The organism is Streptomyces sp. NPDC090119 (assembly GCF_044747085.1).
In the GTDB taxonomy this organism is placed as follows: domain Bacteria; phylum Actinomycetota; class Actinomycetes; order Streptomycetales; family Streptomycetaceae; genus Streptomyces.
In genome coordinates, this window is sequence record NZ_JBIVDK010000003.1 from 113,310 (window position 1) to 170,455 (window position 57,146).

At 71.4% G+C, this 57,146-nt stretch carries 49 protein-coding genes and 1 pseudogene (1 of these 50 only partly in view); 11 read left to right on the forward strand and 39 right to left on the reverse strand.

The genetic code is table 11. From position 1 onward, the window contains the following. Positions 1–36: 36 nt before the first annotated feature. Positions 37–645 carry a YceI family protein gene (locus tag ACIPPM_RS13190; protein ID WP_401446730.1) on the forward strand — a complete coding sequence of 203 codons (609 nt, stop codon included), beginning with the start codon at positions 37–39 and terminating at the stop codon, positions 643–645. Positions 646–739: 94 nt separating this feature from the next. Here the strand turns inward: ACIPPM_RS13190 and ACIPPM_RS13195 are convergent, their stop codons facing one another. After that, on the reverse strand, positions 740–2,116 hold the full coding sequence (locus tag ACIPPM_RS13195) for a hypothetical protein (RefSeq protein ID WP_401446733.1): 1,377 nt from the start codon (positions 2,114–2,116) through the stop codon (positions 740–742). 59 nt (positions 2,117–2,175) lie between these two features. Beyond that, complete coding sequence (locus ACIPPM_RS13200) at positions 2,176–5,199, reverse strand: glycoside hydrolase family 3 protein (protein WP_401446736.1); 3,024 nt, start codon at positions 5,197–5,199, stop codon at positions 2,176–2,178. A gap of 245 nt (positions 5,200–5,444) precedes the next feature. Here ACIPPM_RS13200 and ACIPPM_RS13205 point away from each other — a divergent pair, with 245 nt between their 5' ends. Continuing rightward, on the forward strand, positions 5,445–7,319 hold the full coding sequence (locus tag ACIPPM_RS13205) for a ricin-type beta-trefoil lectin domain protein (protein WP_401446739.1): 1,875 nt from the start codon (positions 5,445–5,447) through the stop codon (positions 7,317–7,319). A gap of 82 nt (positions 7,320–7,401) precedes the next feature. After that, the gene (locus ACIPPM_RS13210; RefSeq protein ID WP_401446742.1) at positions 7,402–8,022 is read left to right on the forward strand and encodes a GPP34 family phosphoprotein; all 621 of its coding nucleotides are present in this window, start codon (positions 7,402–7,404) and stop codon (positions 8,020–8,022) included. 18 nt (positions 8,023–8,040) lie between these two features. Here the strand turns inward: ACIPPM_RS13210 and cimA are convergent, their stop codons facing one another. The 7 genes from cimA to ACIPPM_RS13245 all read right to left on the reverse strand — a co-directional run bounded on the left by cimA (position 8,041) and on the right by ACIPPM_RS13245 (position 16,270). After that, positions 8,041–9,645: a citramalate synthase gene (gene cimA / locus ACIPPM_RS13215; RefSeq protein WP_401446745.1), complete on the reverse strand. Its 1,605-nt coding sequence runs from the start codon at positions 9,643–9,645 to the stop codon at positions 8,041–8,043. Positions 9,646–9,998: 353 nt separating this feature from the next. Next, positions 9,999–11,090 (reverse strand): branched-chain amino acid aminotransferase, encoded by a 1,092-nt coding sequence (locus ACIPPM_RS13220; protein WP_401446747.1) that lies wholly within the window; start codon positions 11,088–11,090, stop codon positions 9,999–10,001. Positions 11,091–11,378: 288 nt separating this feature from the next. Next, on the reverse strand, positions 11,379–12,422 hold the full coding sequence (locus ACIPPM_RS13225; protein WP_401446750.1) for a 3-isopropylmalate dehydrogenase: 1,044 nt from the start codon (positions 12,420–12,422) through the stop codon (positions 11,379–11,381). A 90-nt stretch (positions 12,423–12,512) separates the two neighbouring features. Beyond that, a complete protein-coding gene (locus ACIPPM_RS13230; RefSeq protein ID WP_393596018.1) occupies positions 12,513–12,644 on the reverse strand; it encodes a hypothetical protein in 132 nt (43 codons plus the stop codon). A 249-nt stretch (positions 12,645–12,893) separates the two neighbouring features. Then, positions 12,894–13,559 carry a maleylpyruvate isomerase N-terminal domain-containing protein gene (locus ACIPPM_RS13235; RefSeq protein WP_401446753.1) on the reverse strand — a complete coding sequence of 222 codons (666 nt, stop codon included), beginning with the start codon at positions 13,557–13,559 and terminating at the stop codon, positions 12,894–12,896. 101 nt (positions 13,560–13,660) lie between these two features. Continuing rightward, positions 13,661–15,292, reverse strand: coding sequence for an L-glutamate gamma-semialdehyde dehydrogenase (gene pruA, locus ACIPPM_RS13240; RefSeq protein WP_401446755.1), 1,632 nt, complete (start codon positions 15,290–15,292; stop codon positions 13,661–13,663). Positions 15,293–15,343: 51 nt separating this feature from the next. Further along, complete coding sequence (locus ACIPPM_RS13245; protein WP_401446757.1) at positions 15,344–16,270, reverse strand: proline dehydrogenase family protein; 927 nt, start codon at positions 16,268–16,270, stop codon at positions 15,344–15,346. Positions 16,271–16,435: 165 nt separating this feature from the next. Between ACIPPM_RS13245 and ACIPPM_RS13250 the strand changes: the two genes are divergently transcribed. Then, positions 16,436–17,629: a PucR family transcriptional regulator gene (locus tag ACIPPM_RS13250; RefSeq protein WP_401446760.1), complete on the forward strand. Its 1,194-nt coding sequence runs from the start codon at positions 16,436–16,438 to the stop codon at positions 17,627–17,629. Positions 17,630–17,885: 256 nt separating this feature from the next. On the opposite strand, the gene ACIPPM_RS13255 is transcribed toward ACIPPM_RS13250, so the two are convergent. After that, entirely contained in the window at positions 17,886–18,464 is a 579-nt protein-coding gene (locus tag ACIPPM_RS13255) for a DUF4240 domain-containing protein (RefSeq protein WP_401446762.1), read from the reverse strand. A 109-nt stretch (positions 18,465–18,573) separates the two neighbouring features. Between ACIPPM_RS13255 and ACIPPM_RS13260 the strand changes: the two genes are divergently transcribed. Further along, positions 18,574–19,281, forward strand: coding sequence for a hypothetical protein (locus ACIPPM_RS13260; protein WP_401446765.1), 708 nt, complete (start codon positions 18,574–18,576; stop codon positions 19,279–19,281). A gap of 137 nt (positions 19,282–19,418) precedes the next feature. Here the strand turns inward: ACIPPM_RS13260 and ACIPPM_RS13265 are convergent, their stop codons facing one another. Further along, complete coding sequence (locus ACIPPM_RS13265; protein WP_401446768.1) at positions 19,419–19,988, reverse strand: TetR/AcrR family transcriptional regulator; 570 nt, start codon at positions 19,986–19,988, stop codon at positions 19,419–19,421. Positions 19,989–20,084: 96 nt separating this feature from the next. On the opposite strand from ACIPPM_RS13265, the gene ACIPPM_RS13270 reads away from it, so the two are divergent. After that, positions 20,085–21,608 (forward strand): MFS transporter, encoded by a 1,524-nt coding sequence (locus ACIPPM_RS13270; protein ID WP_401446770.1) that lies wholly within the window; start codon positions 20,085–20,087, stop codon positions 21,606–21,608. 71 nt (positions 21,609–21,679) lie between these two features. Here the strand turns inward: ACIPPM_RS13270 and serA are convergent, their stop codons facing one another. The 6 genes from serA to ACIPPM_RS13300 form a co-directional block, all read right to left on the reverse strand. Further along, positions 21,680–23,281 (reverse strand): phosphoglycerate dehydrogenase, encoded by a 1,602-nt coding sequence (gene serA / locus ACIPPM_RS13275; RefSeq protein ID WP_401446772.1) that lies wholly within the window; start codon positions 23,279–23,281, stop codon positions 21,680–21,682. Between the two features lie 184 nt (positions 23,282–23,465). Beyond that, positions 23,466–24,464 (reverse strand): ketol-acid reductoisomerase, encoded by a 999-nt coding sequence (gene ilvC, locus ACIPPM_RS13280; protein WP_401446774.1) that lies wholly within the window; start codon positions 24,462–24,464, stop codon positions 23,466–23,468. Between the two features lie 110 nt (positions 24,465–24,574). Then, positions 24,575–25,099 carry an acetolactate synthase small subunit gene (ilvN, locus tag ACIPPM_RS13285; RefSeq protein WP_030808356.1) on the reverse strand — a complete coding sequence of 175 codons (525 nt, stop codon included), beginning with the start codon at positions 25,097–25,099 and terminating at the stop codon, positions 24,575–24,577. Between the two features lie 39 nt (positions 25,100–25,138). Then, a complete protein-coding gene (locus tag ACIPPM_RS13290; protein ID WP_401446778.1) occupies positions 25,139–26,989 on the reverse strand; it encodes an acetolactate synthase large subunit in 1,851 nt (616 codons plus the stop codon). A 252-nt stretch (positions 26,990–27,241) separates the two neighbouring features. Next, positions 27,242–30,448, reverse strand: a complete 3,207-nt coding sequence (locus ACIPPM_RS13295; protein ID WP_401446780.1) for a putative bifunctional diguanylate cyclase/phosphodiesterase — start codon at positions 30,446–30,448, stop codon at positions 27,242–27,244. Between the two features lie 199 nt (positions 30,449–30,647). After that, entirely contained in the window at positions 30,648–31,592 is a 945-nt protein-coding gene (locus ACIPPM_RS13300) for a 2-hydroxyacid dehydrogenase (RefSeq protein ID WP_401446783.1), read from the reverse strand. Positions 31,593–31,667: 75 nt separating this feature from the next. On the opposite strand from ACIPPM_RS13300, the gene ACIPPM_RS13305 reads away from it, so the two are divergent. Next, positions 31,668–32,819 carry a PQQ-dependent sugar dehydrogenase gene (locus ACIPPM_RS13305; RefSeq protein WP_401448448.1) on the forward strand — a complete coding sequence of 384 codons (1,152 nt, stop codon included), beginning with the start codon at positions 31,668–31,670 and terminating at the stop codon, positions 32,817–32,819. Positions 32,820–32,853: 34 nt separating this feature from the next. Here ACIPPM_RS13305 and ACIPPM_RS13310 read toward each other — a convergent pair whose 3' ends face one another. The 12 genes and pseudogenes from ACIPPM_RS13310 to ACIPPM_RS13365 all read right to left on the reverse strand — a co-directional run bounded on the left by ACIPPM_RS13310 (position 32,854) and on the right by ACIPPM_RS13365 (position 45,257). After that, positions 32,854–33,396, reverse strand: coding sequence for a hypothetical protein (locus ACIPPM_RS13310; RefSeq protein ID WP_401446785.1), 543 nt, complete (start codon positions 33,394–33,396; stop codon positions 32,854–32,856). A 35-nt stretch (positions 33,397–33,431) separates the two neighbouring features. Further along, positions 33,432–34,007, reverse strand: a complete 576-nt coding sequence (locus ACIPPM_RS13315) for a GNAT family N-acetyltransferase (RefSeq protein WP_401446787.1) — start codon at positions 34,005–34,007, stop codon at positions 33,432–33,434. A 49-nt stretch (positions 34,008–34,056) separates the two neighbouring features. Beyond that, positions 34,057–34,422, reverse strand: coding sequence for a hypothetical protein (locus ACIPPM_RS13320; protein WP_401446790.1), 366 nt, complete (start codon positions 34,420–34,422; stop codon positions 34,057–34,059). 104 nt (positions 34,423–34,526) lie between these two features. After that, a complete protein-coding gene (gatB, locus tag ACIPPM_RS13325) occupies positions 34,527–36,041 on the reverse strand; it encodes an Asp-tRNA(Asn)/Glu-tRNA(Gln) amidotransferase subunit GatB (RefSeq protein WP_401446792.1) in 1,515 nt (504 codons plus the stop codon). Between the two features lie 16 nt (positions 36,042–36,057). Beyond that, positions 36,058–36,297 carry a hypothetical protein gene (locus ACIPPM_RS13330; protein WP_086696013.1) on the reverse strand — a complete coding sequence of 80 codons (240 nt, stop codon included), beginning with the start codon at positions 36,295–36,297 and terminating at the stop codon, positions 36,058–36,060. Next, entirely contained in the window at positions 36,294–37,787 is a 1,494-nt protein-coding gene (gene gatA, locus ACIPPM_RS13335) for an Asp-tRNA(Asn)/Glu-tRNA(Gln) amidotransferase subunit GatA (protein WP_393596034.1), read from the reverse strand. The genes ACIPPM_RS13330 and gatA overlap by 4 nt, the downstream gene beginning before the upstream one ends. 6 nt (positions 37,788–37,793) lie before the next feature. Then, positions 37,794–38,090, reverse strand: a complete 297-nt coding sequence (gatC, locus tag ACIPPM_RS13340; RefSeq protein WP_018544665.1) for an Asp-tRNA(Asn)/Glu-tRNA(Gln) amidotransferase subunit GatC — start codon at positions 38,088–38,090, stop codon at positions 37,794–37,796. Positions 38,091–38,278: 188 nt separating this feature from the next. After that, positions 38,279–40,294 (reverse strand): annotated as a pseudogene (locus tag ACIPPM_RS13345) (putative bifunctional diguanylate cyclase/phosphodiesterase); the annotation flags it as partial. 464 nt (positions 40,295–40,758) lie between these two features. Next, positions 40,759–42,954: an NAD-dependent DNA ligase LigA gene (gene ligA, locus ACIPPM_RS13350; RefSeq protein WP_401446795.1), complete on the reverse strand. Its 2,196-nt coding sequence runs from the start codon at positions 42,952–42,954 to the stop codon at positions 40,759–40,761. 15 nt (positions 42,955–42,969) lie between these two features. Next, positions 42,970–43,977 carry a methionine synthase gene (locus ACIPPM_RS13355; RefSeq protein ID WP_401446797.1) on the reverse strand — a complete coding sequence of 336 codons (1,008 nt, stop codon included), beginning with the start codon at positions 43,975–43,977 and terminating at the stop codon, positions 42,970–42,972. Between the two features lie 34 nt (positions 43,978–44,011). Beyond that, complete coding sequence (locus ACIPPM_RS13360) at positions 44,012–44,701, reverse strand: SDR family oxidoreductase (protein WP_401446799.1); 690 nt, start codon at positions 44,699–44,701, stop codon at positions 44,012–44,014. A 16-nt stretch (positions 44,702–44,717) separates the two neighbouring features. Beyond that, positions 44,718–45,257 carry a TIGR00730 family Rossman fold protein gene (locus ACIPPM_RS13365; protein ID WP_401446802.1) on the reverse strand — a complete coding sequence of 180 codons (540 nt, stop codon included), beginning with the start codon at positions 45,255–45,257 and terminating at the stop codon, positions 44,718–44,720. Positions 45,258–45,316: 59 nt separating this feature from the next. Between ACIPPM_RS13365 and ACIPPM_RS13370 the strand changes: the two genes are divergently transcribed. After that, complete coding sequence (locus ACIPPM_RS13370) at positions 45,317–45,640, forward strand: DUF427 domain-containing protein (protein ID WP_401446804.1); 324 nt, start codon at positions 45,317–45,319, stop codon at positions 45,638–45,640. 64 nt (positions 45,641–45,704) lie between these two features. Continuing rightward, complete coding sequence (locus ACIPPM_RS13375; protein WP_401446806.1) at positions 45,705–46,487, forward strand: alpha/beta fold hydrolase; 783 nt, start codon at positions 45,705–45,707, stop codon at positions 46,485–46,487. Between the two features lie 21 nt (positions 46,488–46,508). On the opposite strand, the gene mnmA is transcribed toward ACIPPM_RS13375, so the two are convergent. Further along, entirely contained in the window at positions 46,509–47,633 is a 1,125-nt protein-coding gene (mnmA, locus tag ACIPPM_RS13380; RefSeq protein ID WP_401446808.1) for a tRNA 2-thiouridine(34) synthase MnmA, read from the reverse strand. Positions 47,634–47,729: 96 nt separating this feature from the next. Here mnmA and ACIPPM_RS13385 point away from each other — a divergent pair, with 96 nt between their 5' ends. After that, positions 47,730–48,389, forward strand: coding sequence for an N-acetylmuramoyl-L-alanine amidase (locus ACIPPM_RS13385; RefSeq protein ID WP_401448450.1), 660 nt, complete (start codon positions 47,730–47,732; stop codon positions 48,387–48,389). On the opposite strand, the gene ACIPPM_RS13390 is transcribed toward ACIPPM_RS13385, so the two are convergent. From ACIPPM_RS13390 to ACIPPM_RS13400, 3 genes are read right to left on the reverse strand one after another with little or no spacing between them, the layout of a single operon-like run. Beyond that, positions 48,386–49,555: a cysteine desulfurase family protein gene (locus tag ACIPPM_RS13390; protein ID WP_401446811.1), complete on the reverse strand. Its 1,170-nt coding sequence runs from the start codon at positions 49,553–49,555 to the stop codon at positions 48,386–48,388. The genes ACIPPM_RS13385 and ACIPPM_RS13390 overlap by 4 nt on opposite strands. A 55-nt stretch (positions 49,556–49,610) precedes the next feature. After that, positions 49,611–49,889: a DUF4190 domain-containing protein gene (locus ACIPPM_RS13395; protein ID WP_401446813.1), complete on the reverse strand. Its 279-nt coding sequence runs from the start codon at positions 49,887–49,889 to the stop codon at positions 49,611–49,613. A 37-nt stretch (positions 49,890–49,926) separates the two neighbouring features. After that, complete coding sequence (locus ACIPPM_RS13400) at positions 49,927–50,091, reverse strand: hypothetical protein (protein WP_401446815.1); 165 nt, start codon at positions 50,089–50,091, stop codon at positions 49,927–49,929. A 121-nt stretch (positions 50,092–50,212) separates the two neighbouring features. On the opposite strand from ACIPPM_RS13400, the gene ACIPPM_RS13405 reads away from it, so the two are divergent. Beyond that, positions 50,213–50,860, forward strand: coding sequence for a TetR family transcriptional regulator (locus tag ACIPPM_RS13405; protein ID WP_401446817.1), 648 nt, complete (start codon positions 50,213–50,215; stop codon positions 50,858–50,860). Between the two features lie 10 nt (positions 50,861–50,870). On the opposite strand, the gene ACIPPM_RS13410 is transcribed toward ACIPPM_RS13405, so the two are convergent. The 6 genes from ACIPPM_RS13410 to ACIPPM_RS13435 all read right to left on the reverse strand — a co-directional run. Next, the gene (locus ACIPPM_RS13410) at positions 50,871–51,731 is read right to left on the reverse strand and encodes a thioesterase family protein (protein ID WP_401446820.1); all 861 of its coding nucleotides are present in this window, start codon (positions 51,729–51,731) and stop codon (positions 50,871–50,873) included. A 63-nt stretch (positions 51,732–51,794) separates the two neighbouring features. After that, positions 51,795–52,454: a trimeric intracellular cation channel family protein gene (locus ACIPPM_RS13415; RefSeq protein WP_393596049.1), complete on the reverse strand. Its 660-nt coding sequence runs from the start codon at positions 52,452–52,454 to the stop codon at positions 51,795–51,797. Between the two features lie 84 nt (positions 52,455–52,538). Beyond that, positions 52,539–53,930, reverse strand: a complete 1,392-nt coding sequence (locus ACIPPM_RS13420; protein WP_401446823.1) for a dipeptide ABC transporter ATP-binding protein — start codon at positions 53,928–53,930, stop codon at positions 52,539–52,541. After that, complete coding sequence (locus ACIPPM_RS13425) at positions 53,927–55,027, reverse strand: ABC transporter ATP-binding protein (protein WP_401446825.1); 1,101 nt, start codon at positions 55,025–55,027, stop codon at positions 53,927–53,929. The genes ACIPPM_RS13420 and ACIPPM_RS13425 overlap by 4 nt, the downstream gene beginning before the upstream one ends. After that, positions 55,024–56,031, reverse strand: a complete 1,008-nt coding sequence (locus ACIPPM_RS13430) for an ABC transporter permease (protein WP_401446827.1) — start codon at positions 56,029–56,031, stop codon at positions 55,024–55,026. The genes ACIPPM_RS13425 and ACIPPM_RS13430 overlap by 4 nt, the downstream gene beginning before the upstream one ends. Positions 56,032–56,102: 71 nt before the next feature. Further along, positions 56,103–57,146 carry the 3' portion of an ABC transporter substrate-binding protein gene (locus ACIPPM_RS13435; RefSeq protein WP_401446830.1) on the reverse strand. The gene runs 702 nt beyond the window's last position, so 1,044 of the gene's 1,746 nt are visible here — the last part of the coding sequence; its start codon lies beyond the right edge, outside the window — the gene reads right to left on this strand; it ends in the stop codon at positions 56,103–56,105.

Here is a 57,146-nt window from a genome sequence, read left to right on the forward strand (position 1 = left end):
AACAGACTCTCCCGCGACTCTCTCAAGGAGCACACCATGGGTATCTTCGGCCGCAAGGACAGCACCCCCGAGACCACCGCCACCCCCGCCGCCGCGGGCACCGGCCTGGCCGCGCTGATCGGTGACTACACCATCGACCCCGCGCACACCTCGATCGGTTTCACCGCGCGGCACGCCATGGTCACCAACGTCAAGGGCAGCTTCACCGAGTTCTCCGGCGCGCTGCACCTGGACGGCGACGACCCGGCCAAGTCCACCGCGACGCTCGACGTGGTGATGGACAGCATCGACACCGGCAACGCCGACCGCGACACCCACCTGAAGTCCGCCGACTTCTTCAAGACGGACGAGTTCCCGACGATGACCTTCCGCTCCACGGGCGCGGAGTCCCTCGGCGGCGACGACTACCGGATCACCGGTGACCTCTCCATCCTCGGCGTGACCCGGCCGATCAGCATCGACCTGGAGTTCAACGGTGCCGCCACCGACCCGTTCGGCAACGAGCGCGTCGGCTTCGAGGGCAAGGCCGAGCTGCTGCGCTCCGAGTGGGGCCTGACCTGGAACGCGGCCCTGGAGACGGGCGGCGTGTTGATCTCCGACAAGATCAAGCTCAGCTTCGACGTGTCGGCCATCAAGAACGCGTGAGCCCACGGCGGTCCGGCCGCACCACGCGCGAGCGCCCCGCTCCCCCTCTGCCGGAGGGGACGGGGCGCTCACGCGTGCTGGGGGTGCCGGGGTCTCAGAAGCCTCCGCCGCCGAAGTCCCCGCCGCCCCCGAAGTCGCCGCCCCCGCCGAAGTCCCCGCCGCCGAAGCCGTCGCTGAAGCCGCTGGGGTCGAAGTCGGTGCCGGACACGTCGCCGCCCTGGAACCCGCCCTGGTCCCCGAAGTCGCCGTAGCCGCCGCCGAAGTCGGCCGCGTAGGACGGGGTGGCCATCATGCCGCCGAGCAGGGTGCCCGCGAGCAGACCGGGCAGCAGACCGCCGCCGAAGTAACCGCCCGCCCAGGGGCCGTAGGCCGGACCGGCGTCCCAGTAGGGGCGGCGGCCGTACTCGGTCTCCACCTCGCGGGCCGCCGGTTCGCGGCCGTCGGCGAGCCGGGTGGCGTCGGCCGCGCACACCGGCACCTCGCGGGTGCTGCCGCCGGACGGGGTCCAGGCGGCGTCGGTGACGGAGGGGCCGTGCCGGGGGTCGAAGAAGCAGGGCGGGCGCCGTTCGGGCAGCGGCCGCTTCTCGCGCCGGGCGGCGAGCACGGCCAGGGAGTACCGGCCGTCCTCCAGCGCCTCGGTGACCCCGCGCACGTCCTCCGGCTTCCGGGCCTCGGCCATGCGGCGCTTGGCGTCGTCGTAGGCGTTCAGCGCGTTCTCGTAGTCGGTGCGCATCGCGTCGTCGGCGCCGGGCTCGCCGGGCTGGAAGTCGAGGCGGTCGAGTTCCTCGCCGAAGGCGGTGATGTCCTCGTCCACGACGACCCGCAGCCGCTCCAGCGCGGCCTGCTGCTCCGCCTCGCGGCGGCGCCGGTTGCGGCGGCTGAGGGTGTAGACCCCGGCGCCGCCCGCCACCACGACCGCCCCGGCGACGATCAGCGCCGTGGTGGAGACCCCGCCGCCGTCGTCGGAGGAGCCCCAGGAGGAGGGGGCGTCGCCGCGTACGGTGTCGAGCGCGCGGTCGGTGAAGTCGGTGAGCTGGGCCTTGGCGCCCTCGCCCTGGACGCTGGAGACCAGGTTCTGCCGGGCGGTGGCGGAGATGACCGAGGGATCGGCGCCCGCGGCGAAGCGGTCGCCGACGCGGATGCCGTACAGACCGGTGACGCCGGTGGCCGAACGCACGTCACGCAGGACGCTCTTGGTCGGGTAGTCGGCGGGCAGGACCACCACGAACACCGGTTTGTCGGCGTCCTTGATCTTCTTGGCGAGCGCGTCGGCGTCGGCGCGGGAGAACAGCGCGGAGGCTGCCGGGTCGACGTAGACCGGGCTCTTGCGCAGGGCCTGGCCGATGGTGGAGGCGCTGGTGGCGGCGCCGGCTGCCGGGGCGAACGCGAACAGGGGCAGCAGGGCCATCGCCAGCGCCGCGAGTATGAGTGCGGGGAGGCTTCGGGCGCGGGTCGAGAGCACGGCCTTCATGCTTCGACGCTACCCGAAGCCTCCCCCGTTCGGTCAGGTGTACGGACTTCCGATGCTGGTCAGCGAGCCGCCCGGTACGCCTGCAGCAGCTTCAGCAGTGCCTGTCCGTACCGGCCGGTGAGCAGTGCGTGGTCGGCCTCGGCGAAGGGCTTCGCCACGGCCGCCGTGATGCGCTGGCCGACCTTGTGCTGGACGATCAGCCGGGCCCGGGTGACCAGTTCGCGTCCCCGGCGGTCGTCGTGTGCGCGCTCGGCGGTCGCGGCCGCCTTGCCGAGGGTGGTCAGGGCGGTGGAACCGCCGTTCACCTTCGTGGTCAGACCCCACCCGTAGGGGTACTGCGGGTCGTACGAGCTGTCGCCCACGTTGATCGGGAGCTGGGCCTCGCCGCGCGGCCAGGTGACGGGGAGCTGGCCGGTGAAGGGCCGCTTGCCGTAGAGCACGTCGGCGACGCCGCCGCCCTCGGTGCCCGGCAGCCAGGAGGCCACCAGGACGTCGATCTTCCCGAGCCGGTCCCCGATCAGCAGCGGGCGGCCGGAGACGGTGAGCACCACGCACTTCATGGCGCCGCACACCTTGTCGACGGCGGCCTGGTCGGCGGTGGACAGGGTCAGCGCATGGCCGTTGCCCACGTCGCCGACGCCCTCGGCGTAGGGGGTCTCCCCCACGACGACCACGCCCACGTCGTTCCCCGCGGTCGGCGCGGAGGCGTCCTTGGACCAGGTGACCTTCCCGCCCGCCTCACGGATACCGGCGAGGATGGTGGTGCCCTTGGTGATGTTGCCGGAGGAGCCCTGCCAGGTGATGGTCCAGCCGCCGGACTGGTTGCCGATGTCGTCCGCGTTGGACCCGGCGACGTACACCTTCTGCGTCTTGCGCAGCGGCAGCAGGCCGCCGTCGTTCTTCAGCAGTACCTGGGACTTGGCGACGGCCTCGCGGGCGATGGCCCGGTGGGCCGGGGAGCCGATGGCCGCGGCGCCGGAGGTGTCGGCGTAGGGGTGCTCGAAGAGGCCGAGGCGGAACTTCTGGGTGAGGATGCGGGAGACGGCGTCGTCGATCCGGCGCTCGCTGACCCGGCCCGCCTTCACCTCGGCGGTGAGGGCCGCGGTGAACTCCTTGTACGTGTAGGGGACCATCATCATGTCGACGCCCGCGTTGACCGAGGTGCGGACCTGGGTCGCGTAGTCGCCGGGGAGCTGGTCCACGGCGTTCCAGTCGCTGATGACGAAGCCGTCGAAGCCCATGCGGCCCTTGAGCACGCCGTTGAGCATGTCGGCGCGGGCGTGCATCTTGACCGGGCCGCGTCCGTCGCCGACCACGTCGAGCGAGGAGTACGAGGGCATCACGGTGCCGACGCCCCGGTCCACCGCGTCCTGGTACGGGGCGAGGTGCACGGCCTCCAACTGCTGCCGGGTGAGCGTGGAGACGCCCTGGTCGACGGTGTACGTCCCGGTGGTGGAGGAGCCGTAGGCGGTGCCGCCGTCGGCGACGAAGTGCTTGGCGGTGGCCAGCACCTTGTCGGGGCGGGCGAGGTCGCTGCCGTCGGCGCGGCCCTGGAGGCCCTGGATCACCGTCTCCATGGACTCGACCAGTGCCGGGTCCTCACCGAAGGACTCGTAGGAGCGGCCCCAGCGTTCGTCGCGGCTGACGCACAGGCAGGGCGCGAAGTCCCAGGGGATGCCGGTGGCGCGGACCTCGGAGGCGGTCACCACCCCGGTGCGCTGGGCGAGTTGGGGATCACGCGTGGCGCCGATGCCGATGTTGTGCGGCAGGACGGTGGCGCCGGTGAGGTTGTTGTGGCCGTGCACCGCGTCGACGCCGTAGATCAGCGGGACCTGGAAGCGGGTGGCCTGGGCGCGCAGCTGGAAGCCGTCGATCATCTTCGCCCACGCGGCCGGAGTGTTCGGGGTGGGCGTGGAGCCGCCGCCGGAGAGCAGGGAGCCCAGGTCGTAGGCGGCGATGTCGTTCTGGTCGGAGACGGCACCGCGCTCGGCCTGGGTCATCTGCCCGGCCTTCTCCGCGAGCGACATCCGCCCGAGCAGGTCGGCGACGCGCTTGCGCACCGGCAACTTGGCGTCCAGGTAGGGCAGTCCGTGGGCGTCGATGACGATCTTCGGGTTCTCCGCCGGGGCCTTGGCGCCGGTGACGGTGAGCGCGAGCGGGATCGTCTCGGCGGACTCGGCGGTGCGGTCCTTCAGGGTGCTGACCTTCACCGTCCGGGAGGTCCCGGAGGGGGTGCCGGCCGGGAAGGTGAGGGTGCCGTGGGCGGGGGTGTAGTCCTTGCCGGGGCGGGCGGTGCCCTCGCCGGTGGCGTAGCCGACGGTCACCGGGGAGGTGACGGGCTTGGCATCGGTGGTGGCCAGGGTGACGCGGACGCTCGCCGTGCCGCCCTCCTTCACCGGGCGGACGGCCGCGTCGGTGGTGACGGAGGCGCGCAGCGCCGGGTCGGCCGCGCCGTACAGCTCGACGCCGTCCATGGCGAAGCGGCCCTTGACGCCGGTGGGCAGGGTGACGGCGTAGCCCCACATCTGGGTGAGGCCGAGGACGTGGTCGATGCCGCCGACCGGCTGGTAGTCCGTGCGATAGGTGAACGCGGAGAACGGCAGCTCGATCCGCTTCCACCCGGTGAAGTCGTCGGCGAAGGAGGTCGTCCACAGCTCGGACGCCTCGCCGTGGGCGCCGCCGTCCTTGATCTCGAACGTGATCTTCTTGCCGCTGTTCTGCCCCTCCCACCACAGGCGGACGCCCCGGTGGGCGGACCAGTCGTGGGCGGGGGCGGTGGCGGCGTAGTCGTGGGTGAAGCCGCCGTAGCCGCTGATGTCGTAGCTTCCGGTCAGCACCTTGGCGCCCTCGGGGGCGTCGGCGCGGGCGGTCAGCGCCAGGGTGGGCGGGTCGTCGCTGTCGCCGCCCCAGGTGAAGATGCCCTCGGCGGGCTGGGCGGCGAAGGGCACCTCTCCCTCGAAGCGGTCGACCGGCACCGGTGCCGGATCGGGTCCGTCGGCGCCGGAGGCGGTGGCGATGCCTCCGGCCAGCGGGAGCAGTGCGGTCAGCAGAGCGGTGGAGACGAGCAGGGCGGTTCTGCGCATGGACCTTCCCTCGGCTCTTGGTTCACTCATGACTTAGCTCACGGCTTGAGTGAACTGGGGTCCCCTGATCCCCGTCAACCCTTCGCACATGACATGACGCTCCGTCAACTCACATCAGCGGCGCCGAGGTTGTGCGTTTGCTTTCTGAATGCGCGACCCCTTGACGCCGCCCCGGAGCCGTCATTTACTCACGGCTCGCACGCCGCTGTTCCCTCATCCCCCCACCTCTTGAAGGGCGGCGCCCCATGAGACGACCCCTGCGTCCGGCCCGGCTGCTGCTGGCCGCGCTGCTGACGACGGCCGGGATCACCACGCTCGCCACCCCGGCCGCACACGCGGCGGGCGAGCCGGTCACGGCCTGGCTGACCACCACCGACGACTCCGCCGGACGACATGTCGTGCGCGGCCTGGAGCCGCAGACACCGTTCGCCTTCTCGGCCGGAGCCGGAGGCGGCGGCGGCGGCGAGAACATCACGGTGGACGAGAACACCCGCTACCAGACCTTCACCGGCGGCGGAGCCTCCTTCACCGACACCGCCGCCTGGCTGATGAACGGCAGCGGCGCCCTGTCCCAGGCGACCCGCGACGCCACCATGCGCAAGCTGTTCTCCCCCACGGACGGCATCGGCCTGTCCTTCCTGCGCAACCCGATGGGCGCCTCCGACCTGGCCCGCTCCGGCTACACCTACGACGACATACCGGCCGGGCAGACCGACCCCTCGCTGGCGAAGTTCTCCCTCGCCCGTGACCTCGCGGACGTCCTCCCGCTCACCAAGCAGGCACGCCAGCTCAATCCGAACCTCACGGTGATGGCGTCCCCGTGGACGGCCCCGGCGTGGATGAAGGACAGCGGCTCCCTCAACGGCGGCTGGCTGAAGGCGGAGGACTACGGCGCCTACGCCTCGTACTTCGTCAAGTACCTCCAGGGCTGGCGCGACCAGGGCGTGCCCGTCTCGTACGTCACCGCGCAGAACGAGCCGACCTGCTGCTCGGGCTATCCCTCGATGAGCTGGAACGCCAGCGGGCTGGCCTACTTCACCAAGAGCGAGCTGCTGCCCAAGCTCCAGCAGGCCGGGCTCTCCACCAAGGTCCTGGCCCACGACTGGAACTGGGACACCTACGACTCCTACGCCGCCCAGACCGTGGACGACGCGGCCGTGCGCAGTCACCCCAACTTCGGCGGCATCGCCTGGCACGGCTACGGCGGCGACGTCAACAAGCAGACGACCGTGCACAACCAGTACCCCGCGCTGGACGCCTTCGCCACCGAGCACTCCGGCGGCACCTGGATCGCCGACCAGCAGCGCGAGGACCTCTCCGACATCATCAACTACACCCGCAACTGGGCGAAGTCGGTGACCAAGTGGTCCCTCGCGGTGGACCAGAACATGGGCCCGCACAACGGCGGCTGCGGCACCTGCACCGGGCTGATCACCGTGCACAACGGCGACGGGCGCAGTGGGAGCGTGGACTACACCGTCGAGTACTACGACATGGGCCACCTCACCAAGTTCGTCCGCCCCGGCGCCCAGCGCATCGCCTCCACCGCGTCCTCCGCCGTGCCCAACGTGGCCTGGCGCAACCCCGACGGCAGCAAGGCACTGATCGCGTACAACGGCGCCACCTCGGCCAAGCAGATCACGATCAACTGGGGTGCGCAGCACGCCACTTACACCCTTCCCGCCCGTACCTCGGCCACCTTCACCTGGGCGGGCGGCCAGTCCGGTGACAGCTCCCGCACCGGGGCGTTCGCGGGGCTCGCGGGCAAGTGCCTGGACGTGGCGGGCGGTTCGAGCGCCAACGGCACGGCGGTGCAGCTCTACGACTGCAACGGCAGCACCGCCCAGCAGTGGACGGTCGCCGCGGACGGCTCGGTCCGGGCGCTCGGCAAGTGCCTGGACGTGGTCTCCGCGTCGACCGCCGACGGCGCCAAGGTCCAGCTCTACGACTGCAACGGCACCGGCGCCCAGCGCTGGTCGTACAACAGCGCCACCGGGGACGTGGTGAACAGCGCGGCGGACAAGTGCCTGGACGTCACGGACAACTCCTCGGCCAACGGGGCGCGGGCCCAGATATGGTCCTGCACCGGGGCTGCCAACCAGAAGTGGACGCTGAGGTAGGACCGAGGCAGGGCGGCCCGGGTTTCCGGCGCGGGTGATGGTGGTACCCGCGCCGTACCGACCGTGACCGGGGAGCTTCGAGATGACCACACCGCAGGATCTGCTGTTCGTCACGCTGGACGTGCCCGCCGACCGGCCCGTGGAACAGGGGGATCTGTCTCTGGCGCTGGCCGCGGCGGAGCTGCTGGACCTGCTCACCGCCCAGGTGGTCACCCTGCGGGACGACCGGATCGCCCCCGTCTCCGGTCACCTCACCGGCGACGCGATGCTGGACAAGGCGGCCGCGGCGCTGATCCGCACCGAGCCGTACGAGAGCGCCGAGGACTGGCTGTGGCGGCGCGGGGACGGGCTCTCCGCCGCCTACCGGGACGAGCTGGAGCACACCGAGCCGTCGGGCTCCGGGCTGCGGCAGCTGTTCCGGCGCGCCGACCGGTCGGTGGACCGGATCGACTCCGACGCCCGGCGGCACGCGGCCGACCGGTGGGCCCGGCACGAGCCGCTCCTCGTGGGCCTCGCCGCCGCCCTCGGCATCGAGGAACCCGAGCACGAGGAGGCGGCGGCGCACGCCGAGGCCGACAAGGTGGACGACCGGCTCGCGGTCGTCCTCGCCGCGCTCGGCGACGCGCTGACCGAGCTGGAGGCGGTACGGCAGCGGCGGCGGATCGAGGAGGACGCGTTCGACAACGTCTGGCGCGCCCCCTGACCGCCGCCCGTCCCCGTGCTACTCGGCCGGTGCGACGCCCGCGCGCAGCAGCCCGTAGGTGCAGGCGTCCTCCAGGGCCTGCCAGGAGGCGGCGATGACGTTCTCCGCGACGCCGACCGTGGACCACTCCCCCGCGCCGTCGCTGGTGGAGATCAGCACGCGGGTGATGGACCGGGTACCGGAGGCGCCCTCCAGGATGCGGACCTTGTAGTCCACCAGCTCCAGCTTGGCGAGCTGCGGGTAGATCTTCTCCAGGGCCACCCGCAGCGCCTGGTCGAGGGCGTTGACCGGGCCGTTGCCCTCGGCGGTGGCGACGATCCGCTCCCCCTTGGCCCACAACTTCACGGTGGCCTCGTTGGCGTGGGTGCCGTCGGGGCGGTCCTCCACGATGGCCCGCCAGGACTCGACCTCGAAGTACTTCACCGGGGCGCCCTGGGCCTCGGCGCGCAGCAGCAGCTCGAAGGAGGCGTCGGCGGCCTCGTAGGTGTAGCCCTTCAGCTCGCGTTCCTTGACGCGCTCGACGACCCTGCCGATCAGGGCCCGGTCGCCGCCGAGGTCGACGCCGAGTTCCCGGCCCTTCAGCTCGATGGAGGCGCGTCCGGCCATGTCGGAGACGAGCATCCGCATGGTGTTGCCGACCCGCTCGGGGTCGATGTGCTGGTACAGGTCCGGGTCGACCTTGATCGCGGAGGCGTGCAGCCCGGCCTTGTGGGCGAACGCGGAGACACCCACGTAGGGCTGGTGGGTGGAGGGCGTGAGGTTGACGACCTCGGCGATGGCGTGCGAGATCCGGGTGGTCTCGCGGAGGTGGCCGTCGGGGAGGACCTTCTTGCCGTACTTCAGCTCCAGCGCGGCGACCACCGGGAAGAGGTTGGCGTTGCCGACGCGCTCGCCGTAGCCGTTGGCCGTGCACTGGACGTGGGTGGCGCCCGCGTCGACGGCGGCGAGGGTGTTGGCGACGGCGCAGCCGGTGTCGTCCTGGGCGTGGATGCCGAGCCGGGCGCCGGTGTCGGCGAGGACGGTGCCGACCACGGCGGTGATCTGCGCCGGGAGCATGCCGCCGTTGGTGTCGCACAGCACGACCACGTCGGCCCCGGCCTCGGCGGCGGTGCGGACGACGGCCTTGGCGTAGGCGGGGTTGGCGCGGTAGCCGTCGAAGAAGTGCTCGCAGTCCACGAAGACCCGGCGGCCCTCGGCGCGGAGGTGGGCGACGGTGTCCCGGATCATCTCCAGGTTCTCGTCGAGCGTGGTCCGCAGCGCCAGCTCCACATGCCGGTCGTGAGCCTTGGCGACCAGCGTGATGACGGGGGCGCCGGACTCCAGCAGCGCTCTGACCTGCGGATCGTCGGCGGCTTTGGCGCCGGGGCGGCGGGTGGCGCCGAACGCGACGAGGACCGCGTGCCGCAGCCGCAGCTCCTCGCGGGCGCGGGCGAAGAACTCGGTGTCGCGCGGGTTGGCGCCGGGCCAGCCGCCCTCGATGAAGCCCACGCCGAAGTCGTCCAGGTGCCGTGCGATGGCCAGCTTGTCCGCGACGGTGAGGTTGATGCCCTCGCGCTGCGCGCCGTCGCGCAGCGTGGTGTCGAAGACGTGGAACGAATCGTCGAGCTCGCTGGTTGCGGTCATGGTCTGAAGGCTCCTGTTGTGAATGTCGGTCTTACCGGAAATGACCGGCTCCACCGTTCCCCCCATGGTCCCTCGCGCTCCGCGTCCGGCTGCGGTTGGGCCGGAAAACGAAAAAACCCCTCGCGGGTGCGAGAGGTCTGCGCGCGGGTCGAGGACGACGGTGCCACCCGCATCTGGTCGTGCGAGGTGGTCACTGCGGACCGGCGCGCCTGCTGCCCATAATCATGGTGAGCGAGAGCACGCGGGCAGTCTGGCACAGAACGCCCACCGTCCCACGGGGTGTCTCACCATGCGGGCCGCGCTGTCCAGGACAGGACCGCCCCGAGCCTCCAGGGCGGTCCCCTCCGGATGAGTTACTGGCCGATGCGGTGCATCCAGCCGTGCGTGTCCTCGCGCTTGCCGCGCTGGATGTCGAGCAGGGCTTCGCGCAGGCGCAGGGTGACCTCGCCGGGCTCGCCGCCGCTCTGCTTCCATTCGGCACCGGCCCGCTTGACGGTGCCGACCGGGGTGATCACGGCGGCGGTGCCGCAGGCGAAGACCTCGGTGAGGGTGCCGTTCTCGGTGTCGCGCTGCCACTGGTCGACCGAGATGCGGCCCTCCTCGGCCTCGTAACCGAGGTCGCGGGCGACGGCCAGCAGGGAGTCGCGGGTGACGCCCTCCAGGATGGAGCCGGTGAGGGTGGGGGTGACGATCTTGTCTCCGTAGACGAAGCACAGGTTCATGCCGCCCAGTTCCTCGACCCACTGGTGCTCGACGGCGTCGAGGTAGCAGACCTGGTCGCAGCCCTTCTCGGCCGCCTCGGCCTGGGCGAGCAGGGAGGCCGCGTAGTTGCCGCCGGTCTTGGCGTCGCCCATGCCGCCGGGGACGGCGCGGACGCGGTCCTCGGAGACCCAGATCGACACCGGCTTCACGCCGCCCGGGAAGTAGGCACCGGCCGGGGAGGCGATGACGAGGAAGAGGTACTCGTTGGACGGCTTCACGCCCAGGCCGACCTCGGTGCCGATCATGAAGGGGCGCAGGTAGAGGGAGTCCTCGCCGCCGTGCGCGGGCACCCAGTCGATGTCCTGGGCGATCAGCGCGTCGCACGCCTCGATGAACGTCTCCACCGGCAGCTCGGGCATGCCCAGGCGGTGCGCGGAGCGCTGGAAGCGCAGGGCGTTCTGCTCGGGCCGGAAGGTGGCGACCGTGCCGTCGGGCTGCCGGTACGCCTTCAGGCCCTCGAAGATCTCCTGCGCGTAGTGCAGGACGTTGGTGGCCGGGTCGAGCGGGATCGGCGCGTACGGGACGAGCTGGCCGTCGTGCCAGCCGCGGCCCTCGGTCCACTTGATCGTCACCATGTGGTCGGTGAAGCGGCGGCCGAAGCCGGGGCTGGTCAGGATCGCCTCGCGCTCCGCGGTGGCGAGCGGATGGGCGGAGGGCTTGAGCTCGATCGTGGGCGTCGTCATGGGCGGCAGTCCTTCTCTTCCTGGCGTGGGACGGGCGGCCCCGGCTGTGCGGCCGGTGCCTCAGGTCACCCCCGGCAAAGCGCGGCACCGGTGGTGGCGGGCCGCGCTCACGCCGTCCGGGCATTCCCTCATATCGCGGCTCCGCGTTCGATTATCGCGCGGAGGGGGCGCCGGAAGGAATCGGGGTGAATGCGACCCAGGGCTCGATGGTGGCACCCGGCACGGGCACAGCAAAGGGCCGCCGGGCGCCTGAAGCGACCCGGCGGCCCTTTGACGGGGCCTTACGGGTCAGCCGGTTACCCGGCCTACGAGCGCGTCGCCGATCTCGGCGGTGGTGCGGGGCGGTAGCCCGGCGCGCTCGGTGAGGTCGGCGGCCACGGCCGCGTCCACGCGGGCGGCCTCGGCGTCGTACCCGAGGTGACGCAGCAGCAGCGCCACGGAGAGGACCGTGGCGGTGGGGTCGGCCTTGCCCTGTCCGGCGATGTCCGGGGCGGAGCCGTGCACCGGCTCGAACATGGACGGGTACGCGCGCGTCGGGTTGATGTTGCCCGACGCGGCCACGCCGATGCCGCCGGAGACGGCCGCCGCGAGGTCGGTGATGATGTCGCCGAAGAGGTTGTCGGTGACGATCACGTCGAAGCGCTCGGGGTCGGTGACCAGGTAGATGGTGGCCGCGTCGACGTGGATGTACTCGGTGGTGACCTCGGGGTACTCCTCGGCCACCTTGTTGAAGATGTTGGTCCACAGGTGCCCGGCGAAGGTGAGCACGTTGTTCTTGTGGACCAGGGTGAGCTTCTTGCGCGGGCGGGCCTGGGCGCGGGCGAAGGCGTCGCGGACGACGCGCTCGACGCCGTAGGCGGTGTTCACCGAGACCTCGGTGGCGACCTCGTGCTCCGTGCCGGTGCGGATGGTGCCGCCGTTGCCCGTGTAGGGGCCCTCGGTGCCCTCGCGGACCACGATGAAGTCGATCTCCGGCTGACCGGCGAGCGGGGTGGCGACGCCGGGGAGCAGCTTGGAGGGGCGCAGGTTGACGTGGTGGTCGAAGGCGAACCGGAGCTTCAGCAGGAAGCCGCGCTCCAGGACGCCGGACGGCACCGACGGGTCGCCGATGGCGCCGAGCAGGATGGCGTCGTGGGCCTTGAGGGAGTCGAGGTCGGCGTCGGTGAGGGTCTCACCGGTGGCGTGGTAGCGCCGGGCGCCGAAGTCGTACTCCTTGGTCTCCAGCTTCACGTCCTGGGGCAGGACGGCGGAGAGGACCTTGAGACCCTCGGCCACGACCTCCTGGCCGATGCCGTCCCCGGGGATGACTGCGAGATCGATGCTGCGAGACATGTCCGGCACCCTACTCCGCGTCCCACGGGATGACACGGACCGTCCGCGATGCGGACAACGGACGGTCCGTCCAGCGCTTCCCGGCCCGGCTCAGTGCCCGGTCTCGCCGCCGTTGTCCCGGCGGTCCAGGGCGCGCTGGAGGGCGGCCGCGGCCTTGGCGCGGTCGGTCTCGTCGGAGCGGGAGGTGTGGCGCACGCGGCGGCGAATGGTCGTCTCGGCCATGGGAAATCGACTCCTTCGACAGAGTGGTTGCACGGCAGCGGTGAGCTGTGAGACGCCGGAAGGGGCGGAGAGCGCACGCCGCAGGGGTTGCCTGCGCGGGGCGCGGCTCACGACCGCCATTCGCTGGATGGAGCGATTCGTTCGGCTCATCCCAAGCTAAGGGACCGGGCCGCACCTGTCTGCATGATTACTCGGACTTCCTACTATCTGAGACGGCGAGTCATCTGACCTGCGGTTTCCCGCGCGGGCTCAGCCGATGACGAAGGGCAGGCGGGCGGCCAGGGCGCCGAGGGCGGTGCGCTCCGCGGGGGTCGGCGCGCGGCGGCCGGTGCCGAGGAGGAGGGCGTCCGTGTCGGGCAGGGCGGCGGGGAACGGCTCGCCGGTGATCCGCTCCAGCAGGGCGCGGGCCTCGGCCAGGGTTGCCGGGGGCGGGGGCGGAGTGTCCGGCAGGTGGGCGGTCAGGTCCAGGTGGTGGATGGTCCACTCCAGGACGTACGCGGAGAGGTAGTCGGCCGTGGTGAGGACCTGGTCCTGGGTGCCGACGCGGGTCCGGGGGTCGGCGAGGAGGGCTGCCCGTCCGGCGGCCGAGCCGACGTCGTCCAGGTGGAAGCGCAGCAGGGCCGGGTCCTGGTAGGCCGCCGCCAGCCGGACCGTCAGGGCGTCCAGGGGGTCCTCGCCGGTGGGCGGGGTGTGGGTGACCGTCCAGTACGTCGCCGCGTCGCGGGTCGGTTCGGCGTCGGCCGGGGTGGCGAGGGTGATCAGGACGTCCTGGGCGTCGATGACGAGGTGGCACACCAGGTCCCGTACGAGCCAGCCCGCGCAGCCGGAGGGACGGCCGAAGTCGTCGTCGGCGAGGTCCGCCACCGCGGCCCGCAGGGCCGACCAGGAGAGGGAGAAGCCGTCCGTGTCGTCCATGCGCGCACGCTAGCAGCGGGGCCGGACGCACGACGGCCCGGCGAGCCCGTTCAGGGCGGGCTCGCCGGGCCGGATCGTGAGGGCGGTCAGCCCAGGGGGGCTCAGCCCATGTGCGGGTAGCCGTACTCGGTCGGCGGGACCAGGGTCTCCTTGATGGCGCGGGTCAGGGTCCAGCGCATCAGGTTCTGCGGGGCGCCGGCCTTGTCGTCGGTGCCGGAGGCGCGGCCGCCGCCGAAGGGCTGCTGGCCGACGACGGCGCCGGTCGACTTGTCGTTGATGTAGAAGTTGCCCGCCGCGTAGCGGAGCTTCTCCATCGTGTACGCCGCCGCCGCGCGGTCGTTGGAGATGACCGCACCGGTGAGCGCGTAGTCCGAGACCGACTCCATCTGGGTCAGCATCTCGTCGTACTTGTCGTCCTCGTAGACGTGCACGGCGAGGATCGGGCCGAAGTACTCGGTGCGGAAGACCTCGTTGTCGGGGTCGGTGCACTCGATGACGGTCGGGCGGACGAAGTAGCCCACCGCGTCGTCGTAGGAGCCGCCCGCGACGATCGTGCAGGTGGGGTCCTCGGCGGCGCGGTCGATGGCGGCCTTGTTCTTGGCGAAGGAGCGCTCGTCGATGACCGCGCCCATGAAGTTCGACAGGTCGGTGACGTCACCCACGGTCAGACCGTCGATCTCCGCCGCGAACTCCTCCTTGAAACCGGAGTTCCAGATGGAGGCCGGGACGTAGGCGCGGGAGCTGGCCGAGCACTTCTGGCCCTGGTACTCGAAGGAACCGCGGGTCAGCGCGGTCTTCAGGACGGCGCGGTCGGCGCTCGGGTGCGCGACGACGAAGTCCTTGCCGCCGGTCTCGCCGACCAGGCGCGGGTAGGCGCGGTACTTCTCGATGTTGTTGCCGACCGTCTTCCACAGGTACTGGAAGGTCTTGGTCGAGCCGGTGAAGTGGATGCCCGCGAGGTCGCGGTGGGCCAGCGCGACCTCGGAGACCGCGATGCCGTCGCCGGTGACCAGGTTGATGACGCCCTTGGGCAGCCCGGCCTCCTCCAGCAGCTGCATCAGCAGCACGGCGGCGTGGGTCTGCGTCGGGGACGGCTTCCAGACCACCACGTTGCCCATGAGGGCGGGCGCGGTGGGCAGGTTGGCGGCGATGGCCGAGAAGTTGAACGGCGTGATCGCGTAGACGAAGCCCTCCAGCGGGCGGTGGTCCATGCGGTTCCACACGCCCGGGGAGTTGGCCGGGGGCTGCTCGGCCAGGATCTGGCGGGCGTAGTGCACGTTGAAGCGCCAGAAGTCGACCAGCTCACAGGGGCTGTCGATCTCGGCCTGCTGGGCGGTCTTGGACTGGCCCAGCATGGTGGAGGCGGCGATGGTCTCGCGCCACGGGCCGGAGAGCAGCTCGGCGGCGCGCAGGATGATCGCGGCACGGTCGTCGAAGGACATCGCGCGCCAGGCCGGGGCGGCGGCCAGGGCGGCGTCGACCGCGTCCTGGGCGTCCTCGCGGGTGGCGTTGCGCAGGGTGCCGAGCACGGCCTTGTGGTTGTGCGGCTGGACCACCTGGAAGGTCTCGCCGCCGCCCATCCGCTTCTCGCCGCCGATGGTCATCGGCAGGTCGACCGGGTTCTCGGCCAGCTCCTTGAGCTTGGCCTCCAGCCGGGCGCGCTCGGGGGTGCCGGGGGCGTAGCCGTGCACCGGCTCGTTGACGGGGGTGGGGACCTGGGTCACAGCGTCCATGAGAACCGTAACTCCTTTACGTTGAGCGGGTGTTCGGGCGGATGTTCGGGCTCAGCCCTTGGTGATCATGCTGCGTACGAAGAACTGGAGGTTCGCCGGCTTCTCGGCGAGACGGCGCATGAAATAGCCGTACCAGTCGGTGCCGTAGGCGGTGTAGACACGCATGCGGTGCCCCTCGGCGGCCAGCCGCAGGTGCTCGTCGCCCCGGATGCCGTAGAGCATCTGGAACTCGTACTCGTCGAGCTTACGACCCGCGCGGTGCGCGAGTTCCTGGGCGATGGAGATGAGGCGGGGGTCGTGGGACCCGATCATCGGGTAGCCGTCGCCCTCCATCAGCGTCTTCAGGACGCGGACGTACGCCTTGTCGATCTCGTGCTTCTGCTGGTACGCGACCTCGGCGGGCTCCTTGTAGGCGCCCTTGACCAGGCGGACCCGGCTGCCCGCGGCGGCCAGGCGGCGGGCGTCGGCCTCGGTGCGGAACAGGTACGCCTGGATGACGCAGCCGGTCTGCGGGAAGTCCTTCCGCAGCTCCTCGTGGATGGCGAACATCGAGTCGAGGGTGGTGTGGTCCTCGGCGTCCAGGGTGACCGTGGTGCCGATGGCGGCGGCGGCCGCGACGACCGGGCGGACGTTGGCGAGGGCCAGCTCGTGGCCGCCTTCCAGCGCCTGGCCGAACATGGAGAGCTTCACGGACATCTCGACCCGCTCGCCGAGCTCGAGGCCCCCCAGGTGGTCGACCAGCGCGAGGTAGGCGTCGCGGGCGGCGGTGGCCTGCTCGGGGGTGGTGATGTCCTCGCCGACGACGTCCATCGTCAGCTGCAGGCCCTTGGCGGTCAGCTCCGCGATGACCGGGACGATGTCGTCCACGGTCTCGCCGGGGATGAACCGGTCGACGACCTGCTTGGTCACCGGGGCGGCCGAGATCAGACGACGCATCCGGTCGCTGCGCGAGGCGGCGAGAATCACGGGACCCAGCACGGGGCACCTCCACAACAAAAGCACCGAAACGGCCGGGACCCGACGATTCGGGGACGGCACGGAGAACCACCGTGAAACCTAGGGATCTCTTCGATGGTGAGCCATCGACAGACGTCACGCATCCGATCACCGGTTCTCAGACAGATGTATGAAGCGCGCTCGGAAATGCGGCAGAATGCCCGAGTGGCGGCCGATTACAGAGATGACTACCAGGAGCTGGTGGACGAGATCTCGGAGCTGCTGGGCGCCCCGGCGACCCTGGAGAACCGGGACTTCGAGCTGATCGCCTTCGGCGCGTACGACAGCGAGGGCGAGCTCGATCCCACCGCGCTGGACCCGGTGCGGGCCCGCTCGATCCTGACCCGGCGCTCCACCTCGGCGGTGCGGGCGTGGTTCGAGGGCTTCGGCATCACCCGCGCGACGCAGCCGGTGCGCATCCCGCCCACCCCGGAGGCGGGCGTCTACCGGGGCCGGATCTGCCTGCCGGTACGCCATCGGGGTGTCGTCCTCGGCTACGTCTGGCTGCTGGACGACGACCCCGGCCCGAGCGACGCCCAGCTCGCCGCCGCCATGCCGGTGACCGGGCGGATCGGCGCGCTGCTGGCCGACGAGGCGCGGGCCGGGGCGGGGCTCGGCCGGGAGCTACGGGCGGTGCTCACCGCGGAGGACGGCTGGCAGCGGGACATGGCCGTCACCGAGCTGCGCACCGCGCTGGGCCCGCGCGCGGACGGCCCGCACACCGTGGTGTGCGTCGCCCCCTGGTTCTCCGCCGACCCCGACGACGCCCCCTCGGTGCGCACCGTCCCGCACGCCACCGCCCTGTGCACGGTGCCGTGGGGTGCGACGGCGCAGAGCCTCGCGGTGCTGGTGCGGCTGCGCGTCACGGAGGTGACGGCCCCGGCGCTGGTGACGGCGGCTCGGCTGGTGAAGGAGGCGGAGGGCACGGTCGTCGGGGTGGGGATCGGTGAACCACGCCTGGGGCTGGCCGAGTTGGGCACGGTGTGGCAGGAGGCGTCGGCGGCGGCGCGGGCCGCGCTGGCCGAGCCGAGGTTCGCGCCGGTGGCCGAGTGGCGGGGCATCGGCCCGTACCGGCTGCTGTCCGCGCTGCCGCCGAGGTCGGTGCAGGACCCGGTGGCGGCACCGCTGCTCTCCCCCGCCCACCAGGAGCTGGCCCGCACCGCCGAGGTCTACCTCGACTGCGCGGGCCAGGCCGGCCGGGCGGCGGCCGAACTGGGCATCCACCGCCAGACCCTCTACTACCGCCTGGGCCGCGTGGAACGCCTGACCGGCCTGGACCTGGACGACGGCGAGGACCGCCTACTCCTGCACATGGCCCTGAAGCGGGCCCGGCTGGGCTGAACTCCAGGTTCCACGAATCGCTGCGCAATGTCGCCCGGCGTCTCCCTCTCGAGCATCGCGAAGAGCGAATTTCGCGAGATCCGCGAAGGAGTTCTGGCCCCGGCCAAGCTCCGCCTGCGAGTCATCGTTCAGATTCCGGGCTACACCAGCTTCGCTGCCGCGTGCGCCTCGCCCCCCCACCCCACCCCGCGCGGATGCGGGTTCCTACGCGAAGCGACAGACATCCTCAAGATTGCCGATCAGGCACCAACGTTCGCTACGTGGCCTCGGCGACGGGAAACAAGGCGGCGAGACGAGGGAGACGAAGATTTGCCTCCTCCTCCCGATTCACGTCCCATTGCTCGCCAACCGGATTCTGCGGTTCAGGATCATCTGTGTTCTGAGCCTCAAGAGCAGCATGGAATTCGTCGTGAGCCTTGCCGGTCGCATCCTCGAATGCACGCCCAGCGACGTAGTCGAGTTCTTCCCACTCGGGCCACTCGTTGTCCGCCCAGGACCTCGGTGACCGGCCTGCCAGGAACCGAACCTCCGGCACCTCGGCCAGCGCATCTGGATCGCGGGCAACCAGCTCGAACATTTCCTGGCCGAGCCCCACCAGCCAGAGCCGAAAGTAGAAGAAGCTGTCGTCAGAGCACCAGCCCAAGATGCGATCCGCGGCCGCCCACAAGTCCCAGGTGAACGTCGGGCTGAGAACGCGGTCAAGACATATATGAAACTGCACGGCCAACTCAGGCTGAGGTGCCAGCTGCCCATGAAGCCAGGCAAGGCGCTCGTCCGGGTCCTGGGTCTGCCGCCGACAGCTCTCGATCATGTTCCAGAAGGTCTCATCATCCACAGCGGCACTATGGCAGGTGACTCTGACAGCCCAACGACGTCACCGCGGTCCGTACGATGACCGGATCTCTCGCTCGGCGACAACAGGTCGGCGAGTCACGGAAGGAATCATGCAGATGAGCGTCCGCTTCGAGGCCAGCTGGTGCGGAAGCGACCTGGGCGGCCGCCGCTCCTGCCCCTACACCTACGACTACTACCCCCACGATTCCTTGCCACCGTTGGACCAGCGAAGGCTCAAGGGGACCTTCGAATGGCTCGGCGAGCACACCGGAACTTCTGCGGACCGCGTCACCGAGCTTCGAGCAGTGACCGAGGAACTGGACCAGAAGGGGCTTTCACTCCCCCAGGACTTCTCCACCTACTTCACTTCGGCGAACCTTCCAGACATCTTGGGCGGCCAGTCGCTGACTTGCTGCTGGAGCAGCCTCTCCAAGCCGATACCCAGTCCAGTCGAGCCCGGCGCCTTCCTCGTCCGGTTCTTCCGCGATCAGCAGGACTGCGTCCTCTGGTACTTCTACCTGCGGCCCGGGCAGTCGGCCTTCGTGGTGCACTCCCACCTTGAATACGAGTACGAGTACGAAGCCCACGACAGCGCCGGCGAGTTCAACGGGAACAGTGACATCGAAGACTTCGACGAGCAGATGGACGCTCTCCAGTACTGTGCTCCCACCTTCGAGGAGTGGGCCTACCGCTTCTGGATCGAGAACCGCATCAGCGACACCCTCGACGGCAATGACGAGTCATCGCTCGACGAGGGGCAACGTGCCTACGTGAAGCACTACGACTCCGACGTCCGGGTCTCAGCCCCGGTTGTCTGACCCTCCCGCCAGGGTCATCGGCCGGAGAGACCGAACTCGTCGCGCGTCCCGGAATGGGGAGACGTGCGCACCGAACCCGGATTCGTGCCTTCTCCCAGCAGACACTGCTCACGGATTCGCGGACCCCACATGAGCGGTCAGCTCTTGCTGACGCCCTCCACGACCTGGCGCAGGCCCGCCGTGAGGGCGTCCGCGTCCGGGGCTGTTTCCGGGTCGAAGGTCCACTGGGCGATGAGGCCGGTCATCAGGGTGACGTAGAAGCTGCCGAGGGTGTCGGCGGTCTCGTCGGTGACCTCGTCCTCCGGTATGCCCATGAGCAACGCGACCAGGCCGCGTCCGCCCTCACGCTGCTCGCCGCCCAGGTAGGCGCGTACCTCGGGCAGCTCGATGGTCATGACCTCCATGCTGAGCCGGAAGACCGACGCGGGCTCGCGCATCGCGGAGAGGACGTTCGACCACACCCAGCGGAAGCGCTCCAGCGAGCCGGGCTCCCCCTCCGGGTCGGCCCCGCCGAAGGTGTCCCCCGCCTCCTCCACCAGCGCCACGTACGCCTGCGCGAGCAGTGCGTCCTTGGAGCCGTAGTGGTAGCCGATGGAGGCCAGGTTGGTGCCCGACTCCTTCACGATGTCGCGGGCGGTGGTCCGGGCGAACCCCTTCGCCAGCAGGCAGCGCTTGGCGCCCTCGAGCAGATCCTCACGGTGTCCCATGCCGGTCAGCGTACCCCGGTCCATACAAGCGTCCTATACGCGTGACTTACACAGCCGTTCTAGACAAGCGTTTAATACGTGCGTACATTCCTCGGCATGGTGAATCCGACGAGCACCACCCCAACACCCGTGCAAGACACGCCCGTTCGTGCCGGGCGGCGTGAATGGACCGCACTGGGCGTGCTGATGCTGCCGCTGCTGCTGGTCTCGATGGACGTGTCCGTGCTGTACTTCGCCACCCCGGCGATCAGCGCGGACCTCCGCCCCACCGGCACTCAGCAGCTCTGGATCTTCGACGTCTACGGCTTCGTCCTCGCCGGGCTCCTGATGACGATGGGCTCCCTCGCCGACCGCCTCGGCAGCCGCCGTCTCCTGCTGGCGGGGGCCGCCGCCTTCGGCGCCGCCTCGGTCCTCGCCGCCTACGCCGACAGCGCCACGACCCTGATCGCCGCCCGCGCGGTCCTCGGCGTCGGCGGGGCCACCCTGATGCCGTCCACCATGGCGCTGCTGCGCACGATGTTCACCGACCCCGCCCAGCGGGCGAAGGCGATCGGACTGTGGTCCGGGGTGATGACCGGCGGGATCGCGCTGGGCTCGGTGATGAGCGGGGTGCTGGTGGAGCACTTCTGGTGGGGCTCGGTCTTCCTGGTCAACCTGCCCGCGATGCTCCTGCTGCTGGTCCTCGGCCCGGTCCTGCTCCCCGAGTCCAAGAACCCCTCCCCCGGCCGCTTCGACTGGATCAGCGTCCCGCTCTCACTGGCCGCCGTGCTCCCGGTGATCTACGGCCTGAAGGAGATCCCGTCCGAGGGCTGGCACGTGCGGTACGTGATGTCGGTGACGGTCGGCCTGCTCTTCGCCGCCCTCTTCGTGCACCGCCAGCGCACCGCCGCCTCCCCGCTGATGCCGCCCGCGCTGTTGCGGAACCGGGGCTTCACCCCGGCCGTGGTGCTGACCCTGGTGTCCGCGTTCGGCATGCTGGGCTCGGCGATCTTCACCACGCAGTACCTGCAGTCGGTGCTGGGAAAGAGCCCGCTGTCGGCCGCGCTGTGGAGCCTGCTGCCCTCGGTGCTGATCGGGGTCGCGGGACCCGTCACCGCCGCGCTGGTCGCCCGGGGCGTGGACCGGGGCCGGGTGGTCGCCGCCGGGTTCGCGGTCTCGGCGGCCGGGTACGGGCTGCTCGCGCTGACCGGCACCGGGTCGCTGTGGCTGCTGCTGGCCGCGGCCGGGGTGCTGGCCTGCGGCGCGGTGATGGTGCTGTCCCAGCTGACCGACCTGGCGATGGGCAGCGCTCCGGCGGAGCGGGCGGGCACCGCCTCGTCGCTGCTGGAGACGGCCACGGAGTTCGGCGGGGCGCTCGGCATGGCGGTGCTGGGCTCGGTCGGCGCGGCCGTCTACCGGCACCGGATGCCGTCCGGCACCCCGGCGGAGGCCCGCGAGACGCTGGGCGGCGCGCTGGTCACCGCCGCCCGGCTGCCGGGCCGGTCCGGGGAGGCGCTGCTCGCCTCGGCGCGGGAGGCGTTCACCGCCGGGATGCACGCGGCGGCCCTCTTCGGGGCGGGCGTGCTGGTGCTGGCCGCGGTCGGCGCCGCGCTGACCCTGCGCGGACGGGACGCGAAGTAGCCGGAGAACGCCGGAGCGCCGGGCGGACCGTCATCGGTCCGCCCGGCGCTCCGGTGTGTCTCGGGTCCGGCTCAGACCAGGTTGACCGACCGGGCGGAGGTGGCCCCGATCTCCTCGGCCAGCTCGGTCAGGGTGGCCGGGGCGACCGTGTCGTCCACGGTCAGCACGGCCAGCGCCTCGCCACCGGCGGTGGAACGGGCCACCTGCATACCGGCGATGTTGACGCCCGCCTCGCCGAGGACCCGGCCGACGGTGCCGACGACACCGGGACGGTCCTCGTAGCGCAGGACGACCATGTGCTCGGCGAGCGCCAGGTCCACGTCGTAGTCACCGACCGCGACGATCTTCTGGAGGTGCTTGGGACCGGCCAGCGTGCCGGAGACCGAGACCTCCTCGCCGCTCGCGAGGGTGCCGCGCACGGTCACCACGTTGCGGTGCTCGGGCGACTCGGAGCTGGTGGTGAGGCGGACCTCGACACCGCGCTCCTGCGCGAACAGCGGGGCGTTGACGTAGGAGACCGTCTCGTCGACCACGTCCTCGAACACGCCCTTGAGCGCGGAGAGTTCGAGCACCTTCACATCGTGCTGGGTGATCTCGCCGTACACCTCGACGTCGAGGCGGGCCGCGACCTCGCCCGCCAGCGCGGTGAAGATGCGGCCGAGGCGCTCGGCGAGCGGCAGACCGGGCTTCACGTCCTCGGCGATGACACCGCCCTGGACGTTGACCGCGTCCGGCACCAGCTCACCGGCGAGGGCGAGGCGCACCGAGCGGGCCACCGCGACGCCCGCCTTCTCCTGGGCCTCGTCGGTGGAGGCGCCCAGGTGCGGGGTGCAGACCACCTCGTCCAGCTCGAACAGCGGGGAGTCGACGCACGGCTCCTTCGCGTACACGTCGAGCCCGGCACCGGCGACCCGGCCCTCCTTGAGCGCCGCGTACAGCGCGGCCTCGTCGACGATGCCGCCGCGCGCGGCGTTGACGATGCGCACGGTCGGCTTGACCTTGCGCAGCGCCTCGTCACCGATGAGGCCGAGGGTCTCGGGGGTCTTGGGCAGGTGGACGGTGATGAAGTCGGAGACCTCCAGCAGCTCGTCCAGCGACAGCACCTTGACGCCCATCTGCGCGGCCCGCGCGGGCTGTACGTACGGGTCGTAGGCGACGACCTTCATGCCGAAGGCCGACATGCGCTGGGCGACCAGGGCGCCGATGCGGCCGAGGCCGACCACGCCGAGGGTCTTCTCGGCCAGCTCGACGCCGGTGTACTTGCTGCGCTTCCACTCGCCGTTCTTCAAGGCGGTGTTGGCCTGCGGGATGTTGCGCGCGCTGGCCACGAGCAGACCGCAGGCCAGTTCGGCGGCGGTGACGATGTTGGAGGTGGGGGCGTTGACGACCATCACGCCGGCCTTGGTGGCGGCGGAGACGTCGACGTTGTCGAGGCCGACGCCGGCTCGTGCGACGACCTTCAGCTTCTTGGCCGCGGCGATCGCCTCGGCGTCGACCTTGGTCGCCGAGCGGACGAGGATCGCGTCCACGTCGGCGATGGCGGGGAGCAGCTCGGCACGGTCGGCTCCGTTGCAGTGCCGGATCTCGAAGTCCGGCCCGAGCGCGTCCACGGTCGCGGGCGACAGCTCTTCAGCGATGAGTACCGTGGCTTTTCGAGTGGGGTACGAGCTCACGTGAGTCCTCACAAGTCCAGTGCGGACGGCCGTCCCGACGGCCGCTGGCGGTGGAGGGTGCTAGCCGCGTGGAAGACGCACGACACTGTGGGCCTGACGCGTTTGTTGTGCAGCAGTGTAGTGGCGCGACGGCCGGGCGGGCGGCACCCCCGCTGGGGGTGCCGCCGCCGGACGCCTTCGAGGCTCACGCCTCTTCGTCGACCCAGGACATCAGCTTGCGCAGCTTCTTGCCGGTGGTCTCCAGCAGGTGCTCGGAGTCCTGATCCTTGTACTCGTTGTACTTCTTCAGACCGCCGTGGTACTCGTCCATCCAGTTCTTGGCGAAGGTGCCGTCCTGGATCTCGGCGAGGACCTTCTTCATCTCGGCCTTGGTGGCGTCGGTGATGATGCGCGGGCCGGTGACGTAGTCGCCCCACTCGGCGGTCTCGGAGATGGACCAGCGCATCTTCTCCAGGCCGCCCTCGTACATGAGGTCCACGATCAGCTTCAGCTCGTGCAGGCACTCGAAGTAGGCGATCTCGGGCTGGTACCCGGCCTCGGTCAGCGTCTCGAAGCCCGCCTTGACCAGGGCGGCGGTGCCGCCGCAGAGCACGGCCTGCTCACCGAACAGGTCGGTCTCGGTCTCCTCGGTGAAGGTGGTCTTGATGACACCGGCCCGGGTGCCGCCGATGGCCTTGGCGTACGACAGGGCCAGCGGGAAGGCGTCGCCGGTGGGGTCCTGCTCGACCGCGACGATGCAGGGCACGCCGCGCCCCTCCTCGTACTGGCGGCGGACCAGGTGGCCGGGGCCCTTGGGGGCGACCATGCAGACGTCGACCTCGGCCGGGGGCTTGATGAAGCCGAACCGGATGTTGAAGCCGTGGCCGAAGAACAGCGCGTCGCCGTCCTTCAGGTTCGGGGCGATGGACTCCTCGTAGACCTGGGCCTGGACCGGGTCCGGGACCAGGATCATGATGACGTCGGCCTCGGCGGCGGCCTCGGCCGCGGTGACCACGCGCAGGCCCTGCTCCTCGGCCTTGGCGCGGGACTTGGAGGTCTCGGGCAGGCCGACGCGGACGTCGACGCCCGAGTCCCGCAGCGACAGGGCGTGGGCGTGGCCCTGGCTGCCGTAGCCGATGACCGCGACCTTGCGGCCCTGGATGATGGACAGGTCGGCGTCGGCGTCGTAGAACAGCTCGGCCACTGGTTCTCTCCTTGAGGTGCGGGTGCTGCGTCCCACCGTATTGCGGTGGGGGGACGGAAGGTTTCGGGGTCTCGGCATCCGGTCGCCGCGCGGGGCGGCCGGGCCGGGGCTCACGCCGTGCGGTCGAGGGCGCGCAGGGAGCGGTCGGTGATGGAGCGGGCGCCGCGTCCGATGGCGATGGTGCCGGACTGCACCAGCTCCTTGATGCCGAAGGGCTCCAGCATCTTCAGCATCGCGGACAGCTTGTCTCCGGAGCCGGTGGCCTCGATCGTGACGGCCTCCGGGGAGACGTCGACGGTCTTGGCGCGGAACAGCTGGACGATCTCCACGATCTGGGACCGGGTCTCGTTGTCCGCGCGGACCTTCACCAGAACGAGTTCACGCTGGACGGCCTGACCGGGTTCCAGTTCGACGATCTTCAGCACGTTGACGAGCTTGTTGAGCTGCTTGGTCACCTGCTCCAGCGGCAGGTCCTCCACGTTCACCACGATGGTGATGCGGGAGATGTCTGCGTGCTCGGTGACGCCCACCGCGAGCGAGTCGATGTTGAAGCCGCGCCGGGAGAAGAGGGCGGCGATGCGGGCGAGGATGCCCGGTGTGTTCTCCACCAGGACGGAGAGCGTGTGCTTGGACATGTCGTGGTCTCTCTCGGTCTCTCTGGCTCGAATCCTCGGTCAGTCCTGGTCGCCGTCGCCGAAGTCGGGGCGCACGCCCCGCGCGGCCATGACCTCGTCGTTGGAGGTCCCGGCGGCGACCATCGGCCACACCATCGCGTCCTCGTGGACGATGAAGTCGACGACGACCGGCCGGTCGTTGATCGCGTTCGCCTCCTCGATGACCTTGTCCAGGTCCTCGGGGCGCTCGCAGCGGATGGCGTGGCAGCCCATCGCCTCGGCCAGCTTCACGAAGTCGGGGACGCGGGTACCGGCGCTCGGGCCGGTGGGTCCGTCGGGGCCGGAGTGCAGGACGGTGTTGGAGTAGCGCTGGTTGTAGAACAGGGTCTGCCACTGGCGGACCATGCCGAGGGCGCCGTTGTTGATGATGGCGACCTTGATCGGGATGTTGTTCAGGGCGCAGGTGGTCAGTTCCTGATTGGTCATCTGGAAGCAGCCGTCGCCGTCGATCGCCCAGACCGTGCGGCCGGGCTGTCCGGCCTTGGCGCCCATCGCGGCCGGGACCGCGTATCCCATGGTTCCGGCGCCGCCGGAGTTGAGCCAGGTCGCGGGCCGCTCGTACTGGATGAAGTGGGCGGACCACATCTGGTGCTGGCCGACGCCCGCCGTGAAGATCGTGTCCGCGGGGGCGAGCTGGCCGATGCGCTCGATGACCGCCTGCGGGGAGAGCGAGCCGTCCTCGGGCGTCTCGTAGCCGAGCGGGTAGGTGTCGCGCCAGCGGTTCAGGTCGCTCCACCAGGCGGTGTGGTCGCCGCGGTGGCCCTCGTCGTGCTCCTTCTGCACGGCCTGGATCAGGTCGGCCAGCACCTCGCGGGCGTCGCCCACGATCGGCACGTCGGCCTCGCGGTTCTTGCCGATCTCGGCGGGGTCGATGTCGGCGTGCACGATCTTGGCGTACGGCGCGAAGCTGTCCAGCTTGCCGGTGACGCGGTCGTCGAAGCGGGCGCCGAGGGCGACGATCAGGTCGGCCTTCTGCAGCGCGGTGACGGCGGTGACCGAGCCGTGCATGCCGGGCATGCCCACGTGCTGGGGGTGGCTGTCGGGGAAGGCGCCGAGTGCCATCAGGGTGGTGGTGACGGGGGCGCCGGTCAGCTCGGCGAGGATCTTCAGCTCGTCGGTGGCGCCGGCCTTGATGACGCCGCCGCCGACGTAGAGGACGGGGCGCTTGGACGCGGTGATCAGCTTGGCGGCCTCGCGGATCTGCTTGGCGTGCGGCTTGGTCACCGGACGGTAGCCGGGCAGGTCCATGAGGGGCGGCCAGGAGAAGGTCGTCCGAGTCTGCAGGACGTCCTTCGGGATGTCGACGAGGACCGGGCCGGGGCGGCCGGTGGAGGCGATGTGGAACGCCTCCGCGATCGTCTTCGGGATGTCCGCGGCCTTGGTGACCAGGAAGCTGTGCTTGGTGATCGGCATGGAGATGCCGACGATGTCCGCCTCCTGGAAGGCGTCCGTGCCGATCGCCTTGGAGACGACCTGGCCGGTGATCGCGACCAGCGGCACCGAGTCCATGTTCGCGTCGGCGATCGGGGTGACCAGGTTGGTGGCGCCGGGGCCCGAGGTCGCCATGCAGACGCCGACCTTGCCGGTGGCCTGCGCGTACCCGGTGGCCGCGTGACCCGCGCCCTGCTCATGACGGACGAGCACATGGCGCACCCGCTGGGAGTCCATCAGCGGGTCGTACGCGGGAAGGATCGTGCCCCCGGGGATGCCGAATACCGTGTCGACGCCGACCTCCTCGAGCGAGCGGATGAGGGACTGCGCTCCCGTGACGTGCTCGACGGGTGCGGAGTGCTGTCCTCCGGATCGGGGCCGCGGCTGCGGATGGTGGGCCCCGGTGGCCTGCTCGGTCATCAGCTTCTCTTCTCGAGCTTGAGGGTCTTTGCGAAGTTTGAGCGGTATGGAAGCGGAACAGGGGGTGCACGAGGGGTCACTCGTGCAACAAAAAACCCCCCGTGCCGCAAGGCAAGCGAGGGGAGCGCGCCGGGGAGGTCGCTGGGTATTGCGGACGGTGTCCGCTCAGGGCCCAGGTCAGCCGACGCGCTTTCCAAGTACGAGAATTCGGGTGCGCATGGCTCTGACCCTCCCCCCGGCGCGCACCGTGTGTCAAGTGGGTGGGACAGCCGTCTCATCATGTGAGCGGAGCGCGGTGGCGCCGAAGACGGTGGACATGCTCCCTGAGTACAGCCCGGCGCCCTTCCCGGCGAAGACCGGTTCGGCGGGGGCGTGCGGCACCGGGAAGCGGCCGGAGGCGAGCGCCCGGCGCAGCCGGTACTCGTCGACCGGTCCGGCGAACGCCATGCCCTGGCCGTGGGTGCAGCCCATGGCGCGCAGCGCGACCACCTGTTCCGGCAGGTCGACGCCCTCGGCGACGGACTGCAGGCCGAGGTCGCCCGCGATGCGCAGCAGCCCACTGGTGATCTTGTGCAGCCGGGCGGACTCCACGACGCCCTCGATCAGCCCGCGGTCGAGCTTGAGGATGTCCACGGGGAGTCTGCGCAGTGCGGTGATGGCCGCGTAGCCGCTGCCGAAGCCGTCCAGCGCGATCCGCACCCCGAGGCGGCTGAGCGCGGTCAGGCGCCGCTCCAGCTCGTCCAGGGAGATCCGCGGGTCGGTGCCGGACACCTCGATGATCAGCGCGCCGGGCGGCAGTCCGTGCCGGGTCAGCAGCGCCTCGATGGAGCCCAGCGGCAGCGAGCGGTCCAGCAGCCGCCGGGCGCTCATCCGGACCGCCACCGGGACGACGAGTCCGCCCGCGGCCCGCTCGGCGGCCTGCTCGACCGCTTCCTGGAGTATCCAGCGCTCCAGCTCCGCCGTGCGGTCGCCGTCGTCCGCCACCCGCAGGAACTCGGCCGGGGTGAACAGCACGCCCTGGGCCGAGCGCCAGCGCGCGTGGGTGGCGACGGAGGCGATCCGGCCGCCGGTGAGACAGACCACCGGCTGGTGCAGCAGCGCGAACTCGCCCTCGTGCAGCGCGGCGCGCAGCCGTCCGGCCAGCTCGGCCTTGCGGACGACGTCCTGCTGCATCTGCGGCTTGTACAGCTCCACCCGCCCCTTGCCGCCGGCCTTGGCGCGGTACATCGCCAGGTCGGCGTTGCGCAGCAGCTCACCGGCGCCGAGACCGGGTTCGGCGAAGGAGACGCCGATGGAGGCGTTGACCCGGACATCGTTGCCGTCGATGGCGTACGGCTGGGAGAGGGTCATCCGGAGCCGGTCGGCCAGCTCCAGGATGTGCCGCTCGCGGGCGGCGCGGTCGCGGGTGCCGTCGCCGGTGATCAGGGCCGCGAACTCGTCCCCGCCGAGCCGGGAGGCGGTGTCCCCCTGGCGGACGGAGTCCTGGAGTCTGCGGGCGGCCTGGATCAGCAGCTCGTCCCCGGCCTGGTGGCCGATGGTGTCGTTGACGGCCTTGAAGCCGTCGAGGTCGATGAAGAGCACGGCGGTGCCGCGCAGGGCGGCGCCCCGGTCGGTGGCCCGGCGCCCGGACAGGGCCTGCTGGACGCGCCGGGTGAACAGGGCGCGGTTGGGTAGGTCGGTGAGCGGGTCGTGCTCGGCGTTGTGCTGGAGCTGGGCCTGGAGCCGCACCCGCTCGGTCACGTCGCGGCTGTTGAAGATCAGGCCGCCGTGGTGGCGGTTGACGGTGGACTCCACATTGAGCCAGCCGCCCTGGGCCTCGCTCGCGCGGGAGGCGCCCCCGCCGCCGGAGCGGAAGCGGCACTCGATGCGGGTGGTGGGTTCGTCCAGCGGGTCGGCGGCCAGGAAGCGGCGCACCTCGTGCACCACGCAGCCCAGGTCCTCGGGGTGGATCAGGGCGGCCAGTTCGGTGCCGATCAGGGCCTCGGCGCTGCTGCCGTAGACCCCGGCGGCGGCCGGGGAGACGTAGCGCAGCACGCCGTTGGGGGCGGCGATCATGATGACGTCGCTGGAGCCCTGCACCAGGGAGCGGAAGTGGTTCTCCTTCTGCGCCAGTTCCTGGGTGAGGGTGATGTTGTCCAGCAGCATGATGCCCTGGCGGATGACGAGGGCCAGCACCACGGCGCCCGCGGTGATCAGCACCACGTGGTCGGGCCTGCGCCCGTTGAGCACGTTGTACAGGATGCCCAGGGTGCAGACGGCGGCGGCGAGGTACGGGGTGAGGGCGGCGAGGGAGCCGGTGAGCGGCCGTCCGGCCGGGTAGCGGTGGCCCTCCGTGCCCGGCGGATGCTGCTGGGCGGTGACCGGGCCGCGCTGGCCCGGTACGTGCTCGTGCACGACGCGGGTGTGCCCGTCGGACGCGCCCCGCTCGCCATCCCGTCCCCTGGGGGCGGCCCAAGGGGCGTAGGCGAGCAGCAGGGAGCCCGCGAACCAGCCCGCGTCCAGCAGCTGCCCGGAGCGGTAACTGCTGTGCAGCAGCGGGGAGGTGAACAGCGCGTCGCACATCACGGTGAGCGCGAGGGCGCCGATCGCGGTGTTGACGGCGGTGCGGTTGCCCGGGCTGCGCCGGAAGTGCAGCGCGAGCACCATGCTGACCAGCACGATGTCGAGCAGCGGGTAGGCCAGCGAGAGGGCGGTGTGCTCGACGCTCGGCCCGTCGATCCGGGCGGTCTGGGCGAGCGCGAGGCTCCAGGAGAGGGTGAGCAGCGAGCCGCCGATGAGCCAGGCGTCCAGCGTGAGACAGATCCAGCCCGCCCGGCTCACGGGGCGTTTGGCGAGGACCAGCAGGCCCACGATGGCGGGCGGCGCGAAGCAGAGGAAGAACAGGTCGGCGTAGCTCGGGCTGGGCACGGCCTGGTCGAGGACGACCTCGTACCACCCCCAGACGGCGTTGCCCAGGGCGGCCATCGCGGAGGAGAGGGCGAAGAGCAGCCAGGCGGGGCGGAAGCGGACGCGGCGGCTGCGGGCGTAGAGGAAGCAGGAGACGGCGGCGGTGCCGGCCGCCGCGCTGAGCCCGAAGTCGCCCATGAACAGCGCGAGTTGCTGGTTGCCCCAGTCGAAGGCCGAGCCGATGCCGTAGGCCGCGCAGATCACGGCGAGGGCGAGTTGCTGGGCCAGGCGCGATCCGTCGCCGGGTGTCGGCGGGCGGGTCGGGGGCGTGCGGACGGGCCGCTGTGGCGCGCGGGGCGCCTCGTCGGGCGCGGTCGTGGTCACCGGGGCCGCGCTCACCGCGCCCTCCCGGTGCGGGTCGCGCCGGGGACCCTCGGGGGCCGGTGCGGATGCCTCCGCCGGGCGGCCGGGCGGGGGTGCGGACCGTGCGGGTGCGGGTACCGCTCGCGCCTGCGCGCGGTGGTGCGCCAGGGTCGCCGTCGGCGGCTCCGCCGCGTCGGATCGTTCGTCCATAGGCCGTGCATCGCCCGTCGCCCCCCTCACAGAGCTGACATGTCCATCCCCGGCGCCGATCGGTCGGCGGCGCACCCCTGTCGGGACGATACACCAGGATCGTCACTCAGGGACATAGCTTCTCTACTCTCCGTGACGACCAGCGACTATGCGGGAACGCACCGCGCCCGGAGGGTCGCGGAGGGTGCCCGTCGGCGGGTCAGGCCCCGGTGGTGAGGACCACGTCGCGCAGTGGCTCATGGTTCACGAACCGGGTCAACTGGTCCACCAGGAGCCGTTCGGCGCGCGGCCGGAACGCCGAACTGGGGCCGCCCACATGCGGGGTGATCAGTACGCCGGGGGCCCGCCACAGCGGATGGCCCGGCGGCAGCGGCTCGGGATCGGTGACGTCGAGGGCGGCGGTGAGCCGTCCGCCCGCCAGCTCGTCGAGCAGGGCTCCGGTGTCGACCACGGGTCCGCGCGCGACGTTGACGAGGAGGGCGCCGTCCTTCATCCGGGCCAGGAAGCCCGCGTCCACCAGACCCCGCGTCTCGTCGGTGAGGGGCGTGGAGAGGATCACCACGTCGGCTTCCGGGAGCAGGGCGGGCAGTTCGGTGAACGGATGCACGGCCCCGCGCGCGGTGGTGCGCCCGGAGCGCGCCACCCGGATCACGCGCTCCACCTCGAAGGGCGCGAGCCGGTCCTCGATGGCCGAGCCGATGGCGCCGTAGCCGACGATCAGCACGGTCCGGTCGGCGAGAGCGGGCCGGAATCCACCTTGCCAGTGCTCCTCGTCCTGCGCCCGGACGAACCCCGGAATCCCGCGCAGCGAGGCCAGCGTGAGGGTGAGCGCCAGCTCGGCGGTGCTGGTCTCGTGCACCCCGCGGGCGTTGCACAGCCGCACGCCGGGGGCGACCAGGTCGAGGTGGGCGGTGATGTCGTCCACCCCGGCGGTGAGGGTCTGGATCACGCGCAGCCCGGTCATGGCCTTCAGCGGGCGGATCTTGACGGGCTCGCTCCGCATGTAGGGCACCACGTACACCGCGCAGTCCGCCGGATCGCCGGGGAACTCCTGCTGCCCGCCGTCCCAGAACAGGTAGTTCGGGCCCTCGGGGAGGTTCCGGATCTCTTCGGGCGGCAGGGGCAGCCAGACGTCTTGGGTCATGGCGAGGAGGGTAGTTCAGGGGAGTGTGCGCCTCTGGTGGGGTAGTGGTGTCGGTGCGACCCCTTCGAAGGGACTCTGACCGTGCGAAGCCGTACCGCGCCCGCCGTACTCGCCGCGACCACGCTGCTGCTGGCCGCGGGCTGCACCTCGGACGGGGGTGACGGACGGGGGTCGCCCGGTGAGGGCACGGTGACCGTGACGGCCACGTCCCCCGCCGAGACCGGCCCGCCCGCCAAGGGCTCGGTGAAGGTGCTGCGCACGGTCGCCGAGGGCCTGAAGAGCCCGTGGGGGCTGGCCCCGCTGCCGGACGGGAACCTGCTGGTGTCCTCCCGCGACGACGCCACCCTCACCCGGATCGACGCGAAGACCGGCAAGAAGACGGTGGCGGGCCGCGTCTCCGGGGTCGAACCGGCCGGTGAGGGCGGCCTGCTCGGCATCGCCCTCTCCCCCGGCTTCGCCTCGGACCACATGGTCTACGCCTACTTCACCTCCGCCTCCGACAACCGCGTCGTCCGGGTGCGGTACGACGAGAAGCGGGCGGCCGGTGATCAACTGGGCGCCCCGGACACGGTGTTCAAGGGCATCCCCAAGGGCCACATCCACAACGGCGGCCGCATCGCCTTCGGCCCGGACGGCATGCTGTACGTCGGCACCGGCGAGAGCGGCAGCAGCGGGCTGGCCCCCGACAAGAAGTCGCTGGGCGGCAAGATCCTGAGGATCACCCCGGAGGGCGAGCCCGCGCCGGGCAACCCGCTCGGCCGCTCGCCGGTGTACTCCTACGGCCACCGCAATGTGCAGGGTCTCGCCTGGGACAAGGAACAGCGGCTGTTCGCCTCGGAGTTCGGGCAGGACACCTGGGACGAGCTGAACGCGATCAAGCCGGGCGGCGACTACGGCTGGCCCTCCGCCGAGGGCAAGGGAACCGACGGGCGCTTCCAGAACCCGCTGGCCCAGTGGCACACCGACGACGCGTCGCCGAGCGGCATCGCCTACGTGGACGGGGTGATCTGGATGGCCGGCCTCCGCGGCGAGCGCCTGTGGCGCGTCCCGCTGCGCTCGACCTCGGCCTCGGCCCCGCCGCAGGCGTTCCTGGACGGCGCGTACGGACGGCTGCGCACGGTGGCCCCGGCCGGGCAGGACCGGCTGTGGGTGCTGACCAGCAACACCGACGGCCGGGGCGACCCGAAGAAGGGCGACGACCGGCTGCTGGAGGTCCAGGTCCGCTGACGGGGGCGGTGCGACACCGCCCCCGCGTCCACGGTCAGCCCGCCGAGGGCAGGCCGAGCAGCGCGTCGGAGTACTTCAGCGCGGCCAGCAGCAGGCCGACGACACCGAGCGCGACACCGCCCCAGGCGACGGACTTGATCCACGGGGCCTGCGGCCGTCCCGGCGCGCCGAACGCGGGCCGGGCGAGCACGGCCACGCCCACGACCAGCGCGGCCACCGCGAAGAGACCGGCCCACAGGGCGGTGGCGTGCCAGGCGTCGCCGTAGACCGCCTTGATCTGCTGGGCGACGCCCGCCTGCGACGAGGTCTTGAGCTGGCCCATGAGCTGGGCGCGGGCCGAGGCGACGGTGCCGACCCAGCCGCCGTTGAGCGAGACCAGGCCGAGCGCGGCGGAGACCACGGCTCCAGCGCCCTGGCCGACCCCGGACGGGCGGCGCGGCTCGGTGCCGGGCAGCTCCGCGTCGGACTCGTGCTGCTCGGGTGCCTGGGCTTCCTCGGTCACGGCGGTCTCGGCCACCGTCTCGTCGTGCTGCGCGCCGGTCTCGGTCCCGGCGCCTTCCGCTGTCTTCGTAGCCATGCCCGGCACCGTACGGACGGAGTCTGAGAGGCGTCTTAACGCCCGCTGTGCGCTGCGCCTTCGCGGGCCGCGCGCCACTCGGGGGCCAGGATCGCCCAGACCTCGGTGTCGGTACGGACGCCCCGATGCGGGTAGTTCTCGCGGAGCACGCCCTCGCGGGTCATGTGCAGGCGCCGGGCCACGTTGACGCTGGGCTGGTTGGCGGAGGAGGCGTGCCACTCCACGCGGTGCATGCCGCGCTCGCCGAAGGCCCAGTCGAGCAGGATCTCCATGCCCTGGGTGACCAGCCCGCGCCCGGCCGCTCCGGGTATCAGCCAGCAGCCCGCCTCGGCGACCCCGGTCCCGGTGTCCCAGAGTCGGAACATCAGGCCGCCGACGAGCGTGCCGTCCAGCCAGATGCCGTGCAGGCTGCCGGAGTCGGTGGCGCGCTTGTCGGCGTACCCCTTCAGATAGGCGCGGGCGGCGGCCAGGTCGGGCACCACGTCCGGGAGGCCGACGTGGCGGCCGATGAACTCGCGCTCGCCGTCGATGTTGGCGAAGAACTCCGGCGCGTGCCAGACCTCCATCGGACGCAGTTCGGCGCCGTCCTGGCCCAGGGGTGTCGCGTACATCGTGCTGGGGTTCCTTCCGCCCGGTTCTCCGGCCGAGCCTTTCACGGGCTCAGTCGAACTGATCGCCCAGGGCCATGATCATCGTCCCGGCTATCAGCAGCCAGAGCGCGCGGCGGGTGCGGCCCCGCGCGCCGAGGACGGCGGCGGCCACGCAGACGACGGCACCGATGGCGTACGCGGCGGGGACCAGGGCGGGGGCGGGACCGGTCAGGCGGAGCAGGGCGGCGGCCACACCGGCGAGGGTGAGCAGGGCGCCGGTGCCGGTGGCGAGCCAGCGGGCGCGGCGGGCCTCGTCGTAGAACTCGGCGTCGCCCTCTTCGTGCTGGTCGTCCTCTTCGTGCCGTACGACGGGCTCCGCCCGTTCCGCCTCCTCGGCCTCGGCGGGTCCGGCGACGGAATCGGTACGTCCACTCATGGCGGGCGAGCGTAGCGCCTCCCCCTCGGGCGTCTCGTCGCGGCCCCCGGAAAACGAGCGTGGCCCCGGAGGATCGACCTCCGGGGCCACGCTCGGCATGGGACTCAGCCCTCGCTCACGCCCAGGCGGTCGAGGATCAGCTCCTTGACGCGGGCGGCGTCGGCCTGGCCACGGGTGGCCTTCATGACCGCGCCGACCAGCGCGCCGGCCGCCGCGACCTTGCCGCCGCGGATCTTGTCCGCGATGGCCGGGTTGCCCGCGATGGCCTCGTCGACGGCGGTGGTCAGCGCACCCTCGTCGGAGACGACCTTCAGACCGCGCTTCTCCACGACCTCGTCCGGCGTGCCCTCACCGGCGAGGACGCCCTCGATGACCTGACGGGCCAGCTTGTCGTTCAGGTCACCCTTCACGACCAGCTCGGTGACGCGGGCGACCTGGGCCGGGGTGATGGCCAGCTCGTCCAGCGCCTTGCCCGACTCGTTGGCGCTGCGCGCCAGCTCGCCCATCCACCACTTGCGGGCGGAGGCCGCGTCGGCACCGGCGTCGATGGTGGCGACGATCAGGTCCAGCGCACCGGCGTTGGTGATCGACTGCATGTCGGTGGCCGAGATGCCCCACTCCGCCAGCAGGCGGGTACGGCGGGCCAGCGGCAGCTCGGGCAGCGCGGCGCGGATCTCCTCGACCCACTCGCGCGAGGGCGCCACGGGGACGAGGTCGGGCTCCGGGAAGTACCGGTAGTCCTCGGCCTCCTCCTTCACGCGGCCCGAGGTCGTGGACCCGGTGTCCTCGTGGAAGTGGCGCGTCTCCTGGATGATCGTGCCGCCGCCGTCGAGCACGGCCGCGTGGCGCATGATCTCGAATCGGGCCGCACGCTCGACCGAGCGCAGCGAGTTGACGTTCTTCGTCTCGGAGCGCGTGCCGAACTTCTCGCGGCCGTGCGGGCGCAGCGACAGGTTGACGTCGCAGCGCATCTGGCCCATCTCCATCCGCGCCTCGGAGACACCGAGGGCCCGGATGACCTCGCGCAGCTCGCGGACGTAGGCGCGCGCGACCTCGGGGGCGCGCTCACCCGCGCCCTCGATCGGCTTGGTGACGATCTCGATGAGCGGGATGCCCGCGCGGTTGTAGTCCAGCAGGGAGTGGGACGCGCCGTGGATGCGGCCGGTGGCACCGCCGACGTGCGTCGACTTGCCGGTGTCCTCCTCCATGTGGGCGCGCTCGATCTCCACACGGAAGGTCTCCCCGTCCTCCAGCTGCACGTCGAGGTAGCCGTCGAAGGCGATCGGCTCGTCGTACTGGGAGGTCTGGAAGTTCTTCGGCATGTCCGGATAGAAGTAGTTCTTCCGGGCGAAGCGGCACCACTCGGCGATCGAGCAGTTCAGCGCGAGGCCGATCTTGATCGCGGACTCGACGCCGGTCGCGTTGACGACCGGGAGCGCGCCGGGCATGCCGAGGCACACCGGGCAGGTCTGCGAGTTGGGCTCGGCGCCCAGCTCGGTCGAACAGCCGCAGAACATCTTGGTGTGGGTGCCGAGTTCGACATGGACCTCGAGGCCCATGACGGGGTCGTACGACGACAGCGCGTCCTCGTACGACACCAGGTCGGTCGTGGTGGTCACGGTGAAAACTTCCCTCTCAGCCCAGCAGGACGTCGTCGTCGCCCAGCCGCTTCAGCTCGCGGTAGAGGATGGCGAGGCCGGTGACGATGGCGACGGCGGACACGGCGGCGTCGATCAGCCTGAGCGTGTCCTGCTCCGACCGTGCCTTCTTGATCTGCTTGGCCACGCCGACCGCGCTGAACGCGGTGCCGGCCATGGACAGGTACGTGCCGGACCTCGACTGCTTGAAGCCCTTGGCCTTGTTCAGTGCGCTCACAGCGACGGTGCCTCCTCGATCAGCGGGTGACCCCACTTTTCCACGAAGGCGGCCTCCACGGCGGCGCCGACCTTGTACAGCCTGTCGTCCTTCAGCGCCGGGGCGATGATCTGGAGGCCGACGGGGAGGTTGTCCTCGGGGGCGAGACCGCACGGCAGCGACATGGCCGCGTTGCCCGCGAGGTTCGTCGGGATGGTGCACAGGTCCGCGAGGTACATCGCCATCGGGTCGTCGGCGCGCTCGCCGATCGCGAAGGCGGTGGTCGGGGTCGTCGGGGAGACGATCACGTCGACCTGCTCGAACGCCTTCTCGAAGTCCCGCGTGATGAGGGTGCGGACCTTCTGCGCGGAGCCGTAGTAGGCGTCGTAGTAGCCGCTGGAGAGGGCGTACGTGCCGAGCATGATGCGGCGCTTGACCTCGTCGCCGAAGCCCGCCTCACGGGTGAGGGAGGTGACCTCCTCGGCCGAGTGGGTGCCGTCGTCGCCGGTGCGGCGGCCGTAGCGCAGGCCGTCGAAGCGGGCGAGGTTGGAGGAGCACTCGGACGGCGCGATCAGGTAGTACGCCGACAGGGCGAGGTCGAAGGACGGGCAGTCCAGCTCGACGATCTCGGCGCCCAGCTCCCGCAGCAGCTCGACGGACTCGTCGAAGCGCTGGAGGACACCGGCCTGGTAGCCCTCGCCGCGGAACTGCTTGACGACGCCGACCCGCATGCCCGCGACCGAGCCGTTGCGCGCGGCCTCGACGACCGGCGGGACCGGGGCGTCGATGGAGGTGGAGTCCAGCGGGTCGTGGCCCGCGATGACCTCGTGCAGCAGCGCCGCGTCCAGGACCGTACGGGCGCAGGGGCCGCCCTGGTCGAGGGAGGACGAGAAGGCGACCATGCCGTAGCGGGACACCGAGCCGTAGGTCGGCTTGACGCCGACGGTGCCGGTGACGGCGGCAGGCTGGCGGATGGAGCCGCCGGTGTCGGTGCCGATGGCGAGCGGGGCCTCGTAGGAGGCGAGCGCGGCGGAGGAGCCGCCGCCGGAGCCGCCGGGGATCTTGGTGAGGTCCCAGGGGTTGCCGGTCGGGCCGTAGGCGCTGTTCTCGGTGGAGGACCCCATGGCGAACTCGTCCATGTTGGTCTTGCCGAGGATGACGACGTCGGCGTCCTTGAGGCGCTTGGTGAGCGTCGCGTCGTACGGGGGAATCCAGCCCTCGAGGATCTTGGAACCGACCGTGGTCGGGATGCCCTCGGTGGTGAAGATGTCCTTGAGCGCGAGCGGGACACCGGCCAGCGGGCCGAGCTGCTCGCCGCGGGCGCGCTTGGCGTCCACCGCGCGGGCCTGGGCGAGCGCGCCCTCGCGGTCGACGTGCAGGAAGGCGTGCACCTTCTCGTCGACGGCGTCGATGCGCGCGAGGTGGGCCTCGGTGACCTCGACCGCGGTCAGCTCGCCGGAGGCGATCTTCCCGGCGATCTCGGCGGCCGTGAGCTTGATGATGTCGGTCATGACTTCTTAGTCCTCCCCCAGGATCTGCGGCACCTTGAAACGCTGCTGCTCCTGGGCGGGGGCGCCGGAGAGCGCCTGCGCGGGGGTGAGCGAGGGACGGACCTCGTCCGCCCGCATGACGTTCGTCAGCGGGAGGGGGTGCGAGGTCGGCGGTACGTCTTGGTCGGCGACCTCGCTGACGCGGGCGACCGCGCCGATGATGTCGTCGAGCTGGCCCGCGAAGTGGTCGAGCTCTTCGGGCTTCAGCTCCAGACGCGCCAGCCGGGCGAGGTGGGCGACCTCCTCGCGCGTGATGCCAGGCATGCAGCGATCCTCTGGGGTGAGTGTGTGTGCTTTGGGGCCAATCCTATGGGGCGTGGACCGCACACCGTTAAACGGTTTCCCCAGGCCCCCCGGCCGGGGCGTCACGGCAGGGGGCGGCGCGGCCCGGACGCGCGGCCCGGCACGGGTGATCGTCGGGGGGAAACGTTCCCCCGGCTCATGCCGGGAGGCTATTCCCCCGCGGGCAGTGCCGCGCGGGGCCGCTGCCAGCCCCTGGGGCCGCGGGCCTTCAGCCAGGCCGTGGTCTCCTCGGGGGGCATCGCGGCGGCCACCAGCCAGCCCTGTACGGCGTCGCAGCGCAGGTCGCGCAGGTGTTCCCAGGTCTCGTCGTCCTCGACGCCCTCGGCGACGACCACCAGGCCCAGCGAGTGCGCGAGGTCCACCGTGCAGCGGACGATCGCCGCGTCCTCGGCGTCCACGGCGAGCCGGGCCACGAAGGAGCGGTCGATCTTCAGTTCGCTGACCGGCAGCCGCCTGAGGTGGACCAGCGAGGAGTAGCCGGTGCCGAAGTCGTCCAGTGACATCTTCACGCCGTGTCCGGCGAGCGCGGCCAGGGTGTCGGCGGCCCGCTGCGGGTCCTCCAGCAGCACGTGCTCGGTGATCTCCAGCTGCAGCGCCCCCGCCGGGACCCCGTGCCGGGCCAGCCGGGCGGCGACCGAACCGGCGAAGCCGGGGGTGTGCACGTCGCGCGGGGAGACGTTGACCGCGACCGGCACCCGGAGCCCCTGCTCGCGCCAGCGGGCGACCTGGGCGAGCGCGGTCTCCAGCACGTACTCGGTGAGGTGCGGCATCAGCCCGGAGGACTCGGCTATCGCTATGAACTCGTCCGGCGGGACCTTGCCCCGCTCCGGGTGCACCCAGCGCACCAGGGCCTCAAGACCGGCCACCTGGCCGTCGAAGCGGACCTTGGGCTGGTAGTGGAGCTGGACCTCGTGCGCGTCCAGCGCCCGGCGCAGATCACCCAACAGGGCCAGCCGGTCCGGGGTGTTGGAGTCCCGCTTGGACTCGTACGCCTCCACGCCTGTGCGGTCCCGCTTGGCCTGGTACATCGCCACGTCCGCGCGCCGCAGCATGCCCTCGGCGTCCAGCGCGTGGTCGGGGAAGACGGCGACGCCCGCGCTGGCCTCCAGCACGAGCGTGAGTCCGTCGAGGTCGAGCGGCGAGCCGAGCGCGGTGACCAGCCCGCGGGCGACCCGCGTGGCCGACGTGGTGGAGTCGGCCACCGGCAGTAAGACGGCGAACTCGTCCCCGCCCAGCCGCGCGGCCTCCGCCCCGTGCGGCAGGGCGTTCTGGAGCCGGTCGGCGATCTGCAACAGCAGCCGGTCCCCGGCGAGATGGCCGAGCGTGTCGTTGACCGACCGGAAGCGGTCGAGGTCGATCAGCATCAACGCCGAGCGCGCGCCGATGCGTTCGGCGTCGTCGAGCGCGGTCCAGATGCGCTCCAGCAGCCACTGCCGGTTGGGCAGTCCGGTGAGCGGGTCGCGCAACTGCTCCTCCGCGCGGGCCCGTGCCATCCACAGGGTGGAGTCCAGCGCGATCAGCGGGATGGCGAACAGCGGCAGCAGCACCGGCCGGGCGTCGGCGACCACGCACACCAGCGGCGCGATGCCGAGCAGCGCGACGGCGACGAGTCCCTGCCGGACCAGCGCGGTACGGGCGATGGTGGGCACCCCGCCCCCGCGCGGGGCGTGCAGGTACCACAACAGCCCCTGGCTGAGGACGAGGTACGCGCCCGCCGCGAGCACCACCTCGGGGACGGTGCCCAGGCCCCAGCCGCCGGGCCGCCAGGGCTCCTCCACGCTGCCCACCCGGCCGAAGGCGCCGAGCACCAGGGCTCCGGCGCTGAGGCCGAGGATGTCCACCGCGCCGTGCAGCAGGCCCTGCCGCCAGCAGTTGCGCCGGGCCACGCCGACCAGGACGACGACGGTGAGGCTGACCAGTACGGCCGGGACCCAGCCGTACAGCAGCAGGGTGGCGAGGGTGAGCGCGGCGCCGGAGGCGGTGCCGCCGTCCCAGCGGGCGCGGCCCAGCATGACGAGATGGCCGACGACGAGTCCGGTGAGCAGCGCCAGCGCCCATCCGGCCGTACCGGCGGGGAACAGCGCGTGGCCGCCGCTGAGGGCGCCGTAGAGCCCGGCGCCGAGGGCCAGGGTGGCCGCGGCGGCGAGGACCGCGGGCAACGTGGGTGCCTGCGCGCGCTGTCGGGGGTCCTGCCCCGGGGCGAGGTCGGCGGCGAGGACCAGCGTCGCGTGCGGATCGACCCCGTCGGTGCCGGAGTCGGGGCCCGCGCGGTCCTTGCCGCGTCCGGTCCACCGGTTCCCCCGCCACGCGCCCGCGCGGCGGCGCGGGCGCTGCCGTGAGCCGGGGGCGGCGTTCTCGGTCGGTTCCATACCCGTCCCTCTCACAGCCGGCGGTGCCCACGCCACGCGGCCCTAGCTCCGAGGACCGTCAGCGGCTCGGCGGTGGAAAGCCCTTCCCCGCGCCGGCTGCCCGGCACGGGGATGCACCGGCCGCGGCTGGGCACGGCGGGCGCACCCCTCAACAGTAGGCCGCGGAGGGCTTCCTAGGGCAGCGGTCGTGGACGGTCGCCCGAATGCGTACGGGCCACCCGTATGCATCTGATATGCGCCGTACGGGTGGCCTTCAACCGCTACTCCCCGGTCGGAAGCGCGACTTCGGCCGCCGCCTCGGGTCCGCGCTCCAGCAGGGCGGTGAATCCGTCCTCGTCGAGCACCGGCACCTTGAGCTGCATCGCCTTGTCGTACTTGGAGCCGGGGTTGTCGCCGACGACCACGAAGGAGGTCTTCTTGGAGACGGAACCGGTCACCTTGGCGCCCCGGCTCTGCAGCGCGTCCTTGGCGCCGTCCCGGGTGAAGTTCTCCAGGGTGCCGGTGACGACGACGGTCATCCCCTCCAGCGGGCGCGGGCCCTCGTCCTCGCCGGTGGACTCCTCCTCCAGCGGGACCCCGGCCGCCTTCCACTTGCGCACGATCTCGCGGTGCCAGTCCTCGGCGAACCACTCCTTGAGCGCGGCCGCGATGATGGGGCCGACCCCGTCGGTCGCGGCCAGCTCCTCCTCCGTGGCCGCCTCGATGCGGTCGACGGACCGGAACTCGCGGGCGAGCGCCTGGGCGGCGACGGGGCCGACATGACGGATCGACAGGCCGTTGAGGAACCGGGCGAGCGGGCGCTGCTTGGCCGCCTCGATGTGCTCCAGCAGCGAGAGGGTGTTCTTCTTCGGCTCGCCCTTCTGGTTGGCGAAGACGGTGACGACCTTCTCCTCGCCGGTCTTCGGGTCGCGCTTGGGCAGTCCGCTGTCGGGGTCCAGCACATGCGCCTTGATCGGCAGCAGCTTCTCCACCGTCAGGTCGAACAGGTCGCCCTCGTCCACCAGGGGCGGGTCGGCGGGCTCCAGCGGCCGGGTGAGCGCGGCGGCGGCGACCCCGCCGAAGTGCTCGATGTCCAGGCACTCGCGGCCCGCGAGGTAGGCGACGCGCTCGCGCAACTGGGCCGGGCAGGTGCGGGCGTTGGGGCAGCGGAGGTCGATGTCGCCCTCCTTCATGGGCCGCAGCGGGGTGCCGCACTCGGGGCACTCGCTGGGCATCACGAACTCCCGCTCGCTGCCGTCCCGGAGGTCGGCGACGGGCCCGAGGATCTCCGGGATGACGTCACCGGCCTTGCGCAGCACCACGGTGTCGCCGATGAGCACGCCCTTGGCCTTGACGACCTCCTGGTTGTGCAGGGTGGCGAACTCGACCTCGCTGCCCGCGACCGTGACCGGCTCGACCTGGGCGAACGGGGTGACCCGGCCGGTGCGCCCGACGCCCACCTTGATGTCGATGAGCTTGGTGTTGACCTCCTCCGGCGCGTACTTGTACGCGATGGCCCAGCGCGGGGCGCGCGCGGTGGAGCCGAGGCGGCCCTGGAGTCGGATCTCGTCGAGCTTCACGACCACGCCGTCGATCTCGTGGTCGACCGAGTGCCGGTGCTCGCCGTAGTACGCGATGAACTCCCGGACGCCGTCGAGGCCGTCGACCACGCGGTTGTGCGGGGAGGTGGGCAGGCCCCAGGTCTTCAGCAGGTCGTACGCCTCGGACAGCCGGGTCAGGCCGGTGAAGCCCTCGTGGGCGCCGATGCCGTGGACGACCATGTGCAGCGGGCGGGTCGCGGTGACGCGCGGGTCCTTCTGGCGCAGCGAACCGGCGGCCGCGTTGCGGGGGTTGGCGAAGGGCTTGTCCCCGGCGGCGACCAGACGCTCGTTCAGCTCCAGGAACCGGTCCATCGGGAAGTAGACCTCGCCGCGGATCTCCACGAGGTCGGGCACGTCCTCGCCGTGGAGGCGCTCGGGGATGTCGGCGATGGTGCGGACGTTGGGCGTGATGTCCTCACCGGTGCGGCCGTCGCCCCGCGTCGCGGCGCGGGTGAGGCGGCCGTGCTCGTAGGTGAGGTTTACGGCGAGGCCGTCGACCTTCAGCTCGCACAGGAAGTGGTAGGTCTGCTCGCCGAGTTCGCGGGCGATGCGGTCGGCCCAGGCGGCGAGTTCCTCGTCGTTGAAAGTGTTGTCCAGGGACAGCATCCGCTCGCGGTGCGCGACCGCGGTGAACTCGGTCTCGTAGGACCCGGCGACCTTCTGGGTGGGCGAGTCCGGGGTGCGCAGCTCCGGGAACTCCTCCTCCAGGGCCTCCAGGGACTTCAGGAGCTGGTCGAACTCCGCGTCGCTGACGACGGGAGCGTCCTTCACGTAGTACCGGAAGCGGTGCTCCTCGACCTGCTCCGCGAGCCGCCCGTGCCTCTCGCGCGCCTCGGCGGGCACCGCCGTCGTCGCCGCTTGCTTGTCGCCGGCCACCGTAGTGTCCTCCCGTTACTCAGGGTTGTCCGCGAGGGATCTCGCCGCCCGGACGCAGTGGGCGAGCGCCTGACGGGCGTAGGCGGGGGATGCACCCGCGAGACCGCACGTGGGCGTGACCGTGACCGCCTCCGCGAGCAGTCCCGGTCGCAGCCCCAGCCTGCGCCACAGCGTCCTGACACCCATGACGCTACCGGCAGGGTCTGACAATGCGGCATCCGTGCCGGGGACGACACCGGCGAACAGCCGGGTGCCGCCCTCGACGGCCTCGCCGATCGTGTCGTCGTCACGCTCGGTGAGAAGGGCGAAGTCGAAGGAGACGGCGTCGGTGCCCGCGCGGCGCAGCAGCGCGAACGGTACGTCGGGGGCGCAGGAGTGGACGACGGTGGGGCCGGAGCCGCTCGCGCCGAGCACCTCGCGCAGCCCGGACTCGACGACCTGCCGGTCCACGGCCCGGTAGGTGCGGTAGCCGCTGGCGGTCCTGACCTGGCCGCGCAGCACGGCGGTGAGGGAGGGCTCGTCGAGCTGGAGCACCACGCGGGCGCCGGGGACGCGGCGGCGGACGTCGGCCAGGTGCAGGCGCAGGCCCTCGGCGAGCGAGGCGGTGAGGTCGCGGCAGGCGCCATGGTCGGACAGCACCGCCTCGCCGCCCCGCAGTTCCAGCGCGGCGGCGAGCGTCCAGGGCCCGACCGCCTGCACCTTGAGGTCGCCCTCGTAGCCCTGGGTGAACTCCTCCAGGGCGTCGAGGTCCTGGCGCAGCCACGCGTGCGCGCGCCGGGTGTCGCGGCCGGGCCGGTCGGACAGCCGCCAGCCGCTGGGCTCCACGCGCGCGTACAGCTCGACGAGCATCCCGGCGGTGCGGCCGATCATGTCGGCGCCGGGGCCGCGTGCGGGCAGCTCGGCGAGGTACGGGAAGTCCTCCAGGCTGCCGGTGACGGTCTTGGCGGCCTCGAGGGCGTCCTCGCCGGGCATCGAGCCGACGCCGGTGGCCCCGGGGAAGGTGACCTGGGTGTTCTCACTCACCCCGGCAGGGTATGCCGTACGGCGCGCGGCCGCGTCAGCGGCCGGGGCGCACGGTCAGGTCGTTGATCTCGGCGTCCCTGGGCAGGTCCAGGGCGAGCAGAATGGTGTCGGCGACCGACTCGGGGTCGATGAACCGCGCGGGGTCGTACTCCTTGCCCTCCTGCTGGTGCACCTTGGCCTGCATGGGGCTGGCGGTGCGGCCGGGGTAGACGGAGCTGACCCGGACGCCGTTGCCGTGCTCCTCCTGGCGCAGCGCGTCCGCGAGGGCCTTCAGCCCGTGCTTGGAGGCGGCGTACGCGGACCAGCCCGCGTGGGCGTTGAGTCCGGCGCCGGAGTTGACGAAGACGACCTGGCCGCGGGCGGTGCGGAGCTGGGGCAGGAAGTGCCGGGTCAGCTCGGCGGGCGCGATCAGGTTGACGTTGAGCTGGTGGCGCCAGGACTTGGGGGTGAGGTCCCCGACGTCACCGAGGTCGACGACCCCGGCGATGTGCAGCAGCGAGTCCACGCGGTCCGGCAGCGACTGGTGGGAGAAGGCCCAGGACAGCTTGTCGGGGTCGGCGAGGTCGCCCACCAGGGTCGTGGCGCCGGGGAACTCGGCCGCCAGCTCCTTGGCGCGGCCCGCGTCGCGCGCGTGCAGCACGAGGTCGTCCCCGCGCGCGTGCAGACGGCGGGCGACGGCGGCGCCGATGCCGGAACCGGCGCCGGTGATCACATGAGTAGCCATGCCCGCCATGGTCGCATCAGCCCGCGGCGAGGGATTCCTCCAGGTGGGCCAGGGCGGCGGCGGGCTCAGCGGCGAAATACATCAGCTCGGACAGCGGGCGCGGCAGGAAGCCCTCGGCCTCCATGCGGCGGAACTGCTGCTCCAGGCCGTCGTAGAAGCCCGCGGTGTTGAGCAGCACCACGGGCTTGGTGGTGCGGCCGTGCTTCTTCAGCTCCAGGATCTCGGTGGCCTCGTCCAGGGTGCCGGTGCCGCCGACCATGATGACCACGGCGTCGGCCTTCTCCAGCAGCACACGCTTGCGCTCGGCGAGGTCGGCGGCGACGAACATCTCGTCGGCGCCGGGCCGCGCGACCGCCGACAGGAACTCCACGGAGACGCCCACGAGCCTGCCCCCGGCCTGCTGCACGCCGTCCGCGACGACCTTCATCAGGCCGGAGTCCGAGCCGCCCCAGACGAGCGTGTGGCCGCCCTTGCCGATCAGTTCCCCGAACTCCCGCGCGGGGCTCGTGTAACGCTCGTCGAGGTCGGCGGCGGAGAGGAAGACGCAGATGTTCATGCGGCCCACGGTACGCGGGCGCGCGGGAACAACCGCGGCTCCCCCGGCGCTCTCCCGGTATGGGACATGGACACACGATCACCATCGAAGAGGGCGAGCAGCATGTGCGCGTCGTACACGACGGCCAGGTGCTCGCGGAGACCGACCGCCCCCTCGTCCTGCACGAGACGGGCTGTCCGCCCCGGTACTACCTCCCCGCCGAGGACGTCCGGCTCGAACTGCTGACCCCGTCGGACACCCACACCGACTGCCCCTTCAAGGGCACGGCGTCCTACTGGTCGCTGCCGGACGCGCCCGACCTCGTATGGGCCTACCCGGACCCGAAGCCGGAGGTGGCCCGGATCAAGGACCACTACTGCTTCTACGCGCCCGAAGTGGCGTGACCTCGCGGCGCGCCGCCGTGTCGTGACCGGTGACTCCGGCACCCGTACGGCAGTGTCCACGGGCATGGACAAGAAGACGACTTCCGTCGACGGGACCTCGCTCGCGTACCGCGTGACCGGTGAGGGGCCCACGGTGATCCTGGTGAGCGGCGCGATGTCCACCGGGCTTACGCTCGCCCCGCTGGCGGCGGCGCTCGCGGACCGCTGCCGGGCCGTCGTCTACGACCGGCGGGGCCGGGGCGCCAGCGGTGACACCGTGCCGTACGCGGTGGAGCGCGAGGTGGAGGACCTGGCCGCGCTGATGGCGGCCGTGGGCGGCGAGGCGTCGCTGTTCGGGCTGTCGTCGGGCGGCGCGCTGGCGCTGCTGGCGGCCGCGAGCGGGCTGCCGGTGCGCCGGACGGCGGTGTACGAGGTGCCGTTCAACGACTTCCTGCCGGAGGGCCCGGAGCGGCAGGTGGCGTACGCGGCGGCCCTGGACGTGGCGCTCGCGGCGGGCGATCTGGGCGAGGCGGCGGAGCTGTTCCTGCGGCTGACCGGGCTGGCCGAGGAGATGATCCGGCGGGCCCGCCAGTCGCCCATGTGGCCGGGTCTGGAGCTGCTCGCCCCGAGCCTCGCCTACGACGCGGCCCTGATGGGCGACGGGCTGCTCCCGGCGGACGTGCTGGCCCGGGTGCCGGTGCCGGTGCTGTCGGTCGCGGGCAGCGTGAGCCCCGAGTGGCTGCGCGCGGGCGCCCAGGCGGTCGCGGAGGCGGTGCCGGACGGCACGTACGCGGTGCTGGAGGGGCAGACGCACGCGGTGGAGCCCGCCGCGCTCGCGCCGGTGCTGGCGGACTTCGTCACCGGCTGAGCGCGGCGGCGCGTACGGGGCTCACACCGTGGCGGCCGTGGCGCGGGTGGTGGTGGCGATGGTCGCGGAGCCGACGACGCGCGTGCCGTCGTACAGCACGATCGCCTGGCCGGGGGCGACGCCGCGGACGGGCTCGGTGAAGGTGACGCGCAGTTCGCTGTCCACCAGTTCGGCGTCGACCTCGGTCTCGCCGCCGTGGGCGCGCAGTTGGGCGGTGTAGGTGCCGGGGCCCTCGGGGGCGGTGCCGCACCAGCGGGGCTTGATCGCGGTGAGCGCGGTGACGTCCAGGGCGGCGGCGGGGCCGACGGTGACGGTGTTGGTGACCGGGGAGATGTCCAGGACGTAGCGCGGCTTGCCGTCGGGGGCGGGGGTGCCCAGGCGCAGGCCCTTGCGCTGGCCGATGGTGTAGCCGTAGGCGCCCTCGTGGGTGCCGAGGCGGTTGCCGTCCTCGTCCACGATGTCGCCCTCGGCCTTGCCGAGCCGGTCGGCGAGGAAGCCCTGGGTGTCGCCGTCGGCGATGAAGCAGATGTCGTGCGAGTCGGGCTTCTTCGCGACGGCCAGGCCCCGGCGCTCCGCCTCGGCGCGGATCTCGTCCTTGGTGGTGATCGTGTCCCCGAGCGGGAACAGGGCGTGCGCGAGCTGCCGGTCGTCCAGCACGCCGAGCACGTAGGACTGGTCCTTGGCCATGTCGGAGGCGCGGTGCAGCTCGCGGGTGCCGTCCTCGCGGACGATCACCTGGGCGTAGTGGCCGGTGCAGACCGCGTCGAAGCCGAGCGCGAGCGCCTTGTCGAGCAGCGCGGCGAACTTGATCTTCTCGTTGCAGCGCAGGCACGGGTTCGGGGTGCGCCCGGCCTCGTACTCGGCGACGAAGTCCTCGACGACGTCCTCGCGGAAGCGGTCGGCGAGGTCCCAGACGTAGAACGGGATGCCGATGACGTCGGCCGCGCGGCGGGCGTCGCGGGAGTCCTCGATGGTGCAGCAGCCCCGCGCGCCGGTCCGGAAGGATTGCGGGTTGGCGGAGAGCGCGAGGTGGACGCCGGTCACGTCGTGACCGGCTTCCGCGGCGCGCGCGGCGGCGACGGCGGAGTCCACGCCACCGGACATGGCGGCGAGGACACGGAGGGGGCGCGGCGAGGTCTCAGTCATAGCCCTTCCAGGGTACGGGGCGACGGGAACCGGGGACGCCGGGTGTGCGTTGGTGATCGCGAGGGGTTCGTGGGAAACGGGGCGTACGGGGTGGAGATGGACGACGGGGACCGCAGGCCGAGCCGACGCGCGCTGATCGTCGGCGGTGCGGTGGCCGCCGCGGGGGCGGCGGCGCTGGCCCATGAGGAGCTGTCCCGGCTGTACTGGCGGCTGCCGGGCGTGGAGCGGGCCCGGGTGCCGGGCGCGGTGGACTTCGCGGGCGCCCGCTGGGTGGCGGCCTCCCCCGCCAACTACCGGCACGCGGACCGCCCGGACGACTATCCGGTGGACCGGGTGGTCGTCCATGTCACCCAGGGCGGTTACGCGTCGGCGGTGAAGGTGTTCCAGGACCCGGCGCACCAGGCGGCGGCGCACTACATCGTGCGCGCGGACGGCGGGGTGACCCAGCTCATCCGCGAGCTGGACGTGGCCTTCCACGCGGGCAACCGGTCCTTCAACGAGCGCAGTGTCGGCATCGAGCACGTCGGCTTCGTGGACGACCCGAAGTCGTTCACGGACGCGATGTACGCCTCCTCGGCCCGGCTGACGGCCGCCATATGCGCGCGGTACGGCATGCCGGTGGACCGGGAGCACGTCATCGGCCATGTCGAGGTGCCGGGCACCGACCACACGGACCCCGGCCCGCACTGGGACTGGGACCGGTACATGGGGCTGGTGCGAAGGGCACGCACCGCGCTGGGAAGAACCCCGGCCTAGACCAGCCCGGCCGCGCGGGCGCGTTCCACGGCGGGGCCGATGGACTTGGCGACGGCGTCCACGTCGTCCTGGGTGGAGGTGTGGCCCAGCGAGAAGCGCAGGGTGCCGCGGGCGAGGTCGGGGTCGGTCCCGGTGGCGAGCAGGACGTGGCTGGGCTGGGCGACGCCCGCGGTGCAGGCGGAGCCGGTGGAGCACTCGATGCCCTGGGCGTCCAGCAGCAGGAGCAGGGAGTCGCCCTCGCAGCCGGGGAAGGTGAAGTGCGCGTTGGCGGGCAGTCGGCCGCCTGGTGCCGGGTCGCCGCCGAGCAGGGCGTCCGGGACGGCGGCGCGTACGGCCTCCACCAGCCGGTCGCGCAGGGCGCCGATCTCGCGGGCGAACCACTCCTGCCGTTCGGCGGCGAGGCGTCCGGCGACCGCGAAGGAGGCGATGGCGGGCACGTCCAGCGTGCCGGAGCGGACATGGCGCTCCTGGCCACCGCCGTGCAGCACGGGTACGGGGCTGTACTCGCGGCCGAGCAGCAGGGCGCCGATGCCGTAGGGGCCGCCGATCTTGTGGCCGGAGACTGTCATCGCGGCGAGCCCGGAGGCGGCGAAGTCGACCGGCACCTGACCGAACGCCTGCACCGCGTCGGCATGCAGCGGCACCCCGAACTCGGCGGCCACGTCGGCGAGTTCACGGACCGGCAACAGGGTGCCGATCTCGTTGTTGGCCCACATCACGGTGGCCAGCGCGACATCGTCGGGGTTGCGGGCGATGGCCTCGCGCAGCACCTCGGGGTGGACCCGGCCGTGCCGGTCGACGGGGAGGTACTCGACGACGGCGCCCTCGTGCTCGCCCAGCCAGTGCACGGCGTCCAGCACGGCGTGGTGCTCGACGGGGCTGGCCAGCACCCGGACCCGGTTCGGGTCGGCGGCGCGGCGGGACCAGTACAGGCCCTTGACGGCGAGGTTGTCGGCCTCGGTGCCGCCGGAGGTGAACACGACCTCGCTGGGGCGGGCGCCGAGCGCCTCGGCGAGGGTTTCGCGGGACTCCTCGACGGTGCGGCGGGCCCGGCGGCCGGAGGCGTGCAGGGAGGACGCGTTGCCGGGGACGCTCAGCTGGGCGGTCAGCGCCCGCACCGCCTCGGGGAGCATCGGGGTCGTGGCCGCGTGGTCGAGGTAAGCCATGGTGACGCCGATTCTACGGGCCACCGGCACGGGCTCCGGGCCCGGCGCCGCCGCCTCACAGACTCCAGGAAACGGTGTCGGCCAGCTGCATGGTGAAGGCCAGGACGACGAGGTCGGCCACACCGAGGGCCATGCCGAGGTAGGCGCGCCCGCGGCGGCCGGTGCCGCGCCACAGGGAGACGCCCGCGAGGACGATGGCGACGGGGCCCAGCACGAGGTTGAGGACGAGCAGTCCGAGCAGCCCCAGGATGAAGGACGCGACGGCCATGCCGTCGGCGTCGCGCGGCCGTGGCTTCGCCTCGACCTGACCGGTGGCAGGTGCGGTGAGATGCATGGTGCTCAGCTCCTGATGGTCGGTGCGGGCGGGCGGGTCAGTGGGTGGTGGTGCGACGGCGGCCATGGCGCTCACGGACGGCGAAGACGACGAGCCAGACACCGATGAAGGCGGCGACGACGGCACTGACCGGCAGCGGTACGTGGGCCACGGTGCCGAGCGCGACACCGAGGAGCATGAGTGCGGCGACGAGGAACAGCATGGTTTCGATCCCCCCTCGGGAACGTCTCGGTGAACAGTTGTAGTAACACTTGTTCACTGACTCCGAGTCTAACCCTCCGCGCGGCTTTCCAATTCCAGAGAACAGTTGTTAACTGGATGACATGAGTCACACCCTCGGCATCCGGCAGGCGCAGAAGCAGAAGACCCGTCAGGCGTTCCTGGACGCGGCGCTGGTGCTGCTGGAGGAGCAGAGCCTGAGCAGTCTGGGGCTGCGCGAGGTGACCCGTGCCGTGGGGGTGGCGCCGACCGCGTTCTACCGGCACTTCCGCTCCACCGAGGATCTCGGGGTGGCGCTGGTCGACGAGGCGCTGGGCAGGCTGCACCCGATGGTGGGGCCGACGGTGTCGGCGGCGAACGACCCGGAGGAACGCATCGGCCGCGCGGTCGAGTTGATCGACCGGCACGTACGGGCCTTCCCGGCGCACGTCCGCTTCATCGCACGCGAGCGGCACGGCGGGGTGCAGCCGGTGCGCGAGGCGATCCGGGACCAGCTCGCGCGCTTCACCGCGGAGGTGAAGGCCGAACTGGCCCAGGACCGCGAGTCGGAGGGCTGGGGGGACGACGACCTGACGATGCTCGCGCATCTCTACGTCGACCAGATGCTCATCACGGCCCAGCTCTTCCTGGAGGCGCTGGAGGCCCCCCAGGGCGAGTGGGAGCGGGTGACCCGGCTGGCCACCCAGCAGCTGCGCCTGATCAGCCTCGGCAGCAGGCACTGGACGGACCAGGACGCGGCCCCCGCGCCCTGAGCGGCGCGGCTCAGCCCAGCCGGACGCGGGCGAGCTGGCGGGACTGCGCGACCAACCGGTCCTCGCTGTCCCAGACCTCGGCGTCCTCCTCCAGGAAGCCGCCGGCCAGATTGCGGGTGGTGATGGACACCCGCAGCGGACCCGGCGCGGGCCGGTGCCGTACGTGCACGGTCAGTTCGACGGTGGGCACCCAGCCGGTGAGCCCGATCTCGAACGCGGTCGGCGGCAGCGCGTCCACCGCGAGCAGCAGCGAGAGGGGGTCAGCGTCCCGGCCGTCGGCCAGCCCGAACCAGGCCCGCATCTCGCCCTTGCCGGAGGGCGCGCCGACCGCCCAGCCGACGGTGGCCGGGTCCAGCTTGAGCATCAGCCGCTCGGTGATGGCCGAGCTGCCGTCGACCGGCGCCGGACCGTCCTCGGGACCGAGGCAGCGCTCCAGGGGCGGCATCGCGGGCGGTACGGCGCTGGTCCGTACGTCGTCGGGAAGCGCGGCCAGGTCTCCGTACGAGGCGAGGACGCGGATGCGCTCGACCTCGTTGCCCTCGGCGTCGTACTGGAACAGCGACGCCTGGCCGGTGGAGAGCGTGCGGCCGGTGCGCACGGTCTCGGTGCGGACGACCGCCGGGCCGGGCTGGGACGCCGTCAGATAGTGCGCGGAGACGGTGAACGGGTCCGGATGCGGGAGGGTGTCCGCGAGGGCCCGGCCGAGCACGGCCAGCAAGTAGCCGCCGTTGACGGCGGTGATGATGGTCCAGCCGGCCGAGAGGTCGATGTCGTAGACCCCGGGCGCGCGCCGGACGACCTCGGTGTCACGGTCGAACTCGCTGTCGCCGATCACGGCTCGAGTGGCGGGGGCGGAGGCTGCTTCTGGCATGGATGAACGGTACAACAGGTGATTACTAAGCGGTAGCTTTCTGCGTTTCGGCCAGATGAACGCTCATTCCTCCATGACGGTGGAGCGGCGGTTCCAGGCGCGCGGCGCCCGCCAGTGGAACTTCATGGCCAGCAGCCGCAGGACGAACGCGGCCGCGGCGGCGATCCCGCTGGTGACGGAGGTCAGCGCGTCGAAGCGGATGCACAGCACCACCATGGTGGCGCCGACGATCGCGGGCACCGCGTAGAGGTCGCGGTCCCAGCGCAGCAGCGAGGGCACCTCGTTGGCGAGCACGTCGCGCAGCACACCGCCGCCGACGGCGGTGGCCAGGCCCAGGGTGGCGGAGGCGGTCAGACCGAGTCCGTGGCTGTACGCCTTGGTGGTACCGGTGACGCAGAACAGGCCGAGTCCGGCCGCGTCGAAGACGAGCACCGCCGCCTGGATGCGCTCCACGTGCGGGTGGAGGAAGAAGACCACGACCGTGGCGAGCAGCGGGGTGACGAAGAACCCGAGGTCGGTGAAGGCCGCCGGGGGCACCGCCCCGATGATCAGGTCACGGAACAGCCCCCCGCCCAGCGCGGTCACCTCGGCGAGCACGGCCATGCCGAAGACGTCGAAGTTCTTGCGGACGGCCAGCAGGGCGCCGGAGATGGCGAACACGAAGATGCCGATGACATCGAGCGTGTGCTGGACGGAGGGACTGAAGATCTGATCGAGCTGCACCCGCACATTCTGACCTGTCGCGGGGTGCGTACCTTGCGAAGCAAGGCGGGAGGGGCGGCCGCCGGGTGCACGGCGGCCGCCTGCTCACTTCTCGCCGGCCTCCGGCGCGTCGGCCTCGGCGGCGGGCTCGGCCTTCTCGACCTTGGTCACCTCGGCGGCCGTGTCGGCCTTCTCCACCTTGGCGACCGACTCGGCCTTCTCGACCTCGGCGACCTTGGCGACCTTGGTCACCTCGGTCGCCTTCGTCACCTCGGTCACCGGGGGCTTCTCCGCCTCCGGCTCCGTGGCGGCGACGGTCTGCGCGACCTCCGCGGCGACGGCCGCCGACGTCTCCGCCGACTCCTCCAGCACCGCGTCCGGCACCAGCTCGGCCGCCTCCTTCGCCGCCGTCAGCAGGACGACGTCCTGCGGGGCCTGGTCGGCGAAGTTCTCCGGGTGGTGGCAGGCGACCCGCTGGCCCGGCTTCAGCTCCACCAGGAGGGGCTCGGTGGTCTTGCAGATATGCGTGGCCTTCCAGCACCGGGTGTGGAACCGGCAGCCGGAGGGCGGCGAGATCGGCGAGGGCACGTCGCCGCGGAGCAGGATGCGGTCGCTCTTGGCGCCCCGGCGCTTCGGGTCCGGGACCGGCACGGCCGACATCAGCGCCTTGGTGTACGGGTGCATCGGCGCCGCGTACAGCGAGTTGCGGTCCGCGATCTCGACCATCTTGCCGAGGTACATCACCGCGATGCGGTCCGAGACGTGCCGGACCACCGAGAGGTCGTGCGCGATGATCACGTAGGTCAGGCCCAGTTCCTCCTGGAGGTCGTCCATGAGGTTGACGACCTGGGCCTGGATCGACACGTCCAGCGCGGAGACCGGCTCGTCGGCGACGACCAGCTTCGGCTTCAGCGCGAGCGCACGGGCGATACCGATGCGCTGGCGCTGGCCGCCGGAGAACTCGTGCGGGTAGCGGTTGAAGTGCTCGGGGCTCAGGCCCACCAGCTCCAGCAGCCGCTGGACCTCCTTCTTCACCCCGCCCTCGGGCTCCACGTTCTGCAGCCGGAAGGGCGCCGAGACGATCGAGCCGATGGTGTGACGGGGGTTCAGGGAGCCGTACGGGTCCTGGAAGATCATCTGGATGTCCCGCCGGAGCGGGCGCATCCGGCCGCTGCTCAGCCGGGTGATGTCCTGGTCCTCGAAGGTGATCGTGCCACCGGTCGGGTCCTGGAGGCGGGTGATGACCCGGCCCATGGTGGACTTACCGCAGCCCGACTCGCCGACGACGCCCAGGGTCTCGCCCTTGCGCACCTCGAAGTCGATGCCGTCGACGGCCTTCACCGCACCGACCTGACGCTGAAGGATGCCCTTCTTGATCGGGAAGTGCTTGGTCAGGCCCTCGACGCGGAGCAGCACGTCACGGTCGTCCTGGCCGGCCGCGGGGGCGGGCGCCTGCCGCGGGATCGCGGACCCGCCGGTCTTCTTGGTCTCAGTCACAGCTTCGGCGCAATCTCTTCGGTCCAGATCCGCTCGCGGTCCTCGGCCGAGAGGTGGCAGGCGGTCCAGTGCCGCCCGGTGTCCACCAGCTCCAGCTCGGGACGCACGGTGCGGGTGACGTTCCCCTTGGGGACGTCCGCGTAGGGGCAGCGCGGGTTGAACGCACAGCCCGAGGGGACGTTGATGAGGCTCGGCGGCTGGCCCTTGACGGGGATCAGCCGTTCCTCGGTCACCCGGTCGATGCGGGGCATCGAGCCGAGCAGACCCCAGGTGTAGGGGTGTTGCGGCTTCTCGAAGATCTCGTCGACCGGGCCGCGCTCCACACACCGGCCGCCGTACATGACCAGCACGTCGTCGGCGATCTCGGCGACCACACCGAGGTCGTGGGTGATCATCATGACCGCGGAGCCGAACTCCTTCTGCAGGTCCCGGATCAGGTCCAGGATCTGCGCCTGCACGGTCACGTCGAGTGCGGTGGTCGGCTCGTCCGCGATGAGCAGTTCGGGGTCGTTGACCAGGGCCATGGCGATCATGGCGCGCTGGCGCATACCGCCGGAGAACTCGTGCGGGTAGCTGTCCACGCGCTTGGCCGGCTCGGGGATGCCCACGCGGTCCAGCATCTCGACGGCACGCTTGCGCGCCACCTTCTTGCTGACGTCGTGGTGGACCCGGTACGCCTCCACGATCTGGTTGCCGATCGTGTAGTACGGGTGCATCGCCGACAGCGGGTCCTGGAAGATCATCGCCATCTCGCGGCCGCGGAGCTTGCGCACCTCGTCCGGGGAGGCCGAGACCAGTTCCTTGCCGCCGAGCCGGATCTCACCGGACATCTGCACGTTCTTGCCGCGCGCGCCCAGTCGGTGCAGGCCCATGATGGCCAGCGAGGTGACGGACTTGCCGGAGCCGGACTCACCGACGACGGCGAGCGTCTTCCCCTTCTCCAGCGAGAAGTTGAGTCCGTCGACGGACTTGACGAGGCCGTCGTCGGTCGGGAAGTGCACCTTGAGGTCGCGGACCTCCAGGAACGCCTCGGAGGCCTTGCCGGAGGAGCCAGTGGGCTCCTCCACGGCGGCGCCGGTCTTGGAAAGTTCGGTCACGAGAGCCTCACGCGCGGGTCGGCGGCCGCGTACAGCACGTCCACCAGAAGATTTGCGATCACGACGAAGAAGGCGGCGAGCATGGTGACGCCGAGGATCTTGGGCAGGTCGTTGTCGGTGATGCCCTGCACCGCGTACTCGCCGACGCCGTGCAGCGAGAACACGTACTCCGTGATCACCGCACCGCCCAGGAGCAGGCCGATGTCCATGCCGAAGACGGTGATGATCGGCGTGAGGGCGGCACGCAGACCGTGCCGGAAGACGACCCGCTGCTCGCGCAGGCCCTTGGCGCGGGCCGTGCGGATGAAGTCCTCGTTCATCGTCTCCAGCATGCCCGAACGGGTCAGGCGCGCATAGATGGCCGAGTACAGCAGGGCCAGCGAACACCACGCCGGGAAGAGGGTGTTGGCCCACTGGCTGGGGTTCTCGGTGAACGGCACATATTCGTCACCGAAGATCGGCCAGGTGTCGACGAAGAGCAGGATCGCCAGGTTGCCCGTGAAGAACATGGGCAGGGAGACACCGGCGAGGGCGACGCCCATGAAGGTGCGGTCGAGGACCGAGCGCGGCTTCAGGGCGGAGATGACACCGGCGATCACGCCGGAGACCAACCACAGCACGGCGGCACCGACGGCCAGCGAGGCGGTGATCGGAAGGCGGCCGACCAGCTCCGGCCAGACCGCCTGGTGGGTCTTGAAGGAGTAGCCGAAGCACGGTGCCGCGCAGCGCACCGTCGTGGGTCCGAGGTCGTAGGTCGCGCCGGACACGATCCCCTTGATGAAGTGCCAGTACTGGATGTAGACAGGCTGATCCAGACCGAGGTTGTGCTTGACCGCGGCGATGTCCGCCTTCGACGGGCTCTTGCCGATGTACTGCTGGGCCAGTTGATCCGCCGTCTGCCCGGCCAGCCGTGGCAGCAGGAAGAAGATGGCGAAGGTGACCGCGGAGACGACCAGCAGCAGGATCACTGCCGCGAACGTCCGGCGGAGGATGTACGAGATCACGGGGACCGGCGCTGGTGCCCGCGGGCTGTGGACCCGCGGGCACCAATGCCTTCACCTGCCTTCCGGGGCTACTACTTCTGGTTGGAGCCGATGTTGAGGTAGTCGTACTGACCGCTGAAGGCCGCCGTGGAGACCAGGTTGGTGTTGTTGTACGGGCGGGCCAGCAGGACCTTGAAGTACGTCAGCGGAACGAGGGCCGCGTCGTCCATGGTCTTCTTGTCGATCTGCGCGTAGAGGGCGTTGCGCTCGGAGTCGCCCTGCGTCGCGATCGACTGACCGAGGAGCTTGTTGACGTCCTTGTTGTCGTACTGCGACAGGTTGGTGTTACCCGACTGGCTGATCGCCTTGCCGTTCAGGATCTGCTGCAGGAAGCCGTAGCCGGAGGGCCAGTCGGCACCCCACTGCATCATCATCAGGCCGATGTTCTGCTTCTCGGTGAACTTCGGCACACCCGCGTAGTCGGTGAAGTACTTGCCCGACGGGTACTGCTTGAGGGAGGCGTTGATGCCGACCTTCTTCAGCGAGTTGATGATCGCGGTGGCCGCGTCCACCTCCTGCTGACGGTCGGAGCGCGCGGTGATGTTCGTGTTGATCGTCGTCTTGCCGCAGGCCTTCAGCTGCTCCTTGGCCTTGGCGACGTCACCCTTGTTGCCGGGCGTCGCGTAGGCGTCGGCCTTCTGGTAGCCGGTGATGTCCGGGGGCAGGACCGTGGAGGCGATGTCGCCGCGGATCGGGCCGCCCTCGACGGTCTGCACCGAGAACTTGTCGACGGCGTACTGAACGGCCTTGCGGCACTCGACCTTGTCGAACGGCGCGACCTTGGTGTTGATCGCCATGTAGACGAGACGGCCACCGTAGGTGTTGTCGGTGTTGGCCTTCTTGTCCTTGGAGGAGAGGACCTGGGCCTGGGTGGCGGCCTGGACGCCGGTGCCGGCGAGCTCGATGGCCTTGCCCGCCTGGACGTCCTTGTCGATCGTCTCGGGGTTGACCTTCAGCTTGACGACGATCTGGTCCGGCAGCTGCTTGCGCAGCGGGTCGGTCTTGGCGTCCCAGTTCTTGTTGCGGACGAGGACGGCCTGCTTGCCCTCTTCGTAGCTCTTGAACTGGTAGGAGCC

Coding starts and splice junctions, on each gene's coding strand:
- ACIPPM_RS13190 (WP_401446730.1), top strand. CDS start 37: ATGGGTATCTTCGGCCGCAAGGACAGCACCCCCGAGACCACCGCCACC.
- ACIPPM_RS13195 (WP_401446733.1), bottom strand. CDS start 2,116: ATGAAGGCCGTGCTCTCGACCCGCGCCCGAAGCCTCCCCGCACTCATA.
- ACIPPM_RS13200 (WP_401446736.1), bottom strand. CDS start 5,199: ATGCGCAGAACCGCCCTGCTCGTCTCCACCGCTCTGCTGACCGCACTG.
- ACIPPM_RS13205 (WP_401446739.1), top strand. CDS start 5,445: ATGAGACGACCCCTGCGTCCGGCCCGGCTGCTGCTGGCCGCGCTGCTG.
- ACIPPM_RS13210 (WP_401446742.1), top strand. CDS start 7,402: ATGACCACACCGCAGGATCTGCTGTTCGTCACGCTGGACGTGCCCGCC.
- cimA (WP_401446745.1), bottom strand. CDS start 9,645: ATGACCGCAACCAGCGAGCTCGACGATTCGTTCCACGTCTTCGACACC.
- ACIPPM_RS13220 (WP_401446747.1), bottom strand. CDS start 11,090: ATGACGACGCCCACGATCGAGCTCAAGCCCTCCGCCCATCCGCTCGCC.
- ACIPPM_RS13225 (WP_401446750.1), bottom strand. CDS start 12,422: ATGTCTCGCAGCATCGATCTCGCAGTCATCCCCGGGGACGGCATCGGC.
- ACIPPM_RS13230 (WP_393596018.1), bottom strand. CDS start 12,644: ATGGCCGAGACGACCATTCGCCGCCGCGTGCGCCACACCTCCCGCTCC.
- ACIPPM_RS13235 (WP_401446753.1), bottom strand. CDS start 13,559: ATGGACGACACGGACGGCTTCTCCCTCTCCTGGTCGGCCCTGCGGGCC.
- pruA (WP_401446755.1), bottom strand. CDS start 15,292: ATGGACGCTGTGACCCAGGTCCCCACCCCCGTCAACGAGCCGGTGCAC.
- ACIPPM_RS13250 (WP_401446760.1), top strand. CDS start 16,436: ATGCGGCAGAATGCCCGAGTGGCGGCCGATTACAGAGATGACTACCAG.
- ACIPPM_RS13260 (WP_401446765.1), top strand. CDS start 18,574: ATGCAGATGAGCGTCCGCTTCGAGGCCAGCTGGTGCGGAAGCGACCTG.
- ACIPPM_RS13265 (WP_401446768.1), bottom strand. CDS start 19,988: ATGGGACACCGTGAGGATCTGCTCGAGGGCGCCAAGCGCTGCCTGCTG.
- ACIPPM_RS13270 (WP_401446770.1), top strand. CDS start 20,085: ATGGTGAATCCGACGAGCACCACCCCAACACCCGTGCAAGACACGCCC.
- ilvN (WP_030808356.1), bottom strand. CDS start 25,099: ATGTCCAAGCACACGCTCTCCGTCCTGGTGGAGAACACACCGGGCATC.
- ACIPPM_RS13290 (WP_401446778.1), bottom strand. CDS start 26,989: ATGACCGAGCAGGCCACCGGGGCCCACCATCCGCAGCCGCGGCCCCGA.
- ACIPPM_RS13295 (WP_401446780.1), bottom strand. CDS start 30,448: ATGGACGAACGATCCGACGCGGCGGAGCCGCCGACGGCGACCCTGGCG.
- ACIPPM_RS13300 (WP_401446783.1), bottom strand. CDS start 31,592: ATGACCCAAGACGTCTGGCTGCCCCTGCCGCCCGAAGAGATCCGGAAC.
- ACIPPM_RS13310 (WP_401446785.1), bottom strand. CDS start 33,396: ATGGCTACGAAGACAGCGGAAGGCGCCGGGACCGAGACCGGCGCGCAG.
- ACIPPM_RS13315 (WP_401446787.1), bottom strand. CDS start 34,007: ATGTACGCGACACCCCTGGGCCAGGACGGCGCCGAACTGCGTCCGATG.
- ACIPPM_RS13320 (WP_401446790.1), bottom strand. CDS start 34,422: ATGAGTGGACGTACCGATTCCGTCGCCGGACCCGCCGAGGCCGAGGAG.
- gatA (WP_393596034.1), bottom strand. CDS start 37,787: ATGACCGACATCATCAAGCTCACGGCCGCCGAGATCGCCGGGAAGATC.
- gatC (WP_018544665.1), bottom strand. CDS start 38,090: ATGCCTGGCATCACGCGCGAGGAGGTCGCCCACCTCGCCCGGCTGGCG.
- ACIPPM_RS13360 (WP_401446799.1), bottom strand. CDS start 44,701: ATGGCTACTCATGTGATCACCGGCGCCGGTTCCGGCATCGGCGCCGCC.
- ACIPPM_RS13365 (WP_401446802.1), bottom strand. CDS start 45,257: ATGAACATCTGCGTCTTCCTCTCCGCCGCCGACCTCGACGAGCGTTAC.
- ACIPPM_RS13370 (WP_401446804.1), top strand. CDS start 45,317: ATGGGACATGGACACACGATCACCATCGAAGAGGGCGAGCAGCATGTG.
- ACIPPM_RS13375 (WP_401446806.1), top strand. CDS start 45,705: ATGGACAAGAAGACGACTTCCGTCGACGGGACCTCGCTCGCGTACCGC.
- mnmA (WP_401446808.1), bottom strand. CDS start 47,633: ATGACTGAGACCTCGCCGCGCCCCCTCCGTGTCCTCGCCGCCATGTCC.
- ACIPPM_RS13385 (WP_401448450.1), top strand. CDS start 47,730: ATGGACGACGGGGACCGCAGGCCGAGCCGACGCGCGCTGATCGTCGGC.
- ACIPPM_RS13390 (WP_401446811.1), bottom strand. CDS start 49,555: ATGGCTTACCTCGACCACGCGGCCACGACCCCGATGCTCCCCGAGGCG.
- ACIPPM_RS13395 (WP_401446813.1), bottom strand. CDS start 49,889: ATGCATCTCACCGCACCTGCCACCGGTCAGGTCGAGGCGAAGCCACGG.
- ACIPPM_RS13400 (WP_401446815.1), bottom strand. CDS start 50,091: ATGCTGTTCCTCGTCGCCGCACTCATGCTCCTCGGTGTCGCGCTCGGC.
- ACIPPM_RS13405 (WP_401446817.1), top strand. CDS start 50,213: ATGAGTCACACCCTCGGCATCCGGCAGGCGCAGAAGCAGAAGACCCGT.
- ACIPPM_RS13410 (WP_401446820.1), bottom strand. CDS start 51,731: ATGCCAGAAGCAGCCTCCGCCCCCGCCACTCGAGCCGTGATCGGCGAC.